The 57,671-nt window shown below is 32.5% G+C and carries 55 protein-coding genes, 1 tRNA gene and 1 pseudogene (1 of these 57 running past the window's edge); 34 read left to right on the top strand and 23 right to left on the bottom strand.

The window, feature by feature from the left end:
• The 7 genes from GBO31_RS15295 to yaaA form a co-directional block, all read right to left on the bottom strand.
• Window positions 1–3,248, bottom strand: partial view of a pyruvate carboxylase gene (locus GBO31_RS15295; protein WP_219009236.1) — the 5' portion only. It extends 205 nt beyond the left edge of the window; only the first 3,248 of its 3,453 coding nucleotides appear in the window; the start codon lies at window positions 3,246–3,248; its stop codon lies beyond the left edge, outside the window.
• A 194-nt stretch (window positions 3,249–3,442) separates the two neighbouring features.
• Window positions 3,443–4,543 (bottom strand): TRAP transporter substrate-binding protein, encoded by a 1,101-nt coding sequence (locus GBO31_RS15290; protein WP_219009235.1) that lies wholly within the window; start codon window positions 4,541–4,543, stop codon window positions 3,443–3,445.
• 135 nt (window positions 4,544–4,678) lie between these two features.
• Entirely contained in the window at window positions 4,679–5,107 is a 429-nt protein-coding gene (locus tag GBO31_RS15285; protein WP_219009234.1) for a hypothetical protein, read from the bottom strand.
• Between the two features lie 22 nt (window positions 5,108–5,129).
• Window positions 5,130–5,678, bottom strand: coding sequence for a hypothetical protein (locus GBO31_RS15280; RefSeq protein ID WP_219009233.1), 549 nt, complete (start codon window positions 5,676–5,678; stop codon window positions 5,130–5,132).
• Between the two features lie 177 nt (window positions 5,679–5,855).
• Window positions 5,856–7,202: a TRAP transporter large permease gene (locus GBO31_RS15275; RefSeq protein WP_219009232.1), complete on the bottom strand. Its 1,347-nt coding sequence runs from the start codon at window positions 7,200–7,202 to the stop codon at window positions 5,856–5,858.
• Window positions 7,202–7,705: a TRAP transporter small permease subunit gene (locus GBO31_RS15270; RefSeq protein ID WP_219009231.1), complete on the bottom strand. Its 504-nt coding sequence runs from the start codon at window positions 7,703–7,705 to the stop codon at window positions 7,202–7,204. The genes GBO31_RS15275 and GBO31_RS15270 overlap by 1 nt, the downstream gene beginning before the upstream one ends.
• 106 nt (window positions 7,706–7,811) lie before the next feature.
• Window positions 7,812–8,573 carry a peroxide stress protein YaaA gene (gene yaaA / locus GBO31_RS15265; protein ID WP_219009230.1) on the bottom strand — a complete coding sequence of 254 codons (762 nt, stop codon included), beginning with the start codon at window positions 8,571–8,573 and terminating at the stop codon, window positions 7,812–7,814.
• A gap of 438 nt (window positions 8,574–9,011) precedes the next feature.
• Between yaaA and GBO31_RS15260 the strand changes: the two genes are divergently transcribed.
• A complete protein-coding gene (locus GBO31_RS15260; RefSeq protein ID WP_219009229.1) occupies window positions 9,012–10,394 on the top strand; it encodes a glycoside hydrolase family 71/99-like protein in 1,383 nt (460 codons plus the stop codon).
• Window positions 10,395–10,473: 79 nt separating this feature from the next.
• Here the strand turns inward: GBO31_RS15260 and GBO31_RS15255 are convergent, their stop codons facing one another.
• From GBO31_RS15255 to GBO31_RS15245, 3 genes are all read right to left on the bottom strand, one after another.
• On the bottom strand, window positions 10,474–10,665 hold the full coding sequence (locus tag GBO31_RS15255) for a cold-shock protein (RefSeq protein ID WP_219009228.1): 192 nt from the start codon (window positions 10,663–10,665) through the stop codon (window positions 10,474–10,476).
• 71 nt (window positions 10,666–10,736) lie between these two features.
• Complete coding sequence (locus GBO31_RS15250; protein WP_219009227.1) at window positions 10,737–11,786, bottom strand: RluA family pseudouridine synthase; 1,050 nt, start codon at window positions 11,784–11,786, stop codon at window positions 10,737–10,739.
• Window positions 11,787–11,812: 26 nt separating this feature from the next.
• Window positions 11,813–12,388 (bottom strand): PASTA domain-containing protein, encoded by a 576-nt coding sequence (locus GBO31_RS15245; protein ID WP_219009226.1) that lies wholly within the window; start codon window positions 12,386–12,388, stop codon window positions 11,813–11,815.
• 94 nt (window positions 12,389–12,482) lie between these two features.
• Between GBO31_RS15245 and GBO31_RS15240 the strand changes: the two genes are divergently transcribed.
• The 7 genes from GBO31_RS15240 (at window position 12,483) to GBO31_RS15210 (ending at window position 19,028) form a co-directional block, all read left to right on the top strand.
• Window positions 12,483–13,463: a D-alanine--D-alanine ligase gene (locus GBO31_RS15240; protein WP_219009225.1), complete on the top strand. Its 981-nt coding sequence runs from the start codon at window positions 12,483–12,485 to the stop codon at window positions 13,461–13,463.
• Window positions 13,464–13,537: 74 nt separating this feature from the next.
• The gene (gene coaD, locus GBO31_RS15235; RefSeq protein WP_219009224.1) at window positions 13,538–13,999 is read left to right on the top strand and encodes a pantetheine-phosphate adenylyltransferase; all 462 of its coding nucleotides are present in this window, start codon (window positions 13,538–13,540) and stop codon (window positions 13,997–13,999) included.
• Window positions 14,000–14,026: 27 nt separating this feature from the next.
• Entirely contained in the window at window positions 14,027–14,758 is a 732-nt protein-coding gene (locus GBO31_RS15230; protein WP_219009223.1) for a hypothetical protein, read from the top strand.
• Window positions 14,759–14,823: 65 nt separating this feature from the next.
• Window positions 14,824–16,221: a DUF1800 domain-containing protein gene (locus GBO31_RS15225; protein ID WP_219009222.1), complete on the top strand. Its 1,398-nt coding sequence runs from the start codon at window positions 14,824–14,826 to the stop codon at window positions 16,219–16,221.
• A gap of 12 nt (window positions 16,222–16,233) precedes the next feature.
• Window positions 16,234–17,427, top strand: coding sequence for a DUF1501 domain-containing protein (locus tag GBO31_RS15220; protein WP_219009221.1), 1,194 nt, complete (start codon window positions 16,234–16,236; stop codon window positions 17,425–17,427).
• 334 nt (window positions 17,428–17,761) lie between these two features.
• Window positions 17,762–18,106 (top strand): hypothetical protein, encoded by a 345-nt coding sequence (locus tag GBO31_RS15215; protein ID WP_219009220.1) that lies wholly within the window; start codon window positions 17,762–17,764, stop codon window positions 18,104–18,106.
• A gap of 100 nt (window positions 18,107–18,206) precedes the next feature.
• Window positions 18,207–19,028 (top strand): class I SAM-dependent methyltransferase, encoded by an 822-nt coding sequence (locus GBO31_RS15210; protein WP_219009219.1) that lies wholly within the window; start codon window positions 18,207–18,209, stop codon window positions 19,026–19,028.
• Here the strand turns inward: GBO31_RS15210 and GBO31_RS15205 are convergent, their stop codons facing one another.
• Window positions 19,029–20,627, bottom strand: coding sequence for a SulP family inorganic anion transporter (locus GBO31_RS15205; protein ID WP_219009218.1), 1,599 nt, complete (start codon window positions 20,625–20,627; stop codon window positions 19,029–19,031).
• A gap of 151 nt (window positions 20,628–20,778) precedes the next feature.
• Between GBO31_RS15205 and GBO31_RS15200 the strand changes: the two genes are divergently transcribed.
• Window positions 20,779–22,524 (top strand): M14 family metallopeptidase, encoded by a 1,746-nt coding sequence (locus tag GBO31_RS15200; RefSeq protein ID WP_219009217.1) that lies wholly within the window; start codon window positions 20,779–20,781, stop codon window positions 22,522–22,524.
• Window positions 22,525–22,551: 27 nt separating this feature from the next.
• On the opposite strand, the gene GBO31_RS15195 is transcribed toward GBO31_RS15200, so the two are convergent.
• Entirely contained in the window at window positions 22,552–23,232 is a 681-nt protein-coding gene (locus tag GBO31_RS15195) for an ATP-binding cassette domain-containing protein (RefSeq protein WP_219009216.1), read from the bottom strand.
• Window positions 23,229–24,146 (bottom strand): hypothetical protein, encoded by a 918-nt coding sequence (locus tag GBO31_RS15190; protein WP_219009215.1) that lies wholly within the window; start codon window positions 24,144–24,146, stop codon window positions 23,229–23,231. Before GBO31_RS15190 ends, GBO31_RS15195 begins: the two co-directional genes overlap by 4 nt.
• 432 nt (window positions 24,147–24,578) lie before the next feature.
• Here GBO31_RS15190 and GBO31_RS15185 point away from each other — a divergent pair, with 432 nt between their 5' ends.
• The 5 genes from GBO31_RS15185 to GBO31_RS15165 all read left to right on the top strand — a co-directional run bounded on the left by GBO31_RS15185 (window position 24,579) and on the right by GBO31_RS15165 (window position 29,138).
• Entirely contained in the window at window positions 24,579–25,415 is an 837-nt protein-coding gene (locus GBO31_RS15185; protein WP_219009214.1) for a phytoene/squalene synthase family protein, read from the top strand.
• Window positions 25,416–25,643: 228 nt separating this feature from the next.
• Window positions 25,644–26,195, top strand: coding sequence for a 1-acyl-sn-glycerol-3-phosphate acyltransferase (locus GBO31_RS15180; protein WP_219009213.1), 552 nt, complete (start codon window positions 25,644–25,646; stop codon window positions 26,193–26,195).
• 47 nt (window positions 26,196–26,242) lie between these two features.
• On the top strand, window positions 26,243–27,295 hold the full coding sequence (locus GBO31_RS15175) for a glycosyltransferase (protein ID WP_219009212.1): 1,053 nt from the start codon (window positions 26,243–26,245) through the stop codon (window positions 27,293–27,295).
• Complete coding sequence (locus GBO31_RS15170; RefSeq protein ID WP_219009211.1) at window positions 27,262–28,017, top strand: tetratricopeptide repeat protein; 756 nt, start codon at window positions 27,262–27,264, stop codon at window positions 28,015–28,017. The genes GBO31_RS15175 and GBO31_RS15170 overlap by 34 nt, the downstream gene beginning before the upstream one ends.
• Window positions 28,018–28,034: 17 nt before the next feature.
• A complete protein-coding gene (locus GBO31_RS15165) occupies window positions 28,035–29,138 on the top strand; it encodes a DUF4056 domain-containing protein (protein WP_219009210.1) in 1,104 nt (367 codons plus the stop codon).
• Between the two features lie 66 nt (window positions 29,139–29,204).
• Here GBO31_RS15165 and GBO31_RS15160 read toward each other — a convergent pair whose 3' ends face one another.
• Both GBO31_RS15160 and GBO31_RS15155 read right to left on the bottom strand, forming a co-directional pair.
• A complete protein-coding gene (locus GBO31_RS15160) occupies window positions 29,205–30,236 on the bottom strand; it encodes a hypothetical protein (protein WP_219009209.1) in 1,032 nt (343 codons plus the stop codon).
• 16 nt (window positions 30,237–30,252) lie between these two features.
• Window positions 30,253–30,861 (bottom strand): NUDIX hydrolase, encoded by a 609-nt coding sequence (locus GBO31_RS15155; protein WP_219009208.1) that lies wholly within the window; start codon window positions 30,859–30,861, stop codon window positions 30,253–30,255.
• Window positions 30,862–30,869: 8 nt separating this feature from the next.
• Here GBO31_RS15155 and pyrE point away from each other — a divergent pair, with 8 nt between their 5' ends.
• Together pyrE and GBO31_RS15145 are read left to right on the top strand one after the other, a co-directional pair.
• Window positions 30,870–31,511, top strand: a complete 642-nt coding sequence (pyrE, locus tag GBO31_RS15150; protein WP_219009207.1) for an orotate phosphoribosyltransferase — start codon at window positions 30,870–30,872, stop codon at window positions 31,509–31,511.
• Window positions 31,512–31,524: 13 nt separating this feature from the next.
• Window positions 31,525–31,917: an SRPBCC family protein gene (locus tag GBO31_RS15145; protein WP_219009206.1), complete on the top strand. Its 393-nt coding sequence runs from the start codon at window positions 31,525–31,527 to the stop codon at window positions 31,915–31,917.
• Between the two features lie 12 nt (window positions 31,918–31,929).
• Here GBO31_RS15145 and GBO31_RS15140 read toward each other — a convergent pair whose 3' ends face one another.
• Window positions 31,930–32,661, bottom strand: a complete 732-nt coding sequence (locus tag GBO31_RS15140) for a biotin--[acetyl-CoA-carboxylase] ligase (protein WP_219009205.1) — start codon at window positions 32,659–32,661, stop codon at window positions 31,930–31,932.
• A gap of 91 nt (window positions 32,662–32,752) precedes the next feature.
• Between GBO31_RS15140 and rsfS the strand changes: the two genes are divergently transcribed.
• The 6 genes from rsfS to GBO31_RS15110 all read left to right on the top strand — a co-directional run bounded on the left by rsfS (window position 32,753) and on the right by GBO31_RS15110 (window position 37,535).
• On the top strand, window positions 32,753–33,124 hold the full coding sequence (rsfS, locus tag GBO31_RS15135; RefSeq protein WP_219009204.1) for a ribosome silencing factor: 372 nt from the start codon (window positions 32,753–32,755) through the stop codon (window positions 33,122–33,124).
• Between the two features lie 11 nt (window positions 33,125–33,135).
• A complete protein-coding gene (ftsH, locus tag GBO31_RS15130) occupies window positions 33,136–35,085 on the top strand; it encodes an ATP-dependent zinc metalloprotease FtsH (RefSeq protein ID WP_219009203.1) in 1,950 nt (649 codons plus the stop codon).
• Window positions 35,086–35,203: 118 nt separating this feature from the next.
• A complete protein-coding gene (locus GBO31_RS15125) occupies window positions 35,204–35,815 on the top strand; it encodes an LUD domain-containing protein (protein WP_219009202.1) in 612 nt (203 codons plus the stop codon).
• Window position 35,816: 1 nt separating this feature from the next.
• Entirely contained in the window at window positions 35,817–36,626 is an 810-nt protein-coding gene (locus GBO31_RS15120; RefSeq protein ID WP_219009201.1) for a phosphatidate cytidylyltransferase, read from the top strand.
• Window positions 36,616–37,263, top strand: coding sequence for a phosphatidylserine decarboxylase family protein (locus GBO31_RS15115; RefSeq protein WP_219009200.1), 648 nt, complete (start codon window positions 36,616–36,618; stop codon window positions 37,261–37,263). Before GBO31_RS15120 ends, GBO31_RS15115 begins: the two co-directional genes overlap by 11 nt.
• A 2-nt stretch (window positions 37,264–37,265) precedes the next feature.
• Window positions 37,266–37,535 carry an acyl-CoA-binding protein gene (locus GBO31_RS15110; RefSeq protein WP_219009199.1) on the top strand — a complete coding sequence of 90 codons (270 nt, stop codon included), beginning with the start codon at window positions 37,266–37,268 and terminating at the stop codon, window positions 37,533–37,535.
• A gap of 83 nt (window positions 37,536–37,618) precedes the next feature.
• Here the strand turns inward: GBO31_RS15110 and GBO31_RS15105 are convergent, their stop codons facing one another.
• The gene (locus GBO31_RS15105; RefSeq protein WP_219009198.1) at window positions 37,619–40,252 is read right to left on the bottom strand and encodes a valine--tRNA ligase; all 2,634 of its coding nucleotides are present in this window, start codon (window positions 40,250–40,252) and stop codon (window positions 37,619–37,621) included.
• Window positions 40,253–40,378: 126 nt separating this feature from the next.
• Here GBO31_RS15105 and GBO31_RS15100 point away from each other — a divergent pair, with 126 nt between their 5' ends.
• Window positions 40,379–40,783, top strand: a complete 405-nt coding sequence (locus GBO31_RS15100; RefSeq protein ID WP_219009197.1) for a DUF1573 domain-containing protein — start codon at window positions 40,379–40,381, stop codon at window positions 40,781–40,783.
• 50 nt (window positions 40,784–40,833) lie between these two features.
• On the opposite strand, the gene GBO31_RS15095 is transcribed toward GBO31_RS15100, so the two are convergent.
• The gene (locus GBO31_RS15095) at window positions 40,834–42,213 is read right to left on the bottom strand and encodes an aspartyl protease family protein (protein WP_219009196.1); all 1,380 of its coding nucleotides are present in this window, start codon (window positions 42,211–42,213) and stop codon (window positions 40,834–40,836) included.
• Between the two features lie 105 nt (window positions 42,214–42,318).
• On the opposite strand from GBO31_RS15095, the gene GBO31_RS15090 reads away from it, so the two are divergent.
• From GBO31_RS15090 to GBO31_RS15075, 4 genes are all read left to right on the top strand, one after another.
• Entirely contained in the window at window positions 42,319–43,548 is a 1,230-nt protein-coding gene (locus tag GBO31_RS15090; RefSeq protein WP_219009195.1) for a pyridoxal phosphate-dependent aminotransferase, read from the top strand.
• A gap of 61 nt (window positions 43,549–43,609) precedes the next feature.
• Entirely contained in the window at window positions 43,610–44,626 is a 1,017-nt protein-coding gene (murB, locus tag GBO31_RS15085) for a UDP-N-acetylmuramate dehydrogenase (protein WP_219009194.1), read from the top strand.
• Window positions 44,627–44,728: 102 nt separating this feature from the next.
• Entirely contained in the window at window positions 44,729–44,935 is a 207-nt protein-coding gene (locus GBO31_RS15080; protein WP_219009193.1) for a membrane or secreted protein, read from the top strand.
• Window positions 44,936–44,966: 31 nt separating this feature from the next.
• Complete coding sequence (locus GBO31_RS15075) at window positions 44,967–45,539, top strand: RNA polymerase sigma factor (RefSeq protein WP_219009192.1); 573 nt, start codon at window positions 44,967–44,969, stop codon at window positions 45,537–45,539.
• 53 nt (window positions 45,540–45,592) lie between these two features.
• On the opposite strand, the gene GBO31_RS15070 is transcribed toward GBO31_RS15075, so the two are convergent.
• The gene (locus GBO31_RS15070) at window positions 45,593–45,826 is read right to left on the bottom strand and encodes a hypothetical protein (RefSeq protein WP_219009191.1); all 234 of its coding nucleotides are present in this window, start codon (window positions 45,824–45,826) and stop codon (window positions 45,593–45,595) included.
• Window positions 45,827–46,379: 553 nt separating this feature from the next.
• Here GBO31_RS15070 and lipA point away from each other — a divergent pair.
• Genes lipA through GBO31_RS15055 form a run of 3 tightly spaced genes read left to right on the top strand, consistent with a single transcriptional unit; the run spans window position 46,380 to window position 50,535 of the window.
• On the top strand, window positions 46,380–47,252 hold the full coding sequence (lipA, locus tag GBO31_RS15065; RefSeq protein ID WP_219009190.1) for a lipoyl synthase: 873 nt from the start codon (window positions 46,380–46,382) through the stop codon (window positions 47,250–47,252).
• Window positions 47,253–47,279: 27 nt separating this feature from the next.
• Window positions 47,280–48,284, top strand: a complete 1,005-nt coding sequence (gene gap / locus GBO31_RS15060) for a type I glyceraldehyde-3-phosphate dehydrogenase (RefSeq protein WP_219009189.1) — start codon at window positions 47,280–47,282, stop codon at window positions 48,282–48,284.
• A gap of 28 nt (window positions 48,285–48,312) precedes the next feature.
• Window positions 48,313–50,535: a response regulator gene (locus GBO31_RS15055; protein ID WP_219009188.1), complete on the top strand. Its 2,223-nt coding sequence runs from the start codon at window positions 48,313–48,315 to the stop codon at window positions 50,533–50,535.
• Between the two features lie 86 nt (window positions 50,536–50,621).
• Here GBO31_RS15055 and lpxK read toward each other — a convergent pair whose 3' ends face one another.
• Window positions 50,622–51,638, bottom strand: coding sequence for a tetraacyldisaccharide 4'-kinase (gene lpxK, locus GBO31_RS15050; RefSeq protein ID WP_219009187.1), 1,017 nt, complete (start codon window positions 51,636–51,638; stop codon window positions 50,622–50,624).
• A gap of 203 nt (window positions 51,639–51,841) precedes the next feature.
• Between lpxK and GBO31_RS15045 the strand changes: the two genes are divergently transcribed.
• From GBO31_RS15045 to GBO31_RS15035, 3 genes are all read left to right on the top strand, one after another.
• Window positions 51,842–52,936, top strand: a complete 1,095-nt coding sequence (locus GBO31_RS15045) for a Nif3-like dinuclear metal center hexameric protein (protein WP_219009186.1) — start codon at window positions 51,842–51,844, stop codon at window positions 52,934–52,936.
• A 3-nt stretch (window positions 52,937–52,939) separates the two neighbouring features.
• The gene (locus tag GBO31_RS15040) at window positions 52,940–53,719 is read left to right on the top strand and encodes a zinc ribbon domain-containing protein (protein WP_219009185.1); all 780 of its coding nucleotides are present in this window, start codon (window positions 52,940–52,942) and stop codon (window positions 53,717–53,719) included.
• A gap of 130 nt (window positions 53,720–53,849) precedes the next feature.
• On the top strand, window positions 53,850–55,106 hold the full coding sequence (locus GBO31_RS15035; protein ID WP_219009184.1) for a glycosyltransferase family 4 protein: 1,257 nt from the start codon (window positions 53,850–53,852) through the stop codon (window positions 55,104–55,106).
• 89 nt (window positions 55,107–55,195) lie between these two features.
• Here GBO31_RS15035 and rpsT read toward each other — a convergent pair whose 3' ends face one another.
• The 3 genes from rpsT to proS form a co-directional block, all read right to left on the bottom strand.
• On the bottom strand, window positions 55,196–55,444 hold the full coding sequence (rpsT, locus tag GBO31_RS15030) for a 30S ribosomal protein S20 (protein ID WP_219009183.1): 249 nt from the start codon (window positions 55,442–55,444) through the stop codon (window positions 55,196–55,198).
• 34 nt (window positions 55,445–55,478) lie between these two features.
• Window positions 55,479–55,550: transfer RNA gene (locus GBO31_RS15025), tRNA-Glu, on the bottom strand.
• Window positions 55,551–55,629: 79 nt separating this feature from the next.
• Window positions 55,630–57,108, bottom strand: a complete 1,479-nt coding sequence (gene proS / locus GBO31_RS15020; RefSeq protein ID WP_219009182.1) for a proline--tRNA ligase — start codon at window positions 57,106–57,108, stop codon at window positions 55,630–55,632.
• Window positions 57,109–57,207: 99 nt separating this feature from the next.
• Between proS and GBO31_RS15015 the strand changes: the two are divergent.
• Window positions 57,208–57,671 (top strand): annotated as a pseudogene (locus tag GBO31_RS15015) (hypothetical protein); the annotation flags it as partial.

The raw sequence follows: 57,671 nt of genomic DNA, 5'->3' as shown, positions 1-57,671 counted from the left end.
TGTTTGGCATCTGATTTATCTGCTTTGGCATGAACGATCTTATCTACTTTAATCGAATTATCTTTAATTTCAACATTTCGAGTTTGTCCATTTACTTTGAAGAAGATTGTTACCATTCCATTATCTTGAGGTTCTCCAATAGAAATCAACTCGATCAATAAGATTTTACCTTTATCTAATTCAATAATAATTTCTTCGCCTGGTGTCATTCCATAGAAGAAATTCTTAGTAGGAATATTCATTACATTACCATATTGTAAATGGTGATTGTAAGCTCCTGTAAATACTTTTGGATACAATTTATAGGAAAGAAAATCTGTAATATCAAGTTCTCTTCCCATTCCTTTTTTAAAGACTTTTACAAAATCCTTAAACTCAGTTTCGAAATCGACAGGTTCTAGATGTGCATTTGGTCTATTGGTAAATGGCTTTTGATCTTTTAAAATTGATTTCTGAAGGTCTTTTGGAAAACCTCCTTCAGGTTGCCCCAGTTCACCTTTGAATAAACTCACCACCGATTGTGGGAAAGAAATGGTTTCTCCTCTTTCTTTCACATCCTCAATAGTAAGATTATTACTCACTAAATATTGTGCCATATCACCAACCACTTTAGAGCTTGGAGTTACTTTTACAATATCACCAAACAACTCATTTACTTCACCGTACATTTTTGTAATTTCATGAAAACGATCCGCCAGACCTAAACCTTGCGCTTGCGGTTTTAAGTTAGAATACTGTCCTCCTGGAATTTCATGCTGATATACCTCTCCTGTTCCTGCTTTTAAACCAGATTCGAAAACATAATAATACTCACGTACAGCTTCCCAATAATTAGAATACTCATTTAATTTAGACATATTCATTGGGTTTTCGCGATCATGGAATTTCAGCATTTCCATCACTGCGTTAAAATTAGGCTGAGCAGTTAATCCTGAAAGTCCTCCTAACGCTACATCCACAACATCTACTCCAGCTTCTATCGCTTTGAGATAGGTGGCAGATTGTACCGAGGAAGTATCATGTGTATGTAAATGAATTGGAATATTAATTTCTGATTTTAATGCAGAAACTAATTCATAAGCAGCATATGGTTTTAGCAAACCTGCCATATCTTTTATACCTAATATATGTGCTCCTGCATTTTCAATATCTTTTGCTAATTGCACATAATATTCTAAGGTATATTTAGTACGTTTTGGATCTAAAATATCACCTGTATAACACAGAGATCCTTCTGCTAATCCTTGGGTACGAGTTCTTACGTGTTCTATACAAGGAGCTATGGATTGCATCCAGTTTAAGGAATCAAAAATCCTAAACACATCTACTCCATTCTCCCAGGATTGTTCTACAAATTTACCAATCAGATTATCAGGATACGCTGTATACCCTACTCCATTCGATCCTCGGATCAACATTTGTAACAGAAGATTTGGCATTGCATCTCGTAGCGAACGAAGACGTTCCCAAGGGTTCTCTCTTAGGAATCTAAGACATACATCAAATGTAGCACCACCCCAAACTTCCATACTAAAGATTTCAGGATGATTTTTAGCAAATCCTTCTGCCACCTTAAGCATATCATAAGTTCTCATTCGGGTTGCCAATAAACTTTGGTGCGCATCGCGCATAGTTGTATCGGTAAAATGAACTTTCTTTTCATTCTTCAACCATGCTGCAAACTTTTCTGGTCCTAACTCTGTCAGTAAATCTTTTGTTCCTTTTTGGTATGCTGCTTTTTGGTCAAACTCTGGAATCTGAGGCATAACAAAAGTTTTAGTAGGGTCTATCTTTTTGACGTCAGGATTTCCATTCACAATAACATCACCTAAAAAGTTAGCTAGTTTTGTAGCTCGATTTCGGGATTCTTTAATTTTAAAAAGTTCTTTCGTATCTCTAATAAAATTAACCGTTACGGCTCCTTTTCTAAAAGTATTGTGATTTAGAATATTATCTAAGAAAGGCATATTCGTTTTTACACCTCGAATTCTAAACTCTGATAATGCTCTTCGCATTTTTCTACAAGCACCATCTAACGTTCTACTGTTTGCAGAAACCTTTACTAACATAGAATCAAAGAAAGGCGATATAGTAACTCCTTGATACACACTTCCTGCATCTAATCGAATACCAAATCCTGAAGCACTTCTATACGTAGTTATGGTACCGTAATCTGGTTTGAAATCATTTTCAGGATCTTCTGTTGTAATTCTACACTGTACAGCGTATCCATTTATCTTTAGACTCTCTTGGCTTTCTATTTTAATTTGCTTATCCGAAAGTTGATATCCTCCAGCAATGAAAATCTGTGTTTTTATTAAATCTACACCAGTTACAATTTCGGTCACTGTATGTTCTACCTGTACTCTTGGATTTACTTCAATAAAATAGATACTACCATCATCATCTACTAAAAATTCTACCGTACCGATATTATTATAATCTACAGCCTTACAAATGGTTAATGCATACTTATAAAGATTATCTAATATATCCTGAGACACTCCATACGAAGGAGCATATTCAATTACTTTTTGATATCGTCTTTGAACCGAGCAATCACGTTCAAAAAGATGCACCATATTTCCATGATGATCCGCTACAATTTGTATTTCTATATGTTTAGGATTCTCTACAAACTTTTCAAGAAAAACCGTATCATCGCCAAATGCATTAAGTGCTTCTCTTTGGGATTCGGGATATGCTTTTTCTAATTCCTCTACGCTTCGGATTACACGCATACCGCGACCTCCTCCTCCAGAAGCTGCTTTTAGCATAACAGGAAATCCTATTCTTTTTGCTTCTTTAATAGCAATCTTAATATCTGTAAGATCTTCTTGATTACTTTGAATAATTGGAATTTCATTAGCTATAGCTACTTCTTTTGCCATAATCTTATCCCCTAATGATCGTAATACCGAAACTTTAGGTCCGATAAAAATGATATCATTTTCCTGACATCGTTGAGCAAAATCAGCATTTTCAGAAAGAAATCCATATCCTGGATGTATCGCATCCACATTATTATTCTTTGCAACCTGTATGATTGCCTCAATATTTAAATAGGGCTTTAAAGGTTCATTATCTGCACCAATTTGGTAGGCCTCATCAGCCTTATATCTATGTAAAGAATATCGATCTTCATAGGTATAAACTCCTACGGTTTGTAACCCAATCTCTGTACAGGCTCTGAAAATTCTGATGGCAATTTCCCCTCGATTAGCTACTAAAACCTTTTTAATTTGCATGATAAAAATTTTGTGTTTAAATAATATTTAGCGAACATTCGCTGCGAAGATATTGATTCGAACGAACACTTCCAATACATTTTAATTAGAATAGCTGAAATAATTAATTTTTGTATTTATTATTAACGAATTATTTCCTTCTGTTAAACCCTATACGTTTACAGTAAATTCTATGACTGAATTAACATAAATACTTAATTCTGTATTTTATTGTAGTACGCTTTTTCGGTCACTTCAGACCATTTAGCAATCCTATTTTGGAAATTGGAATAGCTTTCATAGACCTCTTTTGATAAGGGATCATCTCCGATCATTTCCTGAATGGCTTCCTCGGTAAAACCTCTTAAAGCATCTAAGGTTTCTTTAGAAAACTCTCTAATTTCTACATCTTCTTCATTCACTAATTTATCTAGATAGATCCCATTTTGTTTATCAAACTCTGACAATACCCAAACCTGAGCTCGTTTTGCAGCAGCTTGTAAGACAGCTTGTAGATGTGGTGGCAATCCGTCATGTAAATTTTTATTAATAAAAAATTCTAGTTGAGAACCTGTTTCATGCCAACCTGGTGTGTAATAATATTTTGAAATTTTATGGAATCCCATTTTATAATCATGATAAGGACCTATCCATTCTGTAGCATCTATAACTCCGCGTTCTAAACTGGTATAAATCTCACTACCCGCCACCAGAATCGCAGCTCCACCAGCTTTTTCAAGTACTTTACCTCCAATACCAGGCAAACGCATCTTTAATCCTTTAAAATCTTCGACTGAGTTAATTTCTCGATTAAACCAACCTCCCATTTGCACACCTGTATTTCCTCCCATAAAAGGAACTAGATTAAACTTTGCATATGTTTTTTTCCAAAGCTCATAACCGCCACCTACTTCTAACCAAGAAGTAATCTGCTGACTATTCATTCCAAAAGGAACCGCTGCAAAAAACTGTGCAGCTGGCGTTTTTCCTGCCCAATAATAAGATGCTCCACACCCCATTTCTATAGTTCCTTGAGAAACAGCATCAAAAGCTTCTAAAGGAGGAACTAATTCTCCTCCTCCATATACTTTAATCTTAATTTGACCATTAGATAATTCATCTACCCATTCTGCATACTTTTCAGCAACTTCACCAACAACAGGAAAATTGGGCGGCCAAGTTGTAGTCATTTTCCAATGAAATACTTTGTCTGGTTTCGTTATATCATAAGATGTAGGATTGGTCATACTCGCAGGAGGTTCTCCTAAACAAGAAAAGAGAAAGAAAACTATAAGTAGAAACGGTATTTTTTTCATAGGTTGCGAGTTTTACCAAAAATAGGATATCTCTGCTTAAATACCGTATTTATTCGTTTTCTATTTTATCCTACAAAACTTTATTTATTATGAAATCATGAAAATAAAAAAACCAATACTTTGATACTTTATGACTTAATCATTCCTATCTTTCTCTCTTTTCTCAATGATTACTTTAATATAATCATCATAAGCAAAATCTGTTAACCGAAATTCATACCCATTCCAAAATTTAGAATCATACCGTACTTCTGATTGTCCAAGTCTACCATGTATAGAAAGTCCTATTTCTGAAGAATTAGTCGCAGTAGTTAATGATAAAATTGCAGTTGCTTTGGTAGGCCCATTGTTAAATGGACGCTTATGAGTAAAATACGTAAGTTTTATTGATAGAGAATCACATATTTGTATCTCTTCGTTTAATTTTAATAATAAAACATCTCCCAAAGTATATTTATTTTTTTGCATCTTAGAAGCATCAATTCTTGTCTGTGCTTGGCAAGTGGGAACTAAAAGGACCCAAGCGAATAAAAAAGCAACAATACCCACATATTTTATTTTCATAGTATATAAAACAACTTGAAATTTATGCTACCGTAAAGATATTTGTTCGTTGCTCATCATGAAAACCAGCAAAACCAATATGACATGGCACTTTTTTGGGAAGAACTGCGAATTCTTTTTGTTCTATAATAGCAGGAACTATATCAGATAATAGATAGTCAAAAATTAAAATAATTTCTGTGTAATCATTTCCTATATCTCCCCATGCTTTTTCTCCATTAGTATTAAAATGACTAGCAAAAAAATCCTCATTGTTTATTGCTGAGTCATTCATTATACATCCTTCATCATAAGCAGCATCAAAATCATTATCTGGCATAAAATCAACCTCAATATCACTTCCATATTCATTCCAACAAATATCAATCACCCCAATGGTATCAATACCATTATTTTTCAATCTATCGATATCTACATTACCCAAAAAAGCAGTTAGATCCATCAAACATCTATGAGCCTCTATTTCCCAATCAATTTTTCTTAATATTGATATATTTGACTTATTTTCAAAACGAGGAAACACTTCGTTTTCCAAATTTTCGTAAAACTTTTGGGAGAGTAACTTTTTCATTTTTACTTTTTAATTAAACGTTCTGTTAATCAAAAATAAATTATCGTTATATCTTTTTTCACCCTTTTTTCCGTGAAAATCAATACTCTTCTTTTGCAAAACCAATAGGCTATTTTTATCCTTTTCAGTTATGATTACCTATTGATCGTAAAACATAATGGTATTTATTTTTTTAATTTATAAATCATTAAAAAAAATCTCCGGAAAAAATAGTACTAGACTTACAATCAATAACTGTATGATAATAAACGGAATTATACCTTTATATATTTGGCTTGTTTTGACTGTTTCTGGCGCAACTCCTTTTAAATAAAACAGTGCAAAGCCAAATGGAGGTGTTAAAAATGAGGTCTGTAAATTCAACGCCATTAAAATTCCTACCCATAGCATATTCATATCTAATGCATTAAAAATTGGAGTTACTACAGGTACAATAATGAATACAATCTCTATAAAATCAATAAAAAACCCAGCAATAAAAATAACCAGCATGACTAATAACAAAAACATCATTGGGGTTAACTGAGAAGAAATAATTAATTCTTGTAGATATCGATCTCCTCCTAATGTTCTAAAAACCAAAGTAAAAGTAGTAGCTCCCAATAGTATAAAAAACACCATTGATGTAAGACGCATGGTTTCTTGAGCTACTTCTTTAAGTATTTTAAATGAAAACTTTTTCTGAATAATGGTCAACATAGTTGCTCCTAATGCACCTATTGCCGATGCTTCTGTTGGTGAAGCAATTCCAGTAAAAATAGAACCTAGTACTATAATAATTAACAATACAGGCAATAAGAGTACCTTCAGAATTTTTAATCCAAAATTAGTTCCTCTAAACGCAGCAATTTCCTCTGCTGGAATACTTGGTGCATCATCTTTATGAAGAAATGATTTTACTAAAATATAGATAATGTATAATCCAACTAATATCAGGCCTGGCAATAGCGCTGCAGAAAACAAAGTTCCCACATCTACTGAAGCTGCTCCTCTTGAAGAGCTATTGATAGTATCTGCCAATAACACTAAAACTATAGATGGCGGAATGATTTGTCCTAGAGTTCCGGAAGAGGCTATCACCCCAACAGCAAGCTCTGTTTTATAACCTCTTTTTAGCATTGTGGGCAAACTTATTAAACCCATAGTTACTACCGTAGCCCCTACAATTCCTGTTGACGCAGCCAATAACGCACCTACAATTACAACAGATATGGCCAGTCCTCCACGTACTCTTCCGAACATCATTGCCATGGTTTCTAATAAACTTTGAGCAAGCCCAGATTTTTCCAACATAATTCCCATAAAAATAAATAGGGGAACTGCCATTAATACATAATTATTTACAACTCCCATAATTCTGGAAGGCAGTAAATAAAATGTAGACATGGTAAACTGTTCTGGTGCAAAAATCGAAACTCCAAAAGCAAAAGCAACTGAAATTCCACCTAGTGTAAAAGCAACTGGATACCCTTTAAGAATTAGGATAAAAATTATTACGAACAAAATAATTGCTAGAAACTCCATCAAATATCTTTATTAAAAATAGTCTGAATAGATTTTAGCATTTCAGAAACTCCTTGTAACAATAAAAAAATAAATCCAAGTGTAATGCTAAACTTTAGCACGTACAAAGCGGGTAATCCTCCTGGTTGTGCAGACCCTTCATTGATCATAAATGATGACAATCCATAATACCAAGAAGATACAATCACTACATAACACCAAGGAATTAATAAACATATGCCTCCCAATAGATCTATCCAGGCTTTTCCTTTTTTAGAAAATTTTGTGTAGAAAACATCTACTCTTACATGTTTTCCATATTTAAAAGTATATCCCGAACCGATTAGAAAAAGCATCCCGAAAAGGTAGATTTCAGTTTCGATCATCCAAATAAACGTAAACTGAAAAACATATCGCATCACCACATCCAACCCAATCAAAATAGCAAGCAATACAGCTACCCAACTAACTAATGCCCCAGTTTTTTCTCCAATCCAATCTAGAAAATCAATGATTTTTTGCATTCAAAAAATGTATCTAAAATAAAGAAGGTTGAAGATACTAAAATTGGAAGTATTTAGAAATTTATTCTAAATTATCACACAAATACAAAACGTTCTGCAATTAAAGTTACCTCACAAAAACCAATTCATTAGGCTTTGTTGTATACTCATCACTAAAACCATAACCATCGTAATTGAAACCTTTTAAATCTTCAATAGTTTCTGCTCCTGTATCTATGATATAACGCACCATCATTCCTCTCGCCTTTTTTGCAAAGAAGCTTATCATTTTTAGTTTATCACCCTTCCAATCTTTAAATTGAGGCGTAATTATTGGAACTTTTAAAGCTTTCTTATCAATTACGCTGAAATATTCATTACTCGCAAGATTTACAAATAACTCATCATCTTGTAATTCATCATTCAATTGTTGGGTCAACTGTTTCTTCCAAAACTCATACAGATTATTATTACGACCAACTTTTAATTTGGTTCCCATTTCCAAACGGTATGGCTGGATTAAATCCAGTGGTTTCAAAATACCATATAGTCCAGATAGAATTCTCAACTTATCCTGCAAAACCTCTAATTTATCTTCTGGAATTGTATAACTATCTAGTCCTGTATATACATCTCCATTAAAAGCATATACTGCTGGTCTGGCATTTTCATTGGTAAATGGAAGACTCCAATCTTGATTGCGCTGCCAATTTAGCTGAGCAAGCTTATCACTAATACTCAYTAAATCTGATAATTTTTTTGGAGTTTTCTTTTGAAGTACAGCATTCAATTTCTCGGCTTCAACCAAAAAAGATGGTTCCGTATACTTTTCTGTCGGTAATGCGGTGTCAAAATCCAAAGATTTTGCCGGAGATACTACAATTTTCATGTGTTTATACTATTTCTTTAAAAGTCATATGGAACTCGCCATTAATCGTTCTGCTATCTACAAACATTCTTTTATGACTCGTTTCATTATGCAATTTTTATTTCCTCAAAAATACAATAGAACTATGATAAATAAAATCAACTCAGGTAATTCTTACTTATTGAAGCATCAATATACTTTATTGAAATATAGATAAAATACCTTTCGTTTTTCTGAATAAAAATCCTGTTAATAAATAAATTAACAAATAAAAAAACGAATTTTAATATTTTTAACAGAAATAATCCCCTATATTTACTACGTCAATAACGTAATTTACTCTACTCGATACAACAGTCATATATGGTTTGATTTATTCAAATCTTTGCTTCACCAATTATCTTATTCATAGCTTAACTCAGTTATTTCTATTGAATAATTTTAAACAACCTATATGATATGAATCTACAAACAACAACCAGAGCATTTCTATGTATTATTCTAACAATTTTAATTTATTCTTGTGAACAGGAAGAATTACCTATTGTTGAAATCGAGGAAACTGGCGTTCCTCTTGCCGTTCAAGACACCATCTATACAGATGCGCAACTAAGAAAAGTACTAGACGAAGAATCAGAAATTATTGAGCTAGAAAAAATGGGATACATCAAAGACATATCCGGTATGGATGTGGCAAAAGACAATCCAAAAAAGGTATATATGCACTATATGCCTTGGTTTCAGAGTAAAGATTATGATGGTTATTGGGGCCAACATTGGACAATGACCAACAAAAATCCAGACATCATAGATAGTAATGGTAAACGCGAAATTGCTTCCTATTTTTATCCTGTAATTGGCCCTTACTCCTCTAGTGATCCTGATTTACATGAATATCATTTTTTGATGATGAAACTAGCAGGTGTAGACGGAGTTATATTTGATTGGTACGGCAGTAAAGACCTTTATGATTATGAAAATATCAAAAGTGCAACAGAAAGTTTTATAGATGTTATGGAAGATCTGGATTTTGATTTTTCTATTATGTATGAAGACAGAGTTGCTCAGCAAGCATATGAACAAGGTCTATCATCAAGCACTATCGAAGCTGCACAGGAAGATTTTACCTATATAAACGACACCTATTTTACCAGTCCAAATTACATAAAACATAATGACAAAAACTTATTGTTTGTATTTGGACCTCATCACATAACAACTGAACAAGAATGGAATACCATTTTTGACATATTACCAACTAGTAATCGTCCTGATTTTCTAACCTTATGGGCAGCAAATAGATTGGTTGGTCCAAATGCTACAGGAGAGTTTTTATGGGTAGATCAAGATCATTTATTGGCTCATGAACATTATTATAATTACTACAATACTGAAAACTTAACCGTAGTTGGTTCTGTATATCCAGGTTTTGATAGTTTTTATGTAGATGGTGGATGGTCTGAAGGCGTGAATTTATGGAGTATTGATCACAATCAAGGACAGACGTTTGCAGAAACCTTAAACTATACGCATCATGAAAGTGCAGATTTTATCCAACTCATTACTTGGAATGATTTTGGAGAAGGTACCATGATCGAACCTACAGAAGAGTTTGGTTTTATGTATTTACAATTACTACAGCAATATACAGGTGTGGACTACACTACAGATGATCTAAATGTTGCATTGGATTTATACTTGGCAAGAAAAGCTTTTAAAAATAATGAAAGTGCCCAATTCTATTTGGATCGAACGTATAAACATATAAAGAATCAAAATTTAAACCGAGCAGATAAAATTATCAAAGCGGTAAATCGCTTTTATTCTGAAAGTAACAGTTAAAATCCTGAATACTTGAATTCAATAAAAAGCCCGTCTTATAAGACGGGCATGTTTTTTTAAAAAAGTCCAAATGTATATATTATAATACTCTCACGTTTACCGCGTTCATTCCTTTTTTACCTTCTTTTAGTTCGTACTCTACTTCATCACCTTCACGAATTTCATCGATTAAGCCCGAAATGTGTACAAAACGATCTTGATTAGATCCTTCTTCGACAATAAATCCAAATCCTTTGGAGTCATTAAAAAATTTTACTGTTCCTTTGTTCATTATTAAAAATTAAAGCACCAATATACTACTAATTAATGAGCTATCATCAATTTATTTAAATAAAGAAAAAATTATTCTTTATTTAGTTGGTTTTGAGCATAATTTCTCCATCGCTCAACACATTGTTTCATGTCGTCTGGAATGGATGTTTCGAAATGCATTTTATCTCCAGTTATAGGGTGTACAAACCCCAATGTTCTGGCGTGCAACGCTTGTCTTGGTAATACTTTGAAACAATTTTCTACAAACTGTTTATATTTAGAAAAAGTGGTGCCTTTTAGGATCTTTTCTCCCCCATATCGTTCATCATTAAATAATGTATGGCCAATATGTTTCATATGAACTCGTATTTGATGTGTTCTTCCAGTTTCCAATCTACAAGAAACCATAGTAACATATCCTAATCGTTCTATCACTTTATAATGAGTAACAGCTGGTTTTCCTTTATCTGCCTCATCACCTTCAAAAACGGTATTTTGTAATCTATTTTTAGGATGACGTCCAATATTGCCAACTACAGTACCTTCATCCTCTTTTAAATTACCCCATACAATGGCTACATATTCTCTTTCTGAAGTTTTATCAAAAAACTGTTTTGCTAAATGTGTCATAGCATCTTCAGTCTTTGCGATCACCAATAGACCACTAGTATCTTTATCTATTCTATGCACTAAGCCAGGGCGTTCACTACTGTTATTAGGTAAGTTATCAAAATGATAAATCAATGCATTGATTAAGGTTCCTGAATAATTACCATGTCCAGGATGCACAACCATTCCTGCTGGCTTATTAATAACCAATAAAGCATCATCTTCGTATACAATGTCTAAAGGAATATTTTCTGGAGTGAGTAAATTCTCATACGGAGGATGAGAAAACAATACACGCACTACATCATTGGGTTTTACCTTATGATTTGACTTTACAGGAATATCATTTACAAAAACACTTCCAGCTTTTGCGGCTTGTTGTATTTTGTTTCTAGTCGCGTTCTCTACAAAATTCATTAAAAACTTATCAACTCGAAGTGGTACTTGCCCTGCTCCTGCCACAAAACGATGATGTTCGTATAACTCATCTTCGTTTGGTCCTAAATCTTCTATATTCGGATCTGATTCCAAAAAAATAATTTTAGATATTTAGCTTATTACTGTAGTCTCAAATTACCACTTTCATCTCCAACGACAAGATCTATTGTAGATGTTTTCATGATCTTATCTCCAGGTTTTATTTTCCTTCCTTTATATCGCAGCTCAAGAACCTGATCTGATGGATCTGGTTTAAAAGTGATGGTTCCTATCTTAAATCCAAGTGCCACCAACCTAGGTTCTACCTGTCTTCTTGTTTTTCTGATCACATCTGGAACTTCGACTTTACGGTATCCAGATGGATTTAGCGTTACATAGATTTTTCTATTTTCCTTTACCATATTTCCTGCAGGAGGATTTTGTTCGATCACCGAATATCTAGGAAAATCAGGATTAAAATTAGCAGAATCCTGAACTTCAAAACGCAAGTCCTTTGCTTCTACCAACTCTTTCACTTCATCCAGCGTTTTTTTACTTAAACTTGGCACTACAATTCTTTGATCATGATTTGTAGAGCTATCCAACCACTTTAGTGCTATGAAACACAAAATCGCCGTCATTGCTATCGCTATGACTAATTGAATAAGAAATGTTTTACTCCAAATAAATCTTAAAAGTCCTTTAAAAAAATCCATGAATCTGATGATAGTTTCGGCAAAGATATAAAAACGGAAACTTTTTAGCTTTTGTTGTTGGATAAATGATATTTTTGTTTGCAAACCGTATCCGATGAAGAAAAATATTGCCATCCTTATGGGAGGTTACTCTAGTGAATTTGACATCTCTATAAAAAGTGGAAATGTTGTTTACAAACACTTAGATAGAAATCTCTATGAACCTTTTAAAATTCATATCACAAAAGATTCTTGGTATTATATAGATGATAATGATCAAAAAACAGCGATTGATCGAAATGATTTTTCTTTAGAACTAGATGGAACGAAAATTGAATTTGATGCTGCTTTTAATATCGTTCATGGTACTCCTGGAGAAGATGGTTTGTTGCAGGCTTATTTCGAATTAATTGGAATTCCACAAACGGCATGTGACTTTTATCAAGCGGCGCTTACTTTTAATAAAAGGGATTGTATAAGCACTTTACAACCTTATGGTATTCCAACCGCTAAGAATTACTTCTTAAATAAAGGAGATACTATCAATCAAGATGAGATCATACAGACAGTGGGGTTACCCTGTTTTGTAAAAGCGAATAAAGCAGGAAGCAGTTATGGTGTTTCTAAAGTAAAAACTAAAGAAGAATTAATTCCGGCAATTGATATTGCTTACAAAGAAGATGATGAAATTATTATAGAATCTTTTTTAAGCGGAACCGAAGTATCGGTTGGTGTAATTACTTATAAAGGAGAAGATACGGTATTACCAATTACTGAAATTGTTTCAGAAAATGATTTCTTTGATTATGAAGCCAAATATCTGGGAAAGTCTCAGGAAATTACTCCTGCGAGACTTACAGAAGAAGATGAAAAAAAAGTAAAAGAACTCGCTTTAAAAGTATATCAAATCCTGAAAATGAAAGGTTTTTCTAGAAGTGAATATATATTTCATAATGGAGAACCTCACTTTATTGAAATGAATACCAATCCTGGATTTAGTGAAGCCAGTATTTTACCTCAACAATCAATTGCTGCTGGTATTAGCATTCAAGACTTATTAACCAATACGATTGAAGAAGCTATTAAAGCTAAATAACGGAAGAAAGCAGAATTGTTTAGCAAACTAACTTCAACTTTGCCTATATTTATACCATTAATCACAAGTCACTTATGAGAAGAGCTGTTTTTCCTGGTTCGTTTGATCCTATTACACTAGGACATTATGATATTATTGAAAGAGGATTAACTCTTTTTGATGAAGTTATACTAGCTATTGGAGTCAATGCTGAAAAGAAATATATGTTTTCTTTAGAGGAAAGAAAACGCTTTATTGAAGATGCTTTTAAGGATGAACCCAAAATTAAAGTAATGACCTATAAAGGTCTTACAGTAGAATTCTGCAAACAGCAAAATGCCAATTTCATCTTAAGAGGACTAAGAAATCCTGCAGATTTTGAATTTGAGAAAGCAATTGCGCATACGAACAGAAAAATGTCAGAAATCGAAACTGTTTTCTTACTCACATCTTCTGGAAAAAGCTATATCTCCTCCTCTATTGTGAGAGATGTTATCAGAAATGGAGGTGATGTATCTGGACTGGTTCCAGACACTGTTGTTTATGAAAGAAAATAAAATCACAAATACCCAAATCACATATTCATGAAGCCCCAAAAACACCTACACACTCTATTACTTGTACTTGCTATAACATTGTATGCCTGTAGTACTGATGATGAAAACAACTCAGAAACGGATCCTCCTATAAGCTGTGAAAATTCTGATAATTTAGTGTATGAAGAAAAAGACGGATTAGTTGTAGCTGAGTTCGAAAGTATTACTAATTCTAATGATTGGAACATAGAAAATACAGTTAATGGCTTCTTAGGAACAAGTTATTTAGTATGGAAAGGGGATCAGTTTTTAAATGCACCTGGAAATGGATTACTTACTTACAATATAAAAATTAATACTCCTGGCACATATAGGTTTCTGTGGAGATCAAGAATTACGAATGGTACGTCAGGATCAGAACATAATGATTCCTGGTTGCGATTTGCTGATGCTTCTAGTTTTTATGGTAAAAAAGGTGAAAGTATTGTTTATCCTGGAGACACAGGACAAACTCCAAATCCTAATGGATCCAGTAAAGATGGTTGGTTTAAAATCTATAAAAGTGGTCCTGCAGATGAATGGAAATGGCAGTCTTCGACAAGTGATAATGATGCTCATGATATCTATGTAGATTTTGATACTGCTGGAACATATACTATGGAAGTATCTGCTAGGTCTTCCTTTCATGCATTGGATAGATTTGTTTTGTTTACCGAAAATGTTTCTCAGAGTGATGCCACAAGTGAAACAGCAACCTTAAGTGAGATTAACTGCAATTAAAAATTAAAACCAAAAATTTTAAACCTTTTTAAAAAACCGTAGTCAAAGTAAAAACGCTTTTGATTATGAATTCTTTTTTAACCGATAAACAAATACAACATCTTTACTGGCGTACAGGCTTTGGAATTTCGTCTTCTGAATTACAACTTGTAAGAACACTACCCAAGAAAGAAATTATAGATCGTCTATTTTCGGAAAGCAGCAGAAAGACCAACTTATCGCTAGATTTCGGAGTATTAGAAAAAGATCCAAGAGATTTATCCCGTGAAGAACGCATAGAATTGCGAAAACTTCGCAACCAAAAAATGCTAGATCTCAATATACAATGGCTTCAACAATTGGCGGAAACCAAACAAGTTTTGAGAGAAAAGATGACATTATTTTTTCATAATCATTTTGCTGTTCGCCTTAAAACTCCCAGAGCTGCCCAACATTTGAATAATGTAATCAGAAATAATGCATTAGAGAACTTCGGAGATATGCTCATGGAGGTTTCTAAATCACCTGCCATGTTATTGTTTCTAAATAACCGCCAGAATAGAAAAAATAATCCCAATGAAAACTTTGCTAGAGAAGTTATGGAATTATTTACTTTAGGTAGAGACAATGGATATACTGAAACGGATATAAAAGAAGCAGCAAGAGCCTTTACAGGTTGGAACTTTAATAAACAAGGTAGCTTTGTTTTTAGACAAAAACATCATGACTTTGGTTCTAAAACTATTTTAGGAAGAACAGGAAATTTTAAAGGAGAAGATGTTATCAAAATTCTTCTTGAGGAAAAACAGACTGCAAAATATATTACACAAAAGATCTATACATACCTTGTAAATGAAAAAATAGATTCTGATCATTTAGAAACACTTACTAACCGTTTTTATAATGCAAGCTATAGTATCGAGGTGCTATTACGCGAAATATTAGAAAGCACATGGTTTTATAATCCTGAACATATCGGAACTAAGATAAAATCTCCTATAGAACTACTTGTGGGATTGAGTAAACCTTTTCAAGTACACTATAAAAACACTAAAGTTTTGCTGTACCTGCAACGAAAGCTCAATCAAGTATTATTCTTTCCTCCAAATGTTGCTGGATGGAAAGGTGGAAAATCCTGGATTGATAATTCTACACTTATGCTGAGGCTAAAACTTGCTTCGGTTACTCTCAACAACGGTGTTATTGAAATGAATAATTCTGATGACAGCGAAGTTTCGATGATGATGAAGCAAAAATTTTATAAAAAAATGAAGTCCCAAATGGAGCGAAAAATCAAAGCGACTCCTAACTGGGAATTATTTCTCGCTTCTTTAGAATTTAAAAACAAACAGCAACTCATAGATTTTATACTACAACCTAAATTATCCGAAGGTGCCAAAAATGTGATTTCTGAATTAGATGCGGGAAACACTAAAAACTTTATCATAGAACTTATGAGCTTACCAGAGTACCAACTTTGCTAAAACCCTGAAATCATGAACAGAAGAAACTTTTTAAAACAATCCGTCTTTGCATCTGGAATCACATTAGTCCCTTCATTTTTGAAAGGAATGGAATTGTTAAGTCCAGCGCAATTATCTGGTTATAAAAATGTAATCATTATTCAATTATCAGGAGGTAATGATGGATTGAATAGTATTATTCCCATACAAAATGATATCTACCACAGTCTAAGACCTACTATTGCTAAAAAGAAAAATGAAACTTTGAAAATCACCGATGACTTAGCTTTTAATAGTAGTCTAGAGCCCATAAAAAAACTATACGATCAAGGAGAAGTTTGCATTGTTAATAATGTAGGATATCCAAATCCAAATAGATCACATTTTAGAAGTACGGATATCTGGCAAACGGCTAGTGATACTAACCAGTATTTATCCTCTGGTTGGGTAGGCAGATATCTCGATGCTAATTGCCAGCATCCGTATCAAGCTATAGAAGTAGACAATTCTCTGTCTTTAGCTCTTAAAGGAAATCAATTAAATGGCATAGCTGTTTCTGATCTTAAACAGTTACATCGTACTACTAGAGAACCTTTTTTCAATAAACTAGTAAATGACACTCAAGATGAGATGTTACACGAAGACAATCAAGGCTATTTATACAAAACAATGTTAGAGACCTATTCTTCTGCTTCTTATATTTATGAGACTTCAAAAATCTATGAATCCAACATTTCATATCCACAATCTTCATTTGCCAAAAATTTAAAGACTATTGCCGATTTTATCATATCTGGATTAAAAACAAGAGTATATTATAGTTCGCTTGGTGGTTTTGACAGTCATGTAAATCAGGTAAATAGTCAAGATCGATTATTAAAAGTATATGCTGAAGCGATTGGAGCTCTTGTAAAAGATTTAAAGAAGAACAATAGATTTAAAGATACATTGATACTTACCTTTTCCGAGTTTGGACGAAGAGTAAAACAAAATGGAAGCAGAGGCACTGATCACGGTGCTGCTAATAATGTAATTCTTATCGGAGGTTCACTAAAAAAAGCTGGTATCTATAATGAGCTTCCTAATTTATCGGATTTAGATTCCAATGGAGATATTAAATTTACTGTTGATTTTAGAAGTATTTATGCTTCTATTCTTAATAATTGGTTAGAAGTAAATGATCAGACAATATTAGGTACTGGTTTTGATAAACTTTCTTTTATCTAAAGCGGAATCATCAATTTAACGTATAATCCACAAAAGAATGTAAGTAATGATTTACAGAAGGAAAATCATTAGAAAACCTACTATTTTCTAGCAAAGGTTCAGCAAACTTGTAAAAACCATGAAAATCAGTCACTTTTAACTATACTAAATCAATCAAAAGCATTTTTTTTAAAGAAAACTCAACATAAATTTTACGGTAAAACCATAAAAATTGTGTTTTTTATCGATACAAAACACCTCTTCATCTAAAACATGTCAAATCATTTTATTACGTAACTATTTGATTGTAAATTTGGTACAAATCAGGTAGTAATATCATAAAGCCCCAGATCATATGAAAACTATTATTCTTTCTTTCATCATTTTATTTTCCTTTTCTACAATGAATGCTCAGGATGTTGTTTCTAATRACACAACACAGGAAGAAATGATTACTGTAAAGAATACTAAAGTTGACTTTTATCAGACATTAATTGCTGTCAATAACTTTGACATTAAAGTAAAAGAAGTAAAAACTACAGCTAGAGAGACTAAAACAGATTTTTACAAGGCTTTGATGATCAAAAATGGATTTATCACGGATAGTACTAAAACAACAAGGTTAGCAACTAAGGATGATAAAAAGAAGAAGGACACTATAATGATCGATACTACTCAGATTACCGGATTATTGCCATAATTTTTTTGAATATATACACAGTAAAAACGCCGCTATCTTCTTGCTTGATGTAGCGGTGTTTTCTTTTTTATTTTTATACATGAAAAGCTTACATTTATGTATGCAAATTCATGAAACCGCTTTTATAGTATCTACCTATCGCTCCTACCACGAAAGTGTTAGCAAAGATATTTATGCTAAACTATGGAACAACCCAAAAACAGAAGCACTTATTCCAGATATTCTAAATTCGGTTTCTTCTAAAGAGGCTATTCTTCATAGTTTACGGAATAGATTTTTCTATGAAAACTTACAATCTTTCTTTAAAAAGAATAGCGGAGGAACGTTGATTAATTTTGGAGCAGGTTTTAGTATGTATCAATTCTTATTAGACCCAACTGTTTCAACCATAGAAATCGACAAGGAAGATATCATAGAATATAAAAGAAAACGTATACATTTTTGGACTATAGAAGGAAAATTACCTAAACGTGATACCTCATATATAAGCTTTGATTTTAATCATGATTCTGCAGAAACTATGGTGAATGAATTAAAAAAGATGATTCATCAAAAACCTATATTCATTGTATTAGAAGGAGTATTATTCTTTCTAGATCAAAAAGTTACTCATAAACTTTTTAAAGTTTTCGAAGACATACAATCAGCTGGAGATTTGGTCGGAAGTGTTTCTTACATTCCAGAAATAGAAAAAACCAATGTATATAAACGGCTATTACATTATTTTAATAGTCATAACAGCACCAATGATTCTTTTGCTCATCAAACCATACCTACATCCTATTACACCCAAATTAATGGATATCGGTTAAAAGAACATACTCATGAATATGAATTGTCCAAACTATACACTCCAGACGCTCAAATAGACAATCCTAATGATATCTTAAACGAGCATTTATATCTTTTGGAAAGAGTTTGATTATTTCATTGCCTTAGCCATTACATGATATCTAGGATCATCTATATCATGCTCTATTACATTAGCTAATCTTGGAGAAGCTTTAATCATTAATGCCTGACACTCTTCACTCAGATGCTTGATTCTGACTTTTTTACCCGCTTCTTCATATTTACCTACCAAATTAAAGATTGCTTCTAAAGCAGAGTGATCACTTACACGTGATTCTATAAAATCAATTTCTACATTTTCTGGATCGTTTGTTACGTCAAACTTCGAGTTAAAAGCTTGTATACTTCCAAAGAATAATGGGCCCCAAATTTCATAAACCTTCGTACCATCTTCTCTTATATGTTTACGAGCACGGATTTTTTTAGCGTTTTCCCAAGCAAATGCAAGAGCAGACATAATAACTCCTGCGATTACTGCTACTGCCAAATCAAAGAAAACAGTAAGCGACGATACTGCAATTAAAACAATAGCATCGGTAAGTGGAATTTTATTCAAGATTCTAAAACTAGACCATGCAAATGTGCCAATTACAACCATAAACATCACTCCCACTAATGCTGCAATAGGCACCTGTTCGATCAATCCAGAGGCAAACAAGATAAACATTAACAAAGTTACGGCAGCGACTATTCCAGATAAACGAGTACGTCCTCCTCCTTTGATATTAATAATAGATTGTCCAATCATTGCACAACCACCCATTCCACCAAAAAGTCCCGTAATAATATTAGCACCTCCTTGTGCAAGACACTCTCTATTAGAATTTCCACGAGTTTCTGTTAACTCATCAATTAGATTAAGCGTCATTAAAGATTCTATCAATCCAATCGCAGCTAAAATCAGAGCATAAGGTCCTATAAATTTTAACGTTTCGAAATTCATAGGTACCTTATTAAAAATATCAAACTGAAATTGAGGTAATCCTCCCTTAAGACCTTCTCCTCCTCCATCTCTAATAAAACTACCTACGGTAGCAACATCCAGTTTACCAAAAATTACTATAGCAGACACTACTAAGATTCCTATCAATGCTTCTGGTAATTTAGAAGTCGCCTTAATCTTTGGTAATCCCCACATAATAAGCATTGTCAATCCAACTAATCCCAACATTAAGAACAACTCAGATCCTTGCATCCAAACCTTTTCTCCTCCAACAAACTCCTTAAACATTCCTAACTGAGAAAGAAAAATAACGATTGCCAGACCATTTACAAATCCCATCATTACAGGATGCGGTATCAAGCGTACAAATTTTCCAAGCTTTAATACACCCGCTAACATTTGTATAATACCCATCAAAATAACGGTAGCAAAAAGGTAATACAATCCTAATTGTTCCCCTTCTGCTCCCATAGCATTTCCTTCTGCAACCAAATTAACCATAACTACTGCTAAGGCTCCAGTTGCTCCAGAAATCATACCAGGACGACCACCAAAAACAGAAGTAATTAATCCAATCATAAATGCAGCATACAATCCCACTAAAGGATCTACTCCTGCCACAAAGGCAAATGCAACAGCTTCAGGGACCAAGGCTAATGCTACTGTTAAACCAGATAGAATATCATTTTTAGCATTGGCTACTCTTTTTCGTACAAATTCTGTCATAATCCGTTTATTTTGAGGGTGCAAAAATACAGTTATTTTATATCCCAACAAGTAAAATTCCTAGCTATCTGAATAAAGAAATAAACTAAAACGTTATAGAAGATTAAAAAAATGTAAAACTTAGTATATTTATGCCTAACTCACACTGCACATGCGAATCATCACACTCATTATCAGCTTTCTAACAATTGCATCTTGTAATACCTCAAAGAACAAGACAAACCAAGACTTTGATTTTACTACAAATTTTGAAAAAAGTAATGGTACAGAAACGCCAACTTATGATGAAGTAATTACCTATTATCAAAATCTTGCAGAAGCTTATCCAGAAATTACTATACAAGAAATTGGAATCACAGATAGTGGTAATCCACTACATATTGTGACTTTAAATCCAGATAAGATATTTGATTTCAAAAAAATAAGACAAAACAAACGTATTTTATTAATCAATAATGGTATACATCCTGGAGAAAGTGACGGTATTGACGCTACAATGATGTTATTTAGAGATATTGTTAATGGAACTGTGGAGTCTCCAAAAAATACGGTTATAGTGACTATTCCCATCTATAATATTGGTGGTGCATTGAATCGCAATACCGGTACACGAACCAATCAAAATGGCCCAAAAGCCTATGGATTTAGAGGAAATTCTAGAAACTATGACCTAAATCGAGATTTTATAAAAAGTGATACTAAAAATGCACAAACTTTCGCTAAAATTTTCCACCTGATACAACCAGATGTTTTTATAGATAATCATGTAAGTAATGGAGCGGATTATCAATATACACTTACCCATCTCTTTACGCAACACAACAAGTTAAATGGCGCACTTGGGGCCTATTTAAATACTGAAATGCATCCACAATTGGAGGCTTTACTAAAAGAAAAACAATGGGATATTACACCTTATGTAAATGTTTGGGGTACTACTCCAGATAAAGGTTGGACACAATTTATGGATTCTCCAAGATATTCTACAGGATATACAACTTTATGGAATACTCTAGGGATGATGGTAGAAACCCACATGCTCAAACCTTATAAACCAAGAGTTGAAGGCACGTATGAACTCATGAGATCTATGATTGAAATTACTGAAAAAGATGGTGAAAAAATCAAAGAGTTACGATCAAAAGCGTTCGCTGATCTACCCAAACAAGAAACCTATACTGTTAATTGGAAAGTGGACACAACAAACGCTACCTATTTTAACTTCAAAGGATACGAAAGTGCTTATATAGATAGTAAGGTTACTGGTGCAAAACGATTAAAATATTACTCTGATAGACCTTATACGAAGAAAGTTCGCTATCAGAACTACTTTAGCCCAACTAGAAATATCAAAATACCAGAAGCCTATGTAATTCCGCAGGGATGGTGGCCAATTACAGAAAAGCTAGATCTTAATCAAATATCCTACAAAACACTTGAAAAAGATAGTGCTATTTCTGTTGAAGTTTACCATATTGCTAGTTACCAAAGTAGAAAAACTCCTTACGAAGGACATTACCTTCATTATAACACCAAGCTTCGTAAAAGTAAAGAAACCATACTCTTCAAAAAAGGTGATCGTATCATTCCTACAGATCAAAAAGGATTTAGATATATCTTAGAAACCTTAGAACCAGAAGCTCCAGATTCTTTTTTCAATTGGAATTTCTTTGATACTATCTTACAACAGAAAGAAGGATTTTCTCCTTATGTTTGGGAGGATAAAGCACTGGAACTATTAGAAAATGACGATGTATTAAAAATACAATTTGAAGAAAAGAAGAAAGATACCTTATTTGCAAAAAACTGGCGCGCACAATTGGATTGGATTCATAAACAATCAGATAATTATGAAAAAGCTCATATGAGATATCCTATCTATAGAATTAATAAATAATAACTAGGTATTTAGGATTAATTGTAGTTATTTTAAGTTAAGCTTATCTATTTTTGTCTGGATACCAGCTCCTTGCATTTCTTTTTCTATAGTTTGAAATTCAGTTTTATCTACGCTTTTGATGATCCTTCCATCTTTAAGATAATGCAGATAATCACAAGTTTCATACAAAGTAGAAAAAATATGTGATGATAATATCACTATTTTATTTAGCTCTTTTAACCTAAATAGTATCTGATTGATAATAGTATTGCTATAAATATCTACCCCATTAAAGGGTTCGTCTAAAATAAAAACATCATTTTCTTGCATTAAAATGCCAGACAACGCAAGTTTCTTCTGCATTCCTGTAGAATAGGTTTCTGCATATTGATCTAATGGAAGGTCAAAGATGTTTTTCTCCCGAATATCAATAGTTTTAATATTTCTAGCATTACAAATCAATCGCAAATATTCTTTACCCGTTATTTTGGACAAAAAATATGGATCTGTGGGCAAAAACCCTATAACATCTTTAAGATTTCCCTTAGCATAATCAATGGTTCCTTCAAAACCGTCTATCCCGGCAATAGCATTAAACAAAGTAGTCTTTCCTGCTCCATTTTCGCCAACAACACCGTGAATCTCTCCAGGATTAAAAGATAGACTAATATCTTTCAAGACTTGATTTTGACCATAGCTCTTGGATAAAGAGGTAATAGATATCATTGTAGTATTCGATTTAAATTGTGTATTGCTTCTTTATAAAAATAAGGTATTGTAATGATCATCAACGGAGGAAACAAAAGACATAAAACCCCTACGATTCCTTGAAATATTCCTAACCCATAATACTCAAACGCATGTTTCATCAAAACATACATCACTATATACAGCCAACCTACAACTAAAAACAATAAAGTGATATGAGCTTCTTTGCTATAAAAAACAATCAATAAAACCAAAACAGGTATCATGAGCAGCAAACTATTTTTTAAAGCAATAATGATTTTGTTTTTTAAAAATTCTTTTGGACTCTTGGCATGTATCCAAATATAATATTGAGGATCAGGTTTTGTATAGTATCCAGAACACACTAGTAAAATTAGAATCAAGGCAAAAATTCCGAGGTTGTAATTCTCCTTATAAATTGCTATCCCTGCTAAACTATAAATCAATGGAAACACCCAAAACGTCTTTCGAAAACCAATAATAAATTCAGTAGGATATTTACCAAAGGGAGTAGGTATTATTATAGTTTGCTTTTTCTTCTTTTTTATAAAAGAAATAAATAATGTGATGATATACAATACAGAAGCTTCAATCAGAAAACCTTTAAACACTAAGATAAATCCAAATGGAGTAGCTTTTATAATATTGTTTAAAACAACAATTACCTTAAAACGAGAAGCTAAAAAATGCTGCTGTAAAAATTCTTTGTGCTTAGCATTATTAAAGCTGTATACAAACATAACCGCTATAAGCACATAGATATAATTAGCATATAAAACTTGATCAAAAAAACTTAAAGATATCCAACAAAAAAGAAATATAATGATTGGCCAACCGATAATAGGTTCTGTTCCAAAATCCTTAAATACGCGATATATACGCCTATATTGTAATTGATAGTAATACTTCAAATTGCAAATTAAAAGTTGAAATAATATACTTATACGTCATATCACAGCTATAAAAGTTACATCATTTGTATTATTTTACTTCTATTCCTTTTTTCTAAATATTAAAAAAAAATGTTGATTTTCTCTATTACTAAGCTATTAATTGGGTCAGTTTCACATTTCCATTAATGAACTCAAAGGCTAACTAGCACAGATAATTACAGGTTTCTTCCACACTATTGCTGCTGATTTAAAAAAGTGGGGTAGTTTGAAAAAGATGATTACTTTTGCAAATATTTTAGATTTATCAAAAGACTAAAATAGCATCAATTAAAAATCAGGTAGTTTGAGAAATAAATATGAATCCTAAATTTGGATCATTTATTGAAGAAGTTCGAGTAATATTATTGCTCTTAGGATAAAACTACACTAAAAAAATTAAAAAAACAGTAGATGAAGGAATTATTTGACGAGGTATCATTTAAGTGTAGTAAAATTGTTACACAAAATTATAGTACTTCATTCTCTATGGGTATCAAGCTGTTTGACAAATCTATAAGAGACAGTATCTTTAGCATTTATGGTTTTGTACGTTTTGCAGATGAGATAGTTGACACATTTCATGATTATGATAAGGACACACTGTTTTCAAATTTTGAGGAAGATTACTATAGAGCTTATAATCAAGGTATAAGTCTGAATCCAATACTCAATTCTTTTCAATTAACCGTTAAGAAATACAATATTGATGATGAACTAATACAAGCTTTCTTGAAAAGTATGCGTAGTGATTTATCAAAAAAGGAGTTTAATGATGATGAAATTAAGTCTTATATATATGGTTCTGCAGATGTAGTAGGATTAATGTGTCTTAAAGTTTTCGTTAATGGTGATGAAGAAAGGTATCAGGCGCTAAAACCTGCTGCAATGAGTTTAGGCTCTGCATTTCAGAAAGTGAATTTTTTACGTGATATCAACGAAGATATTAACCAATTACATCGTATTTACTTTCCTATCTTACGAGATAATGAATTAACAGAAAGCATCAAGAAAAAAATTATTGAATATATAAACGAAGATTTCAAAGTTGCCTTAGAAGGAATCAAAGAATTACCAGACAATTCAAAAAACGGAGTTTATGCAGCATATCTTTATTACACTAAGCTTACTAATAAAATAGAATATACTCCAGTTGAGAAATTGCTCAATGAGCGAATTCGAATACCAAATAGATCAAAAATATGGACATTAGCATCTATTTATATAAGCAACAAGCTTAAACTGACATAGAAAAAAATACGTAAATCACGAATTATGCCCCTTTATTTATTTAATAACTCAGATTATTTCGCATGCAATCATTCTAGCATTAAGCAGCTTTTTTCAAAATTAGAATTGATTGAAAAAGTGGGGCAAAATTTTAATTATAGGACATTTTTAGATTAAGAAATGATACGTGCTAATCATAGTAAATTCTGGGTAAAAGTATCTAAGTATTATACAAAAATACTAATAGGCATGTTTTTTGGAAGACTTAATTATATAGGTCAATATGAAGAAAAAGAGCTTCCAATACTTATGATCAGTAATCATTTTTCTTTTTATGATGGTTTTATACAAATCCTATTGAATCTTAAAGTCTTTAAAAGAAGATTCAACTTTATGATGCTGGAAAAAGAACTGAGAAAAAATATGATATTAACCAAAATCGGTGCTAGCTCTATCAGCAAGGGTAAAAAGTCTAGTATTGAGAGTTTGGATTATGCCGTAGAAATGTTGCAAAACAAAAAGAATTTATTCTTATTTTTCCCTCAGGGAAAAATTCAAAGTATTTATACAAGAAAATTTACTTTTGAAAAAGGATTGCTTTCTCATATTTTGAAAAACACAAAAAATGATTATCAATTAGTATATAATATCAATTTAATTAAATACGGAGCAAAACTAAGACCTGATATATACGTTTATTATGAAACGCATATAATAAAAGCAACTATGAATGCCGAAGATGTAGAACAAGAATTTAATCGCTTTGCACAAGCGTGTTTTAAAAAGCAAGGAGTAATATGATTTATTTTTGTTGTTTTTTAATATCCCTTTTGATTATCAGATTGCTGGTGGCATTTGTTAATTACCTTTCATTTGCCTACTTGCCAAAGAAAGCACAGTTAACGTCTGAACCATCGGTTTCCATCTTAATACCTGCTCGTAATGAGGAGGAGAATATTGGAACCTTACTAGAACAATTATCTACCCTTGAATACAATAATCTAGAGATAATTGTTTACAATGACCATTCTTCTGACAAAACAGAAAGCATCATTAAACATTGGGCAACTTTAAACCCCAATATTAAACTGATCAATGGGAACAACCTTCCAAAAGGTTGGCTAGGCAAAAACAATGCTTGTCATCAATTGGCAAAATCTGCTACTGGTGACATACTACTCTTTTTAGATGCAGATGTTAGTGTACAAAAGGATGTAATCAAACGCAGTATTAGCTACCTTCAAAAACATGAACTTCATTTACTTTCTATATTCCCAAAGCAAATAGTAAAATCTTTTGGCGAAAAAGTTTCTGTACCCTTAATGAACTGGGTTTTATTAAGTTTACTTCCAATTTATCTTATTAGAAAATCAAAGAATAAAATGTTTTCCGCAGCTAATGGCCAGTTTATGATGTTTAAAGCAGCTACCTATAAATCCATTTGGCCTCATGAAAAGTATAAATCTCATAAGGTAGAAGACATTGCTATTATTAGATTATTTAAGCAAAAAGGTATTACAAGTGACACACGTTTGGGAGACAATGATATCTCTTGTAGAATGTATGTTGGATTAGATGAAGCTGTTGAAGGATTCATAAAAAACATATTTCAGTTCTTTGGAAACAGTATTTTAATTACTATTGCATTCGGAATTTTAACCACAATTGCTCCATTCGTAATATATATGTACATGGGCTTATGGTGGTTTATAGGTTATATCTTAGGTATTATATGTATTCGATTTTTTGTGATGTTAGCAAGTCAACAATCAGTTGTTCAAAACATACTTTTGGTATTACCTCAACACATTATATTTCTTTTTATCATCATTAAGGGGCTCATAAATAACAAACAGAAAAAACTAATATGGAAAGACAGAAATATATTACAAGATCTATAATTTTGATCATTACTATACTGTTTTCAACACATTTAAGCTTTTCTCAAAGCCCATACCGCGATCCAATATATAAAGCTTATTCTAGAGGCAAAATGGATAAATGGTTTGAATTAATGCATTCATGCGAAAAAAATGCGGATCCAAATAATTTTGAAGAACAACTGGAACTTATCAATTATTATTACGGTTACACAGCATGGTTAATCGGAGCTGAAAAAGATGATCTTGCTGAAAAATACATTGATAAATCAGAAAAAATAATCAATAGATTATTAGAAAGATCTCCGGAAAACCCGACTTTACTAGCCTATAAAGGAGCGTATGTAGCATTTACTATTGGTATCTCAAGTTTAAAAGCTATTTACTTAGGAAGAAGAAGCATGAGATATATAGATAAGTCGATTGAACTAGATCCAGAGAATATTCAAGGAAATATTGAAAAAGGAAACTCAATGTATTACCGACCAACAGCTTTTGGCGGAGATAAAGGAAAAGCAATTAAATACTACATAAGAGCAGTAGAAAGTTTCGAAAAACAAGGACTAGTAGTCAATAATTGGATGTACATCAATACAATGACGATGTTAGGGCAAGCCTATGAAGCAACGGATCAAATACAACGAGCCAAGCTATGTTACGAAAAAATAATGCGGATATTCCCTAATTTCATGTGGGTCGAAGACGAACTCTATCCTGATATGCTCAAGCGTAACAATCTATAACAATAATCATTTATTTCATGAAGTTTGTAATTAACAAAACGACATTACAATGCATAAAATTCTTGATATTATTATGCCTTATCGCTAAACCTATAGCTATAAATGCCCAAAAAATACAGGAAGACGAGGTTGTTAATCTTAATAAAATTCCTCCTCGTATTATCAGGGCATGTTGCGCATTTGGTTATGATTTAAAAATATGGGGAATTCCTTTTGTTTCTATCGACCAAGTAATAAGTATTGATGATCTGAATGAACATCATTATATGGGTAATAAACGAGAAGGTACCGGAACTATTTACACGACTAAAGGAGGATTTATTGATATCGGTCACTTACGAGATCAACTTGATTGGACTCGTTTTATACACGCTACTATCATTAATAGCAAAGGAAAAGGCGAAGTAATTTTACCGTTACGAAATGAAGCAGGACGCAAGACTCTATATTTAAATATACCTGAACAACTAAATGATCATGATAGTGTTCTTTTAGCAGGGAAGATAACATACGACCTTTCTCTATGGCATGAGATTTCCACTTGGTTTGGAGCATCTACCGTTCCATTTATATCAGAAAAGTTTTCCAGTTTTTCGGTTGAAGATGTGTATTCAAACTTACTTGGAATACACATAGGAATGAAAACTTTGCGTTCAAAACAACCTTTTAACAAAACAGCTACAGAGGTTATCGCATCTACGCTAGACAGTCTTGGAGTTGTAAAGACTGCAAAAGAAACCTATGATGCTTACGATGCTATTAATAATAAGTGGTATACCAATAAGAAACGTATACCTAGCGCTAAAATTACGCTAAAACGAGACCTTAATATTCTTAAATCAAGTAATCCTTGGATAATACCAAATCATACAACTGACAACAATCAACCAGTAGTATTAGATGTACCTATCTCAAATACTAAAGGCGAGCTACTTACCAATTTTTATCAATTCACTATTGATCTTAACTATAGAATTCCTGTTGAAGAAATTTTTCCAAATCGAAAAAATAATATTATCAATCAAGATGATTTTAGCGTGTTGATTAACAGAATCAGCCAAGAAATTCAAATCAAAGAACAAAGTGTTTTAGCTCAAAAGAAAGAAATTTTTCAAAAATAGTTCTCTTTCTAGTATTGATCCCGTTCTCAAGACATAATGAATCGTACAAGACGACTATGAATAGAACTAATCTTTAATATTCCTGTTTAATTTATCCAACTCTTTAAAAACATCTTTAGCATTCAAAGAAAAGGATTCCTCCTCTTCATTGACATACTGGATCATACCCTTCTTAATTAATCTATTCTTAACCATCATACCAGCCTGATCCGTAGTATTTCTTCTATAGAGATATTTCAATCTCCCAACCACTCCTGTTTCTATATTACCAACGAAGATATTATCAAAATAATCTGGTGCTCCAGAAAATTGAATTACTAGATATTTATCTATTAATACTACTTCCTCAATTGAATCCCATCTTAACTTACCAACACTACCTGTCAAATTGATTTCATTTACCAAAATCCACTWTTGTAATTTCTCCTTTTTGACAAAAACTCCATGTGAGGTTTTGAAAACCTGATATCTACCGTTATCAGCCACTAACTCAGGTGAAGATGTATTATAACGATGGCATCTCCCGCAATATGTTAAAAATCCTTTTTTGGTTTCTAGATTGTTTTTTTCTTGAAATTCAACTTCCTCTGGAGAAAGAGTATCTATCATATCCCCTTCTACCAGGATACTATAGTTATCTTCTGGCACCACTATTTCTTTAGTTTCCCAAGGAATTTCAGGATAAACAATAAGATCAAAATGTGGATTTTCTAACAATGCTCTATTTGAGGATTTTCCTTTAAGAATCCATTCCAAAGAAGGATCAGGAGCTTCTCTTATTATTGGAAATAATTTTTCTTGAATAGCAGATAAAAATAATTGATTCTCTGGAAGATTCAATGCGGTAGGAATCAAGTGCAACGTTATCATTGCACAAAAACAACGATGATTACTTAGCTCATATACCTCAGCATTTCTACCATTTACAACTGTAACATCTGTTCCTCCAAAGTTACTCCCGCCATCATGGAAAACACGCAATGTATCAAGAACTCCATCTCTATTAAAATCATCTATTACAGGAACGTGTTTTTTATAGAATTGAGCAAATACATTGAAAACTATAAACATCAATATACAAGTCAAACCATATCTCATAACATTTTATTTAAAATCAGGATAAATATTCATGAGAAAATAGCTGTTTAATATTTGCATAAGAGTCTTTCAAAGCCTTTTTTGCTTTTTTAGCATCTTTCCATTTAACCTTCATAATTCCTTCATTCTTTTGGGGTGTTAATGTACCATCATACTCTGTCTTCATCTCGAACCAATACGTTACTTTGAGTCTAAACTCACCATTTCGTTTAAAAATATGATACGTTTTATACAAAAACTTGGTAATCTCTAATCCGGTTACTCCTGTCTCCTCTTCTACTTCCCTAATAGCAGTTGTCTCCATATCCTCATTTTTTTCAGCTTTACCTTTCGGAAGATCCCATTTGCCATTTCTGTGAATAAAAAGCACTTCTTTTTTAGCATTATATACTTTTCCTCCACCAGCTAATACTACTGGCAATTTTGCAAACAAATGCTCCAATAACTTTTCTTCTGTTTTATGATAAAAATGAAATTTTGCTTCTTTGCCTTTATCTTCTTTTTGCAAAATATCTCGGATAATTTTAGGAAAATCTACTTCTTTGATATGAATTGTTTCATAATCTTCAATTCCCTTTTTTGTAGATAGAATAATAGGCGTATTATTCACAAAAACTTTATACATTTGCAACTATGATTTTTGATAAAAATACAGCTAAAAAAACTGCTGAACTGCTGCTGCAAATTAATGCAATTAAATTACAACCGCAAGAACCTTTTACATGGGCTTCTGGATGGAAATCTCCTATCTACTGCGATAATAGAGTAACTCTTTCATATCCTGTAATTCGTAATTTTTTAAGAGAAAACCTTGCTAAGTTTATCGAAGAAAAATACGGAAAACCTGATGTGATCGCTGGTGTTGCTACAGGAGCTATAGGAATAGGTATGCTTGTTGCTGAGCAACTTAACCTTCCATTTATATACGTAAGACCAGAAGCTAAAAAACACGGTAGAAAAAATCAAATAGAAGGGATTGTACCTTCAGGTAAAAATGTGGTAGTTGTCGAAGATCTTATAAGTACTGGAAAAAGTAGCTTAAATGCTGTAAAAGCATTAAAGGAGGTAAATGCCAATGTAAAGGGAATGGTTGCTATTTTTAACTATGGTTTCGAAATAGCATCTAAGAATTTTGAAGATGCGGCATTATCTTTGAACACTTTAAGTAATTATGAAAATCTTCTGGAACAAGCATTAGATACTAATTACATTACGGAAGAACAACAAAAAACACTACAAAACTGGAGAATAAATCCAGCAGAGTGGAATCAATAAATTTTTAATCTCAATGAATTTAGAAAGCCCTACAGTTACTGTAGAAAAAACTCAACAAGAAGTTTTCGAATTTTTAACTAAAGTTGAAAATTTTGAACAATTAATGCCTGAAAGTAAACAAAAGTTTGAAAAATTGAATGATTCAAGATTTCTTTTTCAACTAAAAGGAATGCCAGAAATCGTTTTGGAACAAAAAAGTAGTACAGAACACTCTACCGTTGTATTAGGAGCAGCTAGTGACAAATTACCCTTTACACTAACTGCAAATATTGTGGACTCTAGTGATGGAAAAAGTACTACTCAATTGGTATTTGAAGGACAGTTTAATGCTATGATGGGAATGATGATAAAGAATCCTATTCAAAATTTTATCAATACATTAAGCGAGAATATCAGTAAACTATAAATTTTACTATTGCTAGTATAATAGTTTAACCTCTTTAAGATCAAAACTCTGAACAATTTCATCTTCTAAAAGGATTTGAAGCTTACCAGAGGTTGTTATTTCTTTAATAATACCCACAAAAGAATTACCCTTAACATCTAAAAAAGTTGAGGGTTTATTTTTTCTAAAAAGTAATGACTCATAGGTATTTTTAATGGAAGAAAAGTTAGATTTTATTAATCTTGAAAATCTATGTTCAAGTTTCTGTAATAGTATTGACAATACCTCTTCTACCTCTAAATTCCTTCCCAAAATTTGCCTTAAAGAACTTGCTAAAGGCAGATTATCAAAATGCTGTTGATTTACATTAATTCCAATCCCTATAATTGCTCCTCTAAGCCTGCCATTATTGACCACATTTTCAATTAATATACCACAGATTTTATACCTATCTGACAGAATGTCGTTTGGCCATTTCACAGATAATTTTGGCAACATCAAAGATTCTAAAGCTTCATAAACACTAATAGAAACGGTCATGGATATATAAAATTGATCCATTATATCCATATCATCAATCGGCATGAACACACTACAGGTAAGGTTTTCTCCGGGATTACTTTGCCAAGTAGTACCCATTTGACCCTTACCTTGCAGCTGTTCTCTTGCAACTACACATGTAGGTTTATCCAAAGACTTTTCTCGATTCATATCTCGAAGAAAAATATTTGTAGAGTCAATGGCATCAACTTTGATTATATCCATAAATAACAGTGTGAAAGTTTTTACAAATGTCCATAAAATGCAAACATAAAACCATAAAAAAGTAATAACTTTACACAAATTAAAAAAATGCATGACTAAAAAAGAAATCGGTACTGATCAACTAATAACTCATATAATCAAAGGTATTGAAGAAGTAAAAGGTAATGATATTACTATTTTAGATTTACGGGAAATCGAAAATACAGTTTGTAATTATTTTGTTATTTGCAATGGTACTTCTAATACTCAAGTAAATGCAATTGTAAATTCCATTCAAAAAACTGTAAGTAAATCTATAAAGGATAAACCTTGGCATGTAGAAGGTGGAGAAAATGCAGAGTGGGTATTAATTGATTATGTAAATGTAGTTGTACATGTTTTCCAGAAACATATTAGAGAATTTTATGACATAGAAGGTTTATGGGGAGATGCGAGAACAACAACTATCGAAACAAACTATTAAAAAAGGCGTAAATGGCTAAAGACAATAAAAAAATGGACTCAAATAAAAAACCAAAGTTTAGTGCATATTGGATTTATGGTGTAATAATCGTTGGATTTTTAGCATTGAATTTCTTAGGTGGAGGAAGTATAGGATCTGCTCCAGAAACATCCACTTCTGATTTCAATAATTTCTTGAGTAATGGAGAAGTAGAAAAAATAGTTATCATTACAAATCGAAGACTTGCTAGAGTATACCTTACTCAGGAAGCAAAAGGTCAAGATAAACATACCAAAAGAAAAAGAAATTCATTTTTACCAGCAAGTCCAAATGATCCTGATTATGAATTTGAATTTGGTGATCTTCAGAATTTTGAAAATGAAATTTCAAGAATTAAAAGTGAAAATAGCGTTTCTACTGAAGTTGGCTATGACACCGAAAGCAATATGTGGGGAGATATATTTATCACCTTACTTCCTTTCGCTCTAATCATTGGTGTTTGGATATTCATTATGAGAAGAATGAGCGGTGGTGCCGGTGGTGGTGCTGGTGGTCAGATTTTTAATATTGGTAAATCTAAAGCGAAACTTTTTGATCAAAATACAGATGTTAAGGTTTCTTTTGAAAATGTTGCTGGCCTTGAAGGCGCAAAAGAAGAAGTTCAGGAAATAGTAGACTTCCTTAAAAACCCTGAAAAATACACCTCTTTAGGAGGAAAAATCCCAAAAGGAGCTTTATTGGTAGGACCTCCAGGGACTGGAAAAACGTTACTTGCGAAGGCAGTAGCGGGAGAAGCTAAAGTACCTTTCTTTTCTTTATCAGGTTCTGATTTTGTTGAAATGTTTGTAGGTGTAGGTGCATCTAGGGTACGAGATTTATTTAAACAAGCAAAAGAAAAATCACCTGCTATTATCTTTATTGATGAAATTGATGCAATTGGTAGAGCAAGAGGTAAAAGCAATTTCTCAGGATCCAATGATGAAAGAGAGAATACATTGAATCAACTTCTTACCGAAATGGATGGTTTTGGCACCAATACAAACGTAATTGTAATCGCTGCTACCAACCGTGCGGATGTATTAGACAAAGCTTTAATGAGAGCTGGTCGTTTTGATAGACAAATATATGTGGATCTACCAGATGTAAGAGAGCGTAAAGAAATATTTGAAGTACACTTGAAGCCTCTTAAAAAAGAAGACCAGTTAGACACTGATTTCTTATCTAAACAAACTCCTGGTTTCTCAGGTGCTGATATTGCAAATGTTTGTAATGAAGCTGCACTTATTGCTGCTCGTAAAGGAAATAAAGCAGTAGGAAAACAAGATTTTCTGGATGCAGTAGATAGAATTGTAGGTGGATTAGAAAAGAAAAATAAAATCATTACACCTGATGAAAAACGTGCAATAGCATTCCATGAAGCTGGTCATGCAACTGTTAGTTGGATGTTAGAACATGCTGCGCCTTTGGTAAAGGTTACTATTGTTCCTAGAGGACAATCTTTAGGTGCTGCTTGGTACCTTCCAGAAGAAAGACTTATCGTACGCCCAGATCAAATGTTAGACGAAATGTGTGCTACCTTAGGAGGAAGAGCCGCAGAAAAAGTAATTTTTAACGAGATTTCTACAGGAGCTTTAAGTGATTTAGAAAAAGTTACTAAACAAGCACGTGCTATGGTAACTATATATGGACTAAATGACAAGATCGGAAATCTTACATATTATGATTCTTCAGGACAGAATGAATACGGATTCACAAAACCTTATAGTGAGCAAACAAGTGAATTGATTGATAAAGAAATTTCTAATATTATTGAAGAGCAATATCAGCGTGCAATAAAATTATTGGAAAAAAATAAAGATAAACTTACCGAATTAGCAGAAGTTCTTTTAGAGAAAGAAGTAATTTTCAAAGATAATCTCGAGAAAATTTTCGGTAAGCGTCCATTCGATAAAAAAGAAGAAACCATTATAGAACCTTCTTAATCTAGTATCTATTTTTACTAGTAAATTAAAAAAATCTTAATTCAATAGGAATATTGGATTAAGATTTTTTTATCTTTGAAAGTAGTGTTAACCCGTAAATCCCCGATCGAATCGAAAAATGAGTCTATTTAGAAGATTATTTTCCTCAAAATCTAAATCAGACCAAAAGAGTAAGGAACGTCACGCTGAAGATCGCAGTAAATATATGCCTGAAATCAATCTACCGGTTGATGAAAGCTTTATGATTAACTTTAAAAGAAACGGTGGTAAGTTTCTTTACTGTGATAGCGATGATGAAGTTCTTGATTCTTTTGACAAGATACTTTTAGAAAATGATTGGTATGAAAAAGATGTATGCTGCTTTGATATAGGGTTAGAACATAAATTTTCAGGATTTAACCTTAATTATATAAAGAAATCTCCTGCATCTTTCTTTTTTGCTACTTGCGAATATCTTATTGCGGATAGTGGTGCTATTCTTATTTCTTCAAATCAGCTAAGAGAAAAAAAATTAACAGAATTACCTGATGACTTTATCATATTAGCATCAACAAGTCAATTAGTTAGCAGCATTGGAGAAGGCTTAAAAGGGATTAAGGAAAAAAACAAAAACGCCATTCCCTCAAATATTACTACCATTAAAAACTTCGAACCGCAAAAAGAAAAAGACTTCTTAAGCTATGGAAGTAGCTCAAAAAATCTATATTTGCTGCTGTTGGAAGATTTATAATATGAAGGAACTACTCACAAGGTCTTTATCGGGCTTTTTATATATTTCGATACTATTAATTTCAATATTTGTTTCTAAATATACTTTCATCGGAGTATTTGCCATATTTGGTATTATCTGTATTTATGAATTTCAAAAATTAATCCATCTAAAAAACACATGGTTATACCTTGTTTTTATTGGATTCCTATTATTGTTTCATATCCCTAATTTTGAAACACCATTATTTGTTACGCTCACACTATTGGGACTTACTATAATAACTCAGTTATTTTTAGTAAGAGATCTTATTACGATTAGAATCATTCCTATGTTTGAAAAAAGAAAGTATTTTACTAGTATATTCTTTTTGATTACATCAATTATCTTCCTCACACTCATTCCTTGTTATACAGGAGAATATAATCCGATTATGATAGCTGGTCCCCTATTAATGATATGGACAAATGACACCTTTGCGTATTTAGTTGGTAAAAACTTTGGAAAACGTAAATTACTAGAACGTATATCTCCTAAAAAAACTATAGAAGGATTTGTTGGAGGTTTTATTTTCACACTACTAGCGGGCTATTTAATTTCTATATTCACTGACACATTATCAACTTATCTTTGGTTGATTATAAGCATAATAATGAGTATTTTTGGTACACTAGGAGATCTTATTCAATCGAAGTTCAAAAGACAAGCTGGAGTAAAGGATAGTGGCTCAATAATGCCAGGACATGGTGGTATTTTTGACCGTTTAGATAGTATTATATTTGCAAGTCCATTTTTATACACGTTTTTACAAATATTGAAATATGTTTCATAAAGAAGGTTATAAAATAATAGCAGTAGCCGTAGTGCTTTTTTTAGGCATCAATGCCGCATCTTATGTTGCCATTCAGGTAGATGAATTTATTATCGCCATATTTGCTGTAACATTAGTTTTTTTAATACTAATCCTGCAGTTTTTTAGAAACCCAAAACGCCATACGGACATCAATGACAATACGGTAGTAGCACCGGTTGATGGAAAAGTAGTTGTTATTGAAGAAGTTTTTGAAAAAGAATATTTCAAAGAAAACAGACTTCAGGTATCTATATTTATGTCACCAATAAATGTACATGTTACTAGACATCCTATTAATGGAAATGTAGCATTTAGCAAATATCACCCTGGCAAGTATCTTGTTGCTTGGCATCCCAAAGCTTCAGAAGAAAATGAACGAACAACTGTAGTAGTCAAAAACAATTTTGTTGAAATTTTGTATAGACAAATTGCAGGTGCACTAGCAAAAAGAATTGTAAATTATGCAAAAGAAGGTGAGCAGGTAATTCAAGGGTCTGACAGTGGTTTTATAAAATTTGGATCCAGAGTTGATGTATACTTACCTATAGGAACAGAGGTTAATGTTTCTTTAAACCAAAAAGTAAGAGGTGGCGAAAGTATTATCGCCAATGTGTAAGTATGACCGATGAGGAATTAAATATCGCCTTTCAAAAGGCTTTTGAAAAAGCCTGCAGTACAAAGATAGAATTACCTCCAGATGTAATGCTTCATTTTTATGCTTACTACAAGCACGCGACACATACCGAAGGATTCTACACTCCTTCTGGTGATAGCGAATTAAGAAACGCTTTCAAACTCAATGCTCTTTTTCAAGTAAAAAACCTAACTACAGAAGAAGCTAAACGTAAATATATTGAGCTAGTAAATAAGTATATTACCGATGTATGATCCATAAAAAAGGCCTTGATCTTAGATCAAAGCCCTTTTCTATTATTCTATATATAGTTTTTCGTATATTATATAATTGAATTCTATTGAAGTCCAGATAAACTAGCTTTTAACGTAGCTATTTTTGCTTCCGCATCAGCTTCTTTTTTACGTTCATTAGCGATCACCTTTTCTGGAGCATTATTTACGAAACGTTCATTTTGAAGTTTTTTCTGTACCGATTTTAAAAATCCTTCGGTATATGCTAATTCTTCGGTTAATTTCTTAATCTCATCTTCCACATTTACAGCACCAGAAATAGGAATAAAATACTCATTTGATTTTACTCTAAAAGAAAGTGCTCCATCTACCTTTTCATCTACATATACTAAAGAGGAAATGTTTCCTAGTTTAGAAATCACCGCATCAAACGTATTCGGAAAGTTTTCACTATTCAATATCGATAACTCTATAGTTTCCTTAAAAGAAATATTCTTGTCTTTACGTATGGTTCTGATACCAGAAATTACATCACTTGCAAAATCAAACGCTGTGATCAGCTCTTCATTAACCGGAATAATTTTTGGCCAATTAGACACAATCAAAGCTTCATCTGTAGTACGTTCTGCTATCTGCTGCCATATCTCTTCCGATATAAAAGGAACAAATGGATGAGAAATTTTCAAATTGTTCTCAAAAATCTCTATAATCTCATTATAAGTTTTAGCATCAATTGGAGATTGATAAGCAGGCTTTACCATTTCTAACAACCAGCTACTGAAATCATCTCTAATTAACTTATAGGTAATCATCAATGCATCACTTATTCGATACTTTGCATACGCATCTTCTAATTCCACCAATGCCTTTTGGAATTTGGCTTTATACCACTCAACAGCAATTCTAGAAGCCTCAGGCTGTTCAATATTGGCATCAACTTTCCATCCGCTAACAAGATTATAAGAACTGTAGATTTTATTTACGAATGATTTTCTTCCTTGATCACAAAGATCTTCATCAAACATTAAATCATTTCCCGCCGGAGAACTCAAAAGCATTCCCACTCTAATTGCATCCGCTCCATATTTATCAATCAAATCCAATGGGTCAGGTGAATTCCCAAGAGATTTAGACATTTTACGTCTTTGTTTATCTCTTACAATCCCTGTAAGGTATACATTAGTAAAAGGTTTCTCTTTTTTGTATTCATAACCTGCAATAATCATTCTTGCCACCCAAAAGAATAGAATCTCTGGAGCAGTAACTAGATCATTCGTTGGATAGTAATAACTGATCTCTTCGTTATCTGGTTCTAAAATTCCATTAAATACACTCATTGGCCATAACCATGAAGAAAACCAAGTATCCAAAGCATCAGGATCTTGTTTTAAATTTTCTTCAGTCAATGCAGTATTACCCGTTTTTTCTTGAGCTAGTAAAACTGCTTCTTGTTTGGTTGCTGCAACTACGAAGTCTTCCTTTCCATCACCATAAAAATATGCTGGAATTTGATGTCCCCACCATAATTGTCTAGAGATATTCCAATCTCTAACATTTTCCATCCAATGGCGATAGGTATTAATAAATTTTTCTGGAACTAGATTTACATCTTTATTCAAAACAGCGTCTAAAGCAGGTTTAGCCAAGCCCTCCATCTTAAGAAACCATTGATCACTCAACTTCGGTTCAATTACAGCTTTTGTACGCTCACTAGTTCCTACTTTATTGAGATGTGTTTCGATTTTTTCAAGTGCACCGAGTTCTTCTAACTCTTTGGCTATTTCTTTTCTTACTACAAACCTATCTTTTCCTTCATAATGTAATCCAAAAGAATTTAAAGTAGCATCATCATTAAAGATATCAATTACTTCAAGTGAATGCTTATCTCCTAACACTTTGTCATTTTGATCATGGCCTGGAGTAACTTTTAAACAACCTGTACCAAACTCCATATCTACATATTCATCTTCAATAATCGGAATGGCTCTATTCGCAATTGGTACAATTGCTTTCTTACCTTTTAAATCCGTGAACCTTTCATCATTAGGATTGATACAAATAGCAGTATCTCCCATAATTGTTTCAGGTCTGGTAGTTGCTATGGTTAAAACATCTTCACTTCCTTCAATTTTATAGTTCAGATAGTAAAGATTCCCTTGCTTTTCTTCATAAATAACTTCTTCATCTGATAAAGTCGTTTTTGCTTCAGGATCCCAATTTACCATTCGGTAGCCTCTATAAATAAGACCTTTGTTATATAGATCTACAAAAACTTTTATTACAGATTCAGACAAATTGTCATCCATGGTAAAGGCAGTTCTTTCCCAATCGCAGGAAGCACCTAATTTTTTAAGTTGCTCTAAGATAATTCCTCCATGTTTATGAGTCCATTCCCAAGCATGCTCTAAGAATTCTTCTCTAGTAAGGTCATTTTTATCAATCCCTTGCTCCTTTAACTTAGCAACTACTTTGGCTTCAGTAGCAATCGATGCATGATCTGTACCAGGAACCCAACAAGCATTATACCCTTTAAGACGTGCTCTTCGAATCAAAACATCTTGTATTGTATTATTGAGCATATGCCCCATATGCAATACTCCTGTTACATTTGGCGGCGGAATAACAATAGTATACGCTTCTCTTTCATCAACTTCAGAATGGAAATAATTATTTTCCATCCAGTAGTTATACCACTTTTCCTCTATTGATTTCGCATCATATTTTCCAGCTAAAGCCATAGTTTGGTCCGATTTTTGGATTTTAGAGTGCAAAAGTAATTATTATATACGACAACTTGAAAGTCTTTTGCAATTTTGAAGTTGGATAAAAAGTAACTACTTTTACACATTATAAAAACCTACGTTATGAAAAATGTAATAATGATTTTATTTGTTGGTTTTCTGGGAATTACCCTAAACGCTCAGGATGCCAAAGCAAAAATCGATTTTAAGACAGAAGTAATTGATTATGGTGAGATTACCAAAGGTAGTGATGGTGTTCGCCAATTTGAATTTACAAATACGGGAAATGCCCCGTTAATTATTTCTAGAGTATATTCGAGTTGTGGGTGTACTATTCCTAAAAAACCGGAAAATCCAATAGCTCCAGGAGAAACTGGATTTATTGAAGTAAAATATGACACAAAACGCGTTGGACCCATCCGAAAATTAATTACTGTGTATTCTAATGCTGAAGAATCTACTAAAGCAATACGAATAACAGGAAGAGTATTAGATGATTCCAAAAGTGTTTTAGAGAAGAAAAATTAATAATTTATTATAACAAACTAAAAAGGCTCTATTATTTGATAGAGCCTTTTTTATATTACTTTTTTAAGATAAAAGGTAAACTTCATTTCTACACCTAAACGTTCTACTTTTATAGAAATCTTCTTTCCTTCTTCAGAATAAAATAAATCATTCAAATCCGAAAGTTGGTAGGAGCTAGCTGGCCTTCCATTAACTTCCAAAACGTTGTCTCCTTTTAACAAGCCTGCCAGAGCTGCTGGAGATTCTGGTCTTACTTCAGTAATTTTATATTCAGGTTCTAAAGAATACACAAATGAACTGGCATCCGCCTTAAGAACGTTTGTGACTATTTTTCCATTATCCCTTATTACAAAGTCTAAAGATGGTCTAGAAGGAGCTTTTCGAATATTATAATCTTTGGCAATTCTTACACCATCGTGCTGTATGGTAAGTCCACTCATATTATAATAAAATGGCTTGTTAAAAAACCTATTCTTTCGATAAGTAATTTTTTTATTCGGATAATCGATAATCAAATTAAATCTTTTCAAAACGCTACCTCCTATGGAACCTTGACGAGATCTTAAGGAAATTCCCTGTATATATAATGAATCAGGAAAAGAGGCTGTTATATCTTTTATTTCGAAATCTCCTATATTCAACCCTTCTACTTTAGTTTTCTTTCCATAGATAACCCCATTAAATCCTGTTCCTAGAAAATCATCAAAAGAATTTTCCGGAACTGTTAACCCAAGATCAGGGTTTTCAAATAACCACAAAGCCGAGCTAGAACCAGAATCTAATAAAAGATTAACATCTACAAGTCCCTTATCAGTTTTATACTTTGCTTTGATCATAGGACGTTTTCTCTTGTTACCTAGATTTAAATCTGACTGATAACATTTTTTACATTTTTTGTAGGTATAAGATGCCGGATTATAAATTTTAATTAGCTGTTTGGAATAATTGATATCAAAAATAAATTTTTTAAAAAAATCATACCCTATGATACCATGAACAGGAAATCCCATCATAGGAGAAAAGTTCATAGACTCATCAAAAATCATATAAACTGTATGATCATCGCTGTAGGTATTACCAATCCTTAATTCATTGTTTGTAGACTTAATAGCTTCTGCTGGTTCTTCATTTCCTAGCCCTCTCAGGTAAATTCTTGAAGCATTTTTAAGCTCTAAGGATTCTCTTTTATCAATACTAAACAATATAGTTGAACCTACTCCAGTATCTAAAATAAACGACAACGGAACACCATTAAGCTCTACCGGTATAATTATGAGATTATTAGCTAAGGTAAATTTAATCTTATCACTAGTTTTTCCTAGTGGCAGCCTAAAACTTTCTTGTGCATTGAAAGTAAATGAAATGAGTAAAAGTAGAATTAGGGTCTTCTCTTTAAGAAAATGATAAAAATCCCGATACAAAATCTCCATTCCGCTAAATATAGAAAAATACTTGAAAATTCCTGATAATAATTAACTTAAATCATAAATAATTTAAGAAATTTACTGCCATTTTATATTATAAATTTCAAAATAATGCCTGTAATATCAAGTAAGGGAAAAGCAATGCCCGAATCTCCGATTCGTAAACTAGCACCTTTTGCAGAAAAAGCAGTAAAAGAAGGAAAGCATATTTTCCATCTAAACATAGGTCAACCTGATATAAAGACACCTGTTGAGGCAATGAATGCTGTTAAAGAGCACACATTAGATGTCTTAGCATATAGCCATTCTGCAGGTTTTGAAAGCTTTAGAAATAAGTTAGCAGGTTATTATGCAAAACATGATATTACAATATCTTCTGAAGATATTTTAATAACAACTGGCGGAAGTGAAGCGTTGATTTTTACGATGGGTAGTATTACGGATCCTGGAGATGAAATTATAGTTCCAGAACCTTTTTATGCTAATTACTATAGTTTTTCTACACAGTCAACCGTTACAGTTGTTCCTGTAATTTCACAAATTGATAATGGCTTTGCTCTGCCTCCTATACAGGATTTTGAAAAACTAATAACCCCTAAAACCAAAGCAATCTTAATTTGTAATCCTGGTAATCCAACAGGTTATTTATATAGCAAGGAAGAAATAAAAGATTTGGCTGAACTCGCTATTAAATATGATTTGTTTTTAATTTCTGATGAAGTTTACAGAGAGTTTGTATATGATAATTCTGAACACTATTCGATTTTACAAGAAAGAAAACTCAATGATCATGCAATTGTAGTGGATTCTGTTTCTAAGAGATACAGTATGTGTGGTGCAAGGATCGGTTGTCTAGTAAGTAAGAATAAGGAGGTCATGGAAACGGCAATGAAATTCGCTCAAGCGAGATTAAGTCCTCCCACATTAGCACAAATAGCAAGTGAAGCTGCACTAGAAGCTCCAGAATCTTATTACAATGATACAGTAGCTAAATATAAAGAGCGAAGAGATACGCTTATAAAAGGTTTACAACAAATACCTGGTGTAAAAGTAGCTACACCACGTGGCGCATTTTATTGTATTGCAGAATTACCTATTGAAGATGCTGATGATTTTGCAAAATGGTTATTGGATGAATTTCATGTGAATAATGAAACTGTTATGTTAGCGCCTGCTTCAGGATTCTATTCAAGTCCTAATCAAGGATTAAATCAGGTTCGAATCGCATATGTACTGAATAGAAGAGATCTTAAAAAGGCAGTGAATATTTTAAAATTAGCATTGGAGAAATACACTCAGAAAAAATCTTTTATTACCGAAGAGGAAAAAGTAAGTTTGTAAAACTATAAATAATCATATCTTTCAACGGATAAACATAGTGTAAACTTAAATTTCTAATTTTTTGAATATAGAATACCATAAATCTCTTAAACAGTACAATACATTTGGAATAGATGTAAAAGCTGAGAAATTCATTACTATCAAATCCGAAGAGGATCTTAATGAAGCCTTATCTTCTTGTAAAAACGATCCTCTTTTTATTCTTAGTGGAGGAAGTAATATGCTGCTAACACAAGATATTAAGGCTACAGTATTCCATATTGCAATAACAGGTATAACAGTTTCAAAAAAAACTGATAATACAGTTTTAGTATCTGCAAACGCTGGAGAGAATTGGCATGATTTTGTGCAATTCTGTATTAATGAAGAGTATGGAGGGCTGGAAAACCTCTCTCTAATCCCAGGATATGTTGGCAGTGCACCAATTCAAAATATTGGAGCGTATGGTGTAGAATTAAAAGATAGTTTTGTGAGTTGCGAAGCAATTCATAAAAATACTAGAGAAAAGAGAATCTTTACAAAAGAAGATTGCGAATTCGGATATCGAAACTCTATTTTTAAAAATAAATTAAAAGGGACTTATATTATTACCAAAGTAACTTTTGAATTAACAACAGCAAACCATCTGTTAAATACCAGTTATGGAGCTATTGAGTTGGCTTTACAAGATAAAAATTGCATAAAACCTACAATTAAAGATATTTCGGAAGCAGTTATTGCTATTAGAAAAAGTAAACTACCTGATCCAAAAGAAATAGGAAATAGCGGTAGTTTTTTTAAAAATCCTGTTATTTCTTCAACATCCTTTATTAATTTAAAAAATACTTATCCAACTATTCCCTCCTATAAAATAGATGATGAAAACATAAAAGTTCCTGCCGGATGGCTTATAGAACAATGTGGTTTTAAGGGTAAGCGTTTTGGTGATGCAGGTGTTCATGATAAACAGGCATTAGTTTTAGTAAATCATAATAATGCTACAGGACAAGAAATATTTGAGCTTTCTTTAAAAATAAAACAAACCGTTAAGGAAAAATTCGACATCTCTTTAGAAACCGAAGTGAATATCATAAAGTAATCAAAATCATTATATTTTAAAGAAATTCTAATTTTTCAAAAATCACATTTTTAGCTGTTTTTTCTTCTTATCTTTGCATAAAAATAAGGAAAGTATTAAGTTATGAAATTAGTATTGCTTACCGTTGCTCTTTTGCTGGTCGCTTTTGCAGGAATTGCAATTAAATTATGGGCTAAAAAAGATGGAAAATTTGCTGGAACTTGTGCAAGTCAAAGTCCTTTCTTGAATAAAGAAGGAGAGTCATGTTCTCTTTGTGGTAAGACTCCTGACCAATATGCTACTTGCAGTGATACAGAGCACGGAAAATAAGTAGCCGCTATTTCTTCTCAAAAACACTTCATTGGAAAAAGAATCCTTAACGCTATCAGAGCATATCAAAAAGGCTAAAGAAGGCAAACAAGCATCCTTTAATTATTTATTGGATACTTTTTGGAATGATGTATTCAATTTTCAACTCAAAAGAACTAACAATGAGTATGAATCTGAAGATATTACAATTCAAAGTTTCTCCAAAGCATTTGATAAAATAGACACCTTTAAGGAAGAATATAATTTCAAAACCTGGATAATTCAGATATCAAAAAATATCCATATTGACTTATTGAGAAAGAAAAACGCTTCTATACGCTCGAAAACAACTACGGATGCTGATGATGCGGTTTATAAAATTATTGATGATACTCCAACTCCTGAAGATAAATTAATAACTGAACAAAATCTTGCTCAACTGCTTCGATTCATAAAACAATTAAAACCACATTATCAAGAAGTTATCAATCTTCGATATTTTCAAGAATTAAGTTATAAGGAAATTTCTGAAGTACTAGAAGAACCTATGAACAATGTCAAGGTTAAATTATTAAGAGCCCGAAAACTATTAGCTGAAATAATCACAAACAAAAAAAAGAATTAATCCACCCATAAAACCGATTAATTCTTTTTTGTAGCTACAATAAATCACTTGTATTATCTGAGACTAAAAGTCGAGATTCTTTTTAATACTCCATGTAAAGGTTCAATCCACTTATCATTAATCTTTTTATCATACTTGATAAACTTTTGAACCAGACCTTTTGGAGCTGATATTTCTTTTTCAATCCCGGTTATATTAATAAACTTCTGATTACTAATTAACCATTTTTCTACGCGTTTTCTGTTTTTTTGCAGTTGTTTCTGTTGTTCTAATTCTTCTGTTGACATTTTTAATTGGTTTTTTAACTTTTTTTTAATGAATAAAAAATGGGGTTAAGCTAATTTTAACCATGACCTAAAGTATTTCTACTAAAAATTATGTACATCAAAAATAGGAAAAGAATTTATATAAAGCTATAAAAACCTCAATAAAATTACGGTTTTACCATAATTTTAATAAGAATAAATCCCTCAAAATCCTAAAATCTTAAAACTAAAAATAGTTTAAAACACTGATTTACAGATTATAACAATATTTTCAAAGACCATAATTTTCGGCAACTAGTTAGCATAAAATTTCTCTCTTTTTTTACCCAAAAATTCCCTTTGGGTAGTTTTGAGAAGAATTTAATCCTTAATATAGTATTAACAGAAAACATACTCAATAATTGTATAGAATAAATTTTTAGACACAACATCTAACCTCTTGTAAAGACCAGAAAATAATCTACTTCTTATATACTTTCAAATTTTACATTCCTCCATACAAAGTCTCAAGAAAATCAAAAACCTTATTTTAATAGGAGCTTTCTTCGTATTTTTGCTTAAAATATTGCAGAGTATGAATAATGATGTTGCTACTGTAGCACCTCCTAAAGGAAAACCAAAATGGCTACGAGTAAAGTTACCTACAGGGAAAAAATATACAGAACTTAGAGGATTAGTAGATAAATATAACCTTCATACTATATGTACTTCGGGGAGCTGCCCAAATATGGGAGAGTGTTGGAGCGAAGGAACTGCCACTTTCATGATCCTTGGTAACATCTGTACAAGATCTTGCGGATTTTGTGGTGTTAAAACTGGGAGACCTGAAACGGTAGACTGGGAAGAGCCGGAAAAAGTAGCTAGATCCATTAAATTAATGAATATTAAACATGCTGTTATTACCTCAGTAGATCGAGATGATTTAGCAGATGGAGGTTCAATTATATGGTCGGAAACGATTCAAGCCATTCGTAGAATGAACCCCAATACTACTCTAGAAACACTTATTCCTGATTTTCAAGGAAAAACAAAAAACATTGATAGAATCGTAGCTGTAAAACCAGAAGTTGTTTCTCATAACATGGAAACTGTCAAAAGGCTTACAAGAGAAGTTCGTATCCAAGCAAAATATGAACAAAGCTTACAAGTATTAAAATACTTAAAAGATAACGGTATTAATCGTACTAAAAGTGGCATCATGCTAGGCTTAGGCGAAACAGAAGATGAAGTTATCCAAGTTCTTAAAGATCTAAGAGCGGTAAATTTAGACATTGTTACTATAGGTCAATATTTACAACCAAGTAAGARACATTTACCAGTAAAACAGTTCATTACTCCTGATCAATTTAAGAAATACGAAGAAATTGGATTAGAGATGGGATTTAGACATGTAGAAAGTGGTGCGCTAGTTCGTTCTTCGTATAAAGCTCAAAAACACCTTACATAAAACTCGTTCTATACTAAGTATTAATTAATGAATACACCCATTAGAATAGCCATTAACGGATTTGGAAGAATTGGTCGTAATCTTTTTAGACTTTTAATACACAATCCTAGTATTGATGTAGTTGCTATAAATGATCTTGCTGATAGTAAAACACTTAGTCATTTACTAAAATATGATAGTATACATGGAGTTTTGAAAGAAAATATATCATATTCTGATGATCATATTTTAGTGGAAGATACTTCGATTCCTTTACTCAATAAAAAACATCCTATCGACTGTGACTGGAAAAGTTATAATGTAGATATCGTAATAGAAGCAACTGGGAAGTTCAAGACTAAAGCAATGGCGATGGATCATATTACTGCTGGAGCAAAAAAAGTAATCCTTTCTGCTCCTCCTTTGGAAGATTCTATTAAAACCATTGTACTGGGCGTAAATGATCATTTAATTGATGGTACAGAAACTATTATCTCAAATGCTTCTTGTACTACCAATAATGCTGCACCTATGATCAAAGTAATTGATGAGCTTTGTGGAATTGAGCAAGCATATATTACTACGATTCATAGTTACACTACAGACCAAAGTTTACATGATCAGCCACATAGAGATTTAAGACGTGCAAGAGCAGCTAGTCAGTCCATCGTACCTACTACTACCGGAGCAGCAAAAGCGCTTACTAAAGTTTTTCCTAAATTAAGTAATGTTATTGGTGGATGCGGAATTAGAGTTCCTGTTCCTGATGGATCTCTTACTGATATTACTTTCAACGTAAAAAAAGAAACTTCTATAGAAGAAATAAATAATGCCTTTAAAAAAGCCTCTTCTACCAACCTAAAAGGCATTTTAGCATATACAGAAGACCCAATAGTATCGGTAGACATCCTTGGCAATTCACATTCTTGTCTGTTTGATTCTCTCATGACTTCTGTTATTGGAAAAATGGTAAAAATCATAGGATGGTATGACAATGAAATAGGATATAGTAACAGAATAATAGATTTAATTATTAACATTTCTAAGAAATAACTATATTAGTTGAGTCATATTGAGGAAAATGCCTATCCAAATCAAACATTTTATACTTATAATATTACTTAGTTGTTACTTCAAAACCTTTTCACAAGTAGAAGGAATTGAACAAAACACTCAAGTCAAAGATTCTATTGAAAATTACCTTACCAAAGCTTCAGAAGCCATAAATACAGATCAATTGGCTACTGCGTTACACAATATAACACAAGCAAAAGAACTAGCTATTGCTCATCAGGATCAAACTTATAGCGCGAAAGCTAATCGTGTATTAGCCGAGTTATATTTAGAACTTGGTGATCTAAAAAGTGCCAAAGAGCAAATAATAAAAGCTATAAAAATCCAAACAGAGCAAGGAGATGAAAATGGTTTGGGCAATTCTTATAATGTTTGCGGAGCAATTCTTACGAAGGAAAAAGATTTTGAAACAGCAAAGAAACACTTAGATTTAGCTTCATCCTTAATAGAAAAAAACAATATCAAAGTTTTAGAAGGCCCTTTAAAAATTAATTTTGGACTTCTTTCGATAGCAATGAATGAGCCAGAAGCAGCTATAGAACATTTTAATAGCGGTCTACCTAAAATTGAATCCCTTAATCAATCTTATTATAAGGCCAAACTTTATATAGGTAAAGCTAAAGCTCAAATGATGATAGGCCTACTAGATGATGCTGTAGCGACAAATGAGCTAGCTATGCAGATTGGATCAGAGATGGGATATTTTGAAATACAATCTGAAAGTTTTGAACTATACAGTCAGATCTATCAGGAAAAAGGAGAATTCGAAACGTCCTTAACTAATTTAAGATCACACCAAAAAATTAAAGATTCTCTGTTTAGTATCAATAAAGAAATTATTGCTCAAGAAGCAGGAGCTAAACTAAATCTGGAGGATGATAAGTTCGAAATTGAAGAACTTAAAGAAGAAAACAAACAACAACAGAAATCCTTAAAACTTGGTAGGCTTACAACGATTTTGAGTATTGCGCTGATTACCATCTTATCACTGCTAACACTTTCGTTATATAAAAACAATAATCTAAGAGCTAGAGCGAATGAATTACTCCAAAATAAAAACACAGAACTTATTCTAGCTAAGGAAAATGCAGAACGTGCTAGTGAGGCCAAGGTTCAATTTTTATCTACAATAACTCATGAACTTAGAACTCCTCTATATGCGGTTACTGGTCTGACACACTTGCTACTTGAAGAAAGCCCAACTCCAAACCAAAAAGAACATTTGAACTCCTTAAAATTCTCTGGAGAATATTTACTTTCTTTAATCAATAATATTTTAGACCTCAATAAATTAGAAGCTAATAAAGTAGAGATCGAAAACACTTCTTTTAATTTACAGAAAAGAATTAATGATGTTTTAATAGCTTTAGGAAAATCTGCTAAAGACCGAAACAATAAATTGCATTACGATTTTGACAAATCTATTCCTGCTAAGCTCAAAGGTGATCCTCTAAAAATTTCACAGATTTTAATTAATTTAATAGGAAACTCTATTAAATTCACGCAAAATGGTGATATCTGGATTAAAGTAAAAATGATAAACCGGATTGAGAATAAAGTCTTTCTTCATTTTGAAATAAAAGATAATGGAGTTGGTATTTCAGACAAAAAGCAACAAAGTATTTTTGAAAACTTTACACAAGGATCTGTTCAAATCAACAGAAAATTTGGAGGTACAGGTCTAGGTTTATCGATTGTTAAGAATCTACTTTCATTAATGGATAGTGAAATCAAACTGGAAAGTGAACTTGGACAAGGATCTAGATTTCATTTTGACCTTAAATTTGAAGTTTTTGAAGATGTGGTTTCTAATTATCAGGAAGAGGCTAAAAAAATTGACTATAGTGTGATGGTGGACAAAAAAGTCCTTGTAGTAGAGGACAATAAGATCAACCAGCTTATTACTCGAAAGATTTTAGAAAAAAATAAGATGATTTGCGACGTAGCTGATAATGGAGACATCGCTATAAACAAAACAAAAAATAACGACTTTGATCTAATTCTTATGGATATCCATATGCCTGGAATAAGTGGAATTGAAGCTACCAAACAAATCAGAGAATTCAATACAGAAATCCCTATTGTTGCGCTTACAGCGGTAACTTTAGATGATAATCTTGATGAATTTTATCATAATGGCTTTAATGATATTATTCCTAAGCCTTACAAAACAGAAGAGTTCTTTACAAAACTCCACAAAGCATTGTCTAAAAAACAAACGACTTCTTAACAGTTTGGCACATATATTGGTATAATACAACCATGAATAGAAATCTATTCTTTGTTGAGTTAGCCAAAATATATAAATGAGATCTTTTACGAGATCTCATTTTTTATATAAGAAAATATACGCTCCTTAAACTTTTCCTTTCCATCAACAAATGACATTTCCATAGGCTGATACCAAAGTGTTTCTTTAGAGAAATCAGATGCTAATCTCACATAATCCTTTTCTGTAGTTATCATAAGAGATTGCTTTTTTAAATGATCGAGGTCTTTTTCAGTAAAATGATGATGATCTGGATAATCAATATGAGAAAACGCTAATCCCAATGAGGTATAATAATCCAAAAGAGGTTTGGGATTGGCTATTCCTGTAACCAAAGTAAACGGAGTACCTAATAAACTCTCAATAGATCTATGTTCTCTTCCATTAGTAACAAAATCTCCATAATTTATCGTAGCAAATAAAACCAATTGAGAAGCATTTACTTTCAACTTATTTTTTATTAATAATTGCTCTTCTTTAGAAATATTATTTGGACATTTTGTGACTATGATGATTTCTGCCCTATCTGCTCCACTACGTGGTTCTCTTAAATTACCTGTTGGCAATACAATATCATCACAATAGAGATCATAATATGGTGTCAACAAAATATATAAACCTGCCTTTACCTTTCGATGTTGAAAAGCATCATCTAACAAAATAACTTCTGGACTAGGTTCTTGTGTTTTTAGATTTGCTATTCCATTACGTCTATCAGCATCTACAGCTACATAAACATTTGGGAACTTCTTTTTAAACTGTAAAGGCTCATCCCCCACTTCCTTAGCAGTAGCATCAATATGCACTAATTGAAAACCTTTAGTTTCTCTTTTATAACCTCTGCTCAAAGTAGCGAGTTGCACTTGATTTTTTAACAACCGAATAAGATACTCAATCATCGGAGATTTACCAGTACCACCAACACTCAGGTTTCCAACAGCGATAACTGGAAAATCATACACAGAAGATTTTTTAATTCCAATATCATATAGTCTATTTCGTAACCAAGTTATCAAATAATAAATTGGTACAATTGGTAAAAGTATTTTTCTTAGGAAATTCAAAAGGATAAAATGCTATATCTAATTCATATTATTACAAAAGCAAATGTATAAAACGAAACAAGGCATCACAAAATTTTTAAAAATATCCTACAATTTAAACAACTTGTATACTTAGAAATTATAGCAAGATTATAACTCAATCAAACTTTGATTATGCTAAAACTTTTTTTTACTTTCAAACTATATTTAAAAAACACATTTCAATGCAAATTAAAGAGGTCATACAACACCTTGAAAACTTAGCCCCAACAGCATATGCGGAAGGTTTTGATAACGTAGGATTATTAGTAGGAGATAAAAACACAACGGTTACTGGAATCCTCGTAACACTAGACACTTTAGAAATAATCGTAGATGAGGCTATTGAAAAAAATTGCAATCTAATTGTTAGTTTTCACCCAATTGTTTTTAAAGGCATCAAAAAGTTTAACGGTAGTAATTATGTAGAACGAGTTGTGATGAAAGCTATCAAACATGACATAGCTATTTTTGCCATTCACACAGCACTCGACAATGCTTCAAATGGTGTGAATAATATGATATGCGAGCAATTAGAGCTAATCAATAGAAAGATCCTTATTCCTCAAAGTGATACTATAAAAAAATTAGTCACTTTTGCTCCAAAAAAGGAAGCAGCATCATTGCGATCTAAATTGTTTGAAGCTGGAGCAGGTACCATAGGAAATTATGACAATTGTAGTTTTTCATCTGATGGAATAGGTACTTTCCGAGCCTTGGAAGCCGCAAATCCATCAATTGGAAAAAAAGGTGAAACACACACCGAAAAAGAAATACAAATACAAGTCACATACGCTAAACATAATGAGAGCAAAATTCTAAAGGCCTTATTTGAAAATCATTCTTATGAAGAAGTAGCCTATGAAGTTACAACTTTAGAAAATCGCAATCAACAAATCGGAATGGGAATGATCGGAGAACTTCCAGAAGAACTAGATGAAATTAGCTTTTTAAAGCATCTTAAAACCGTATTTAAAACAGGATGTGTGCGGCATTCTGCTTTATTAGGAAAACCGATTAAAAAAGTAGCTGTTTTAGGTGGAAGCGGCAGCTTTGCTATTAGAAATGCCCAACAAGCTGGAGCTGATATTTTTATTACCGCAGACCTAAAATATCATCAATTTTACGAAGCAGAAAATAAATTAATTTTAGCAGATATTGGTCATTATGAAAGCGAACAATACACAAAAAACTTAATTGTTAGCTATCTTAGAAAAAAAATCAGTAATTTTGCAATCATTTTATCGGATAAAAACACCAATCCAATTCAATACATATAAAACATGGCAAAGAAAGAAGTTACTGTTGAGCAAAAATTAAGAGCATTATATGATTTGCAATTAATTGACTCTAGAGTTGATGAGATCAGAAATGTACGTGGAGAACTTCCATTAGAAGTAGAAGATCTTGAAGATGAGGTAGCCGGATTAAACAAAAGATTAGAAAAACTAAATACAGATCTTGAAAATATCGATGATGGAATCAAGACTAAAAAGAATCTAATTGAAGAAGCAAAATCCTTAATCAAAAAATACGGAGAGCAGCAAAAAAATGTACGTAACAATCGTGAGTACAACTCTCTAAGTAAAGAAATAGAGTTTCAAGAATTAGAAATTCAATTATCTGAAAAGCATATTAAGGAATTTAAAGCTCAAATCGTTCAGAAAAACGAAATTATTGACCAAACAAAAGGTCGTCTAGCGGAAAGAAATAAACATCTTGCTCATAAAAAAGGTGAATTAGACGCTATCTTAGCTGAGACCGAAAAAGAAGAACAAGCATTAATAGCTAAATCTGAAGATTTCCAGAATAACATCGAAGAACGATTGGTTGCAGCCTACAAAAGAATAAGAACGAATGTAAAAAATGGTTTAGCTGTTGTACCGATTGAGCGTGGAGCTTCTGGTGGTTCATTCTTTACAATTCCACCTCAAGTACAGATGGAAATTGCTTCACGAAAAAAGATCATTACTGATGAGCATAGTGGTCGTATCTTAGTAGATCAAGCTTTAGCGCAAGAAGAAAAAGAAAAAATGGAAGCTTTATTTGCAAAGCTATCTTAAATTCATTTCATAAAAATAGAAACAAAAGCCTCGGAAATTTCTGAGGCTTTTCTATTTTTAGAAATCATCACTCAAAAGAACACAAAAGAATTTAGTGATAAGCACATCCTATACATCACAATACAACACCATGCAAAATGAACTAACCAATAAAATCCTAATAATTGGCAGTGTTTGGCCAGAGCCGAATTCTTCAGCTGCAGGCATAAGAATGCTGCAGCTCTTACAATTATTTGTATCCAAACAATGGAAAGTTACGTTTGCAAGCACTGCTTCAGAAAGCGAACATATGCTTGATATAGAAGTTTTAGGAATTACCAAAGAAATAGTTTTAATTAATGATGATAGCTTTGATAATTTCATACAATCACTTCAACCTAATATTGTTTTATTTGACCGATTCATGATTGAAGAGCAATTTGGATGGAGAGTCAGTAAACATCTTCCAAATGCCATTAAAATACTAAATACAGAAGATCTTCATAGTTTAAGAAAGACTAGAGCAAATGCATTTAAGAACGGAAAAGATTTTCACTTTTCAGATTTAAAGAAAAATGATATTACAAAAAGAGAAATCGCAAGTATCTACCGTTGTGATCTTTCACTAATTATCTCTGATATTGAAACAAACATCTTAGAAACACATTTTAATATACCTAAAGAACTATTACTATATATACCATTTCTTTTCGAAAGTATAAATTCTGACATTACCGAAAGCTGGCCAAAATACGAACAAAGAAGTCATTTCATGACCATCGGTAATTTCCGACATGAGCCTAATTGGAATAGCATTTTATACCTAAAAGAAATTATCTGGCCATTAATCAAAAAACAACTACCTAAAGCTGAACTTCATATCTATGGTGCATATCCTCCACCAAAAGCTATACAATTAAACAATCCCAAACAAGGGTTTATTATTAAAGGATGGACCAAAAACTCCAAAGAAGTTATGAAAAAAGCAAGAGTATGCTTAGCGCCATTACGTTTTGGAGCGGGAATTAAAGGGAAACTAGCAGAAGCAATGCTTTGTGGCACCCCAAGTATCACAACCGAAATTGGCGCAGAAGGAATGCTAGACGAAGAAATGGATTGGAATGGTTTTATCAAAAACAATCCGGAAGATTTCGCAAAAGCAGCTGTTACTTTATATAACAATAAAGATATTTGGAATCAGGCACAGCAAAACGGAATTGCAATTATTAACACTCGGTTTAAAAAGGACAAATTCTGTACACAGTTGATAGAAACCATTGAAAACATTCAAAAGAATTTAGAACCTCACCGTTCTTCTAATTTTATAGGTGCAATGTTACAATATCACACAATGAGAAGTACAGAGTTCATGTCTAAATGGATAGAAGCAAAAAACAAAACTACCTAATCATCTAATACCACCGCAAAAATTTGAAAACAAAAAGAGCCTCTTCAAAAATGAAGAGGCTGACATTTCTTTTAAGAATTCTCTTTTAATTAAAGAGCAGCTACGTGTTTAGCTAATTTTGACTTTAAGTTAGCCGCTTTATTATCATGGATAATATTACGCTTAGCTAATCTATCAATCATAGAAACTACAGAAGGAAACAAAGCTTCAGCTTCTTTCTTATCAGCTTCACGTAACTTCTTGATAGCATTACGTGTAGTTTTATGCTGATATTTGTTTCTAAGACGCTTAGWCTCACTATTTCTGATTCTCTTTAATGCTGACTTATGATTTGCCATCTTTTCTTTATTAAATTTCTTTCTTCTAAAATCGTAGCCCGTAGGGGAATCGAACCCCTCTTACCAGGATGAAAACCTGGCGTCCTAGCCGATAGACGAACGGGCCATAGTTGTTTGCCTAATTGCGGATGCAAAAATACAACTATTTTTTAATGGCGCAAGTGTTATTTTATTTTTTTCTAAAATTAATATGCTTTTGCAAATAACACTCTTACTTTAGAAGGGTTTCCAGTGTATACACAAACCCCACTTTCTTCCTTCGCATCAAAAGGAATACAACGTATTGTCGCCTTTGTCAACTCTTTAATCTTTTGCTCTGTTTCTGGAGTACCATCCCAATGAGCGGATAAGAAACCTCCTTTATTTTCTAAAACTTCTTTAAACTCTTCAAAAGAATTTACCTCTGTAATATGTTCATCTCTATATTGAGTCGCTTTCTGATGTAAACTATCTTGAATTTCGTTTAATAGGTTTTCTATAGTATTGACTACTTCATCCTTTTTCACAAATTGTTTTGATAATGTATCACGTCGAGCCAGCTCCACAGTTCCTTTTTCTAGATCTTTAGGACCTATTGCGATCCTCAAAGGAACTCCTTGTAATTCATACTGCGCAAACTTAGCTCCTGGTCGATGTGTATCTCTATTATCAAATTTTACAGAAATCCCTTTAGCCCTTAGATCATTTACTAATTCATTCGCTACTTCTGAAATCTGATTCAATTGCTCCTCTCCTTTATATATTGGAACAATCACTACCTGAATTGGCGCTAAATTAGGTGGTAAAACCAACCCATTATCATCACTATGCGTCATAATCAAAGCTCCCATTAGTCTAGTAGAAACTCCCCATGACGTTGCCCAAACATAATCAAGTTTTCCTTCTTTTGAAGTAAATTTTACATCAAAAGCTTTAGCAAAATTTTGACCTAAAAAGTGAGAAGTTCCAGCTTGCAAAGCCTTTCCATCTTGCATCAATGCCTCGATACAATACGTATCCTCTGCTCCTGCAAAACGCTCACTCTCTGTTTTTCTACCTTTGACAACAGGAATTGCCATGAAATTTTCTACAAAATCTGCATATACATTGTTCATTTGCTCAGTTTCTGCAATCGCTTCAGTTCTTGTTTCATGAGCAGTATGTCCTTCTTGCCATAGAAATTCAGCTGTTCTCAAAAACAAACGGGTTCTCATCTCCCATCGTACTACATTTGCCCATTGGTTTACTAGTATTGGTAAATCTCTATAGGATTGAATCCAACCTTTATATGTATTCCATATAATTGCTTCCGAAGTTGGACGAACTATCAACTCTTCCTCTAATTTTGCTTTAGGATCCACAATTAATTTTGAAGCATCATCTGGATTTGTTTTCAATCGATAATGTGTTACTACAGCACATTCTTTTGCAAATCCTTCAGCATTTTTTTCTTCCGCTTCAAACAAACTTTTAGGGACAAAAAGAGGAAAATATGCGTTTTGGTGACCTGTTTCCTTAAATTTTTTATCTAATTCAGCCTGCATTTTCTCCCAAATCGCATACCCATAGGGCTTAATTACCATACACCCTCTTACAGCTGAATTCTCAGCTAAATCAGCCTTTACGACCAATTCGTTATACCATTTTGAATAATCTTCACTACGTTTCGTTAGATTTTTGCTCATAACTTGCTATTTGGCACAAATGTTGTGACTTTGTTAAATAAAAAATAGTTAGCGCAAAACTAACTAAATTTGTATTGTTCAACAATAAAATAAGGAGATATGCGACTTAAAAATTATTTTCAAAGAAATGGAGCTATGGGGACTTTCCTGATAGCCTCTTTACTTATGTTGACATCTTGTGGCTCGTATGAATATGTATCGTATGATGATGGTATTTATGGTGAAGCAAGAAGCCAAAGGAACTATGAACCAAGACCAACTGCAACCACAACTCAATCAAATTCAAACTATTATTCTAATTATTTTTCAGAAAAATCTGCTCAGATTGATAACGCAATCGAACAAGATGCAATTTTTACTGATGTTGATTCTTATTCTAGCGAAAATTACGATCCATCTGACACAACCAGTGTAGCATTAAATTATGAAGGTGGACAACCTTCTTGGGGTAGTGACTCAGATGAAGTATCCATAAACATTATTAATACTGGATGGAATGCCGGTTGGGGTCCTGGATTTGGATGGGGATGGAACAACTGGGGATGGAATGCCGGTTGGGGTCC

It is taken from the genome of Aquimarina litoralis (genome assembly GCF_019295435.1).
GTDB lineage: Bacteria > Bacteroidota > Bacteroidia > Flavobacteriales > Flavobacteriaceae > Aquimarina > Aquimarina litoralis_A.
The sequence above is the reverse complement of the archived record's forward strand: the minus strand, read 5'-3'. Positions and strand labels throughout refer to the sequence as shown.

Excerpts from the sequence above, each read along its gene's own strand:
- GBO31_RS15290 (WP_219009235.1), bottom strand. The coding sequence starts at position 4,543 with ATGAAAAAAATACCGTTTCTACTTATAGTTTTCTTTCTCTTTTCTTGT.
- GBO31_RS15285 (WP_219009234.1), bottom strand. The coding sequence starts at position 5,107 with ATGAAAATAAAATATGTGGGTATTGTTGCTTTTTTATTCGCTTGGGTC.
- GBO31_RS15280 (WP_219009233.1), bottom strand. The coding sequence starts at position 5,678 with ATGAAAAAGTTACTCTCCCAAAAGTTTTACGAAAATTTGGAAAACGAA.
- GBO31_RS15275 (WP_219009232.1), bottom strand. The coding sequence starts at position 7,202 with ATGGAGTTTCTAGCAATTATTTTGTTCGTAATAATTTTTATCCTAATT.
- GBO31_RS15270 (WP_219009231.1), bottom strand. The coding sequence starts at position 7,705 with ATGCAAAAAATCATTGATTTTCTAGATTGGATTGGAGAAAAAACTGGG.
- GBO31_RS15260 (WP_219009229.1), top strand. The coding sequence starts at position 9,012 with ATGAATCTACAAACAACAACCAGAGCATTTCTATGTATTATTCTAACA.
- GBO31_RS15255 (WP_219009228.1), bottom strand. The coding sequence starts at position 10,665 with ATGAACAAAGGAACAGTAAAATTTTTTAATGACTCCAAAGGATTTGGA.
- GBO31_RS15245 (WP_219009226.1), bottom strand. The coding sequence starts at position 12,388 with ATGGATTTTTTTAAAGGACTTTTAAGATTTATTTGGAGTAAAACATTT.
- GBO31_RS15240 (WP_219009225.1), top strand. The coding sequence starts at position 12,483 with ATGAAGAAAAATATTGCCATCCTTATGGGAGGTTACTCTAGTGAATTT.
- coaD (WP_219009224.1), top strand. The coding sequence starts at position 13,538 with ATGAGAAGAGCTGTTTTTCCTGGTTCGTTTGATCCTATTACACTAGGA.
- GBO31_RS15230 (WP_219009223.1), top strand. The coding sequence starts at position 14,027 with ATGAAGCCCCAAAAACACCTACACACTCTATTACTTGTACTTGCTATA.
- GBO31_RS15225 (WP_219009222.1), top strand. The coding sequence starts at position 14,824 with ATGAATTCTTTTTTAACCGATAAACAAATACAACATCTTTACTGGCGT.
- GBO31_RS15220 (WP_219009221.1), top strand. The coding sequence starts at position 16,234 with ATGAACAGAAGAAACTTTTTAAAACAATCCGTCTTTGCATCTGGAATC.
- GBO31_RS15210 (WP_219009219.1), top strand. The coding sequence starts at position 18,207 with ATGCAAATTCATGAAACCGCTTTTATAGTATCTACCTATCGCTCCTAC.
- GBO31_RS15205 (WP_219009218.1), bottom strand. The coding sequence starts at position 20,627 with ATGACAGAATTTGTACGAAAAAGAGTAGCCAATGCTAAAAATGATATT.
- GBO31_RS15200 (WP_219009217.1), top strand. The coding sequence starts at position 20,779 with ATGCGAATCATCACACTCATTATCAGCTTTCTAACAATTGCATCTTGT.
- GBO31_RS15195 (WP_219009216.1), bottom strand. The coding sequence starts at position 23,232 with ATGATATCTATTACCTCTTTATCCAAGAGCTATGGTCAAAATCAAGTC.
- GBO31_RS15185 (WP_219009214.1), top strand. The coding sequence starts at position 24,579 with ATGAAGGAATTATTTGACGAGGTATCATTTAAGTGTAGTAAAATTGTT.
- GBO31_RS15180 (WP_219009213.1), top strand. The coding sequence starts at position 25,644 with ATGTTTTTTGGAAGACTTAATTATATAGGTCAATATGAAGAAAAAGAG.
- GBO31_RS15170 (WP_219009211.1), top strand. The coding sequence starts at position 27,262 with ATGGAAAGACAGAAATATATTACAAGATCTATAATTTTGATCATTACT.
- GBO31_RS15165 (WP_219009210.1), top strand. The coding sequence starts at position 28,035 with ATGAAGTTTGTAATTAACAAAACGACATTACAATGCATAAAATTCTTG.
- GBO31_RS15155 (WP_219009208.1), bottom strand. The coding sequence starts at position 30,861 with ATGTATAAAGTTTTTGTGAATAATACGCCTATTATTCTATCTACAAAA.
- pyrE (WP_219009207.1), top strand. The coding sequence starts at position 30,870 with ATGATTTTTGATAAAAATACAGCTAAAAAAACTGCTGAACTGCTGCTG.
- GBO31_RS15145 (WP_219009206.1), top strand. The coding sequence starts at position 31,525 with ATGAATTTAGAAAGCCCTACAGTTACTGTAGAAAAAACTCAACAAGAA.
- GBO31_RS15140 (WP_219009205.1), bottom strand. The coding sequence starts at position 32,661 with ATGGATATAATCAAAGTTGATGCCATTGACTCTACAAATATTTTTCTT.
- rsfS (WP_219009204.1), top strand. The coding sequence starts at position 32,753 with ATGACTAAAAAAGAAATCGGTACTGATCAACTAATAACTCATATAATC.
- ftsH (WP_219009203.1), top strand. The coding sequence starts at position 33,136 with ATGGCTAAAGACAATAAAAAAATGGACTCAAATAAAAAACCAAAGTTT.
- GBO31_RS15125 (WP_219009202.1), top strand. The coding sequence starts at position 35,204 with ATGAGTCTATTTAGAAGATTATTTTCCTCAAAATCTAAATCAGACCAA.
- GBO31_RS15120 (WP_219009201.1), top strand. The coding sequence starts at position 35,817 with ATGAAGGAACTACTCACAAGGTCTTTATCGGGCTTTTTATATATTTCG.
- GBO31_RS15115 (WP_219009200.1), top strand. The coding sequence starts at position 36,616 with ATGTTTCATAAAGAAGGTTATAAAATAATAGCAGTAGCCGTAGTGCTT.
- GBO31_RS15110 (WP_219009199.1), top strand. The coding sequence starts at position 37,266 with ATGACCGATGAGGAATTAAATATCGCCTTTCAAAAGGCTTTTGAAAAA.
- GBO31_RS15105 (WP_219009198.1), bottom strand. The coding sequence starts at position 40,252 with ATGGCTTTAGCTGGAAAATATGATGCGAAATCAATAGAGGAAAAGTGG.
- GBO31_RS15100 (WP_219009197.1), top strand. The coding sequence starts at position 40,379 with ATGAAAAATGTAATAATGATTTTATTTGTTGGTTTTCTGGGAATTACC.
- GBO31_RS15095 (WP_219009196.1), bottom strand. The coding sequence starts at position 42,213 with ATGGAGATTTTGTATCGGGATTTTTATCATTTTCTTAAAGAGAAGACC.
- GBO31_RS15090 (WP_219009195.1), top strand. The coding sequence starts at position 42,319 with ATGCCTGTAATATCAAGTAAGGGAAAAGCAATGCCCGAATCTCCGATT.
- GBO31_RS15080 (WP_219009193.1), top strand. The coding sequence starts at position 44,729 with ATGAAATTAGTATTGCTTACCGTTGCTCTTTTGCTGGTCGCTTTTGCA.
- GBO31_RS15070 (WP_219009191.1), bottom strand. The coding sequence starts at position 45,826 with ATGTCAACAGAAGAATTAGAACAACAGAAACAACTGCAAAAAAACAGA.
- gap (WP_219009189.1), top strand. The coding sequence starts at position 47,280 with ATGAATACACCCATTAGAATAGCCATTAACGGATTTGGAAGAATTGGT.
- GBO31_RS15055 (WP_219009188.1), top strand. The coding sequence starts at position 48,313 with ATGCCTATCCAAATCAAACATTTTATACTTATAATATTACTTAGTTGT.
- GBO31_RS15045 (WP_219009186.1), top strand. The coding sequence starts at position 51,842 with ATGCAAATTAAAGAGGTCATACAACACCTTGAAAACTTAGCCCCAACA.
- GBO31_RS15040 (WP_219009185.1), top strand. The coding sequence starts at position 52,940 with ATGGCAAAGAAAGAAGTTACTGTTGAGCAAAAATTAAGAGCATTATAT.
- GBO31_RS15035 (WP_219009184.1), top strand. The coding sequence starts at position 53,850 with ATGCAAAATGAACTAACCAATAAAATCCTAATAATTGGCAGTGTTTGG.
- proS (WP_219009182.1), bottom strand. The coding sequence starts at position 57,108 with ATGAGCAAAAATCTAACGAAACGTAGTGAAGATTATTCAAAATGGTAT.